Annotated in this window: 54 protein-coding genes and 1 other RNA gene (1 of these 55 only partly in view); 24 read left to right on the forward strand and 31 right to left on the reverse strand. The window is 55.1% G+C overall.

Going from position 1 to position 56,726, the window contains the following annotated elements; genetic code table 11:
* The 4 genes from prfB to xerD form a co-directional block, all read right to left on the reverse strand.
* Positions 1-1,087, reverse strand: a protein-coding gene (gene prfB, locus IBT47_RS08370; protein ID WP_200546343.1) for a peptide chain release factor 2 whose coding sequence is annotated in 2 segments (ribosomal slippage) — positions 1-1,011 and positions 1,013-1,087 — 1,098 coding nt in all (it extends 12 nt beyond the left edge of the window). Because the reading frame shifts where the segments join, the coding sequence is not laid out codon by codon here.
* Positions 1,088-1,887: 800 nt separating this feature from the next.
* Positions 1,888-3,609 (reverse strand): single-stranded-DNA-specific exonuclease RecJ, encoded by a 1,722-nt coding sequence (gene recJ / locus IBT47_RS08375; RefSeq protein WP_200560090.1) that lies wholly within the window; start codon positions 3,607-3,609, stop codon positions 1,888-1,890.
* Between the two features lie 2 nt (positions 3,610-3,611).
* Positions 3,612-4,313: a bifunctional protein-disulfide isomerase/oxidoreductase DsbC gene (gene dsbC / locus IBT47_RS08380; RefSeq protein WP_200560091.1), complete on the reverse strand. Its 702-nt coding sequence runs from the start codon at positions 4,311-4,313 to the stop codon at positions 3,612-3,614.
* A 44-nt stretch (positions 4,314-4,357) separates the two neighbouring features.
* Positions 4,358-5,251: a site-specific tyrosine recombinase XerD gene (gene xerD, locus IBT47_RS08385; RefSeq protein WP_200560092.1), complete on the reverse strand. Its 894-nt coding sequence runs from the start codon at positions 5,249-5,251 to the stop codon at positions 4,358-4,360.
* A 100-nt stretch (positions 5,252-5,351) separates the two neighbouring features.
* Between xerD and fldB the strand changes: the two genes are divergently transcribed.
* Positions 5,352-5,870, forward strand: coding sequence for a flavodoxin FldB (fldB, locus tag IBT47_RS08390; RefSeq protein ID WP_200560265.1), 519 nt, complete (start codon positions 5,352-5,354; stop codon positions 5,868-5,870).
* A 97-nt stretch (positions 5,871-5,967) separates the two neighbouring features.
* Here fldB and IBT47_RS08395 read toward each other — a convergent pair whose 3' ends face one another.
* Entirely contained in the window at positions 5,968-6,381 is a 414-nt protein-coding gene (locus IBT47_RS08395; RefSeq protein ID WP_200560093.1) for a protein YgfX, read from the reverse strand.
* On the reverse strand, positions 6,362-6,628 hold the full coding sequence (sdhE, locus tag IBT47_RS08400) for an FAD assembly factor SdhE (protein ID WP_105592339.1): 267 nt from the start codon (positions 6,626-6,628) through the stop codon (positions 6,362-6,364). The genes IBT47_RS08395 and sdhE overlap by 20 nt, the downstream gene beginning before the upstream one ends.
* Positions 6,629-6,838: 210 nt before the next feature.
* On the opposite strand from sdhE, the gene ygfZ reads away from it, so the two are divergent.
* Positions 6,839-7,825, forward strand: coding sequence for a tRNA-modifying protein YgfZ (gene ygfZ, locus IBT47_RS08405; RefSeq protein WP_200560094.1), 987 nt, complete (start codon positions 6,839-6,841; stop codon positions 7,823-7,825).
* A 36-nt stretch (positions 7,826-7,861) separates the two neighbouring features.
* Here the strand turns inward: ygfZ and IBT47_RS08410 are convergent, their stop codons facing one another.
* The gene (locus tag IBT47_RS08410) at positions 7,862-8,515 is read right to left on the reverse strand and encodes a hemolysin III family protein (protein ID WP_200560095.1); all 654 of its coding nucleotides are present in this window, start codon (positions 8,513-8,515) and stop codon (positions 7,862-7,864) included.
* A gap of 208 nt (positions 8,516-8,723) precedes the next feature.
* Between IBT47_RS08410 and IBT47_RS08415 the strand changes: the two genes are divergently transcribed.
* Entirely contained in the window at positions 8,724-9,332 is a 609-nt protein-coding gene (locus IBT47_RS08415; protein WP_200546335.1) for an HD domain-containing protein, read from the forward strand.
* A gap of 24 nt (positions 9,333-9,356) precedes the next feature.
* Here IBT47_RS08415 and IBT47_RS08420 read toward each other — a convergent pair whose 3' ends face one another.
* The 8 genes from IBT47_RS08420 to IBT47_RS08455 all read right to left on the reverse strand — a co-directional run bounded on the left by IBT47_RS08420 (position 9,357) and on the right by IBT47_RS08455 (position 20,425).
* The gene (locus IBT47_RS08420) at positions 9,357-10,100 is read right to left on the reverse strand and encodes an SDR family oxidoreductase (protein ID WP_200560096.1); all 744 of its coding nucleotides are present in this window, start codon (positions 10,098-10,100) and stop codon (positions 9,357-9,359) included.
* A 69-nt stretch (positions 10,101-10,169) separates the two neighbouring features.
* On the reverse strand, positions 10,170-13,043 hold the full coding sequence (gene gcvP / locus IBT47_RS08425) for an aminomethyl-transferring glycine dehydrogenase (RefSeq protein ID WP_200560097.1): 2,874 nt from the start codon (positions 13,041-13,043) through the stop codon (positions 10,170-10,172).
* A 117-nt stretch (positions 13,044-13,160) separates the two neighbouring features.
* A complete protein-coding gene (gene gcvH, locus IBT47_RS08430; protein ID WP_200560098.1) occupies positions 13,161-13,547 on the reverse strand; it encodes a glycine cleavage system protein GcvH in 387 nt (128 codons plus the stop codon).
* Positions 13,548-13,643: 96 nt separating this feature from the next.
* The gene (gene gcvT / locus IBT47_RS08435) at positions 13,644-14,741 is read right to left on the reverse strand and encodes a glycine cleavage system aminomethyltransferase GcvT (protein ID WP_200560099.1); all 1,098 of its coding nucleotides are present in this window, start codon (positions 14,739-14,741) and stop codon (positions 13,644-13,646) included.
* 1,341 nt (positions 14,742-16,082) lie between these two features.
* Complete coding sequence (ubiI, locus tag IBT47_RS08440) at positions 16,083-17,285, reverse strand: FAD-dependent 2-octaprenylphenol hydroxylase (protein WP_200560100.1); 1,203 nt, start codon at positions 17,283-17,285, stop codon at positions 16,083-16,085.
* 13 nt (positions 17,286-17,298) lie between these two features.
* Positions 17,299-18,477, reverse strand: a complete 1,179-nt coding sequence (gene ubiH / locus IBT47_RS08445; RefSeq protein ID WP_200560101.1) for a 2-octaprenyl-6-methoxyphenyl hydroxylase — start codon at positions 18,475-18,477, stop codon at positions 17,299-17,301.
* Entirely contained in the window at positions 18,474-19,790 is a 1,317-nt protein-coding gene (pepP, locus tag IBT47_RS08450; RefSeq protein WP_200560102.1) for a Xaa-Pro aminopeptidase, read from the reverse strand. Before pepP ends, ubiH begins: the two co-directional genes overlap by 4 nt.
* 56 nt (positions 19,791-19,846) lie before the next feature.
* Positions 19,847-20,425 carry a YecA family protein gene (locus IBT47_RS08455; protein ID WP_105592350.1) on the reverse strand — a complete coding sequence of 193 codons (579 nt, stop codon included), beginning with the start codon at positions 20,423-20,425 and terminating at the stop codon, positions 19,847-19,849.
* A gap of 172 nt (positions 20,426-20,597) precedes the next feature.
* On the opposite strand from IBT47_RS08455, the gene zapA reads away from it, so the two are divergent.
* The 3 genes from zapA to IBT47_RS08470 all read left to right on the forward strand — a co-directional run bounded on the left by zapA (position 20,598) and on the right by IBT47_RS08470 (position 21,834).
* On the forward strand, positions 20,598-20,927 hold the full coding sequence (gene zapA / locus IBT47_RS08460) for a cell division protein ZapA (protein ID WP_105592351.1): 330 nt from the start codon (positions 20,598-20,600) through the stop codon (positions 20,925-20,927).
* Between the two features lie 42 nt (positions 20,928-20,969).
* Positions 20,970-21,154, forward strand: a non-coding RNA gene (gene ssrS / locus IBT47_RS08465) — 6S RNA.
* A gap of 92 nt (positions 21,155-21,246) precedes the next feature.
* A complete protein-coding gene (locus IBT47_RS08470) occupies positions 21,247-21,834 on the forward strand; it encodes a 5-formyltetrahydrofolate cyclo-ligase (RefSeq protein ID WP_200560103.1) in 588 nt (195 codons plus the stop codon).
* Positions 21,835-21,918: 84 nt separating this feature from the next.
* On the opposite strand, the gene serA is transcribed toward IBT47_RS08470, so the two are convergent.
* Together serA and rpiA are read right to left on the reverse strand one after the other, a co-directional pair.
* Positions 21,919-23,157 (reverse strand): phosphoglycerate dehydrogenase, encoded by a 1,239-nt coding sequence (serA, locus tag IBT47_RS08475; RefSeq protein WP_105592353.1) that lies wholly within the window; start codon positions 23,155-23,157, stop codon positions 21,919-21,921.
* A 345-nt stretch (positions 23,158-23,502) separates the two neighbouring features.
* Entirely contained in the window at positions 23,503-24,162 is a 660-nt protein-coding gene (gene rpiA / locus IBT47_RS08480; protein ID WP_105592354.1) for a ribose-5-phosphate isomerase RpiA, read from the reverse strand.
* Positions 24,163-24,363: 201 nt separating this feature from the next.
* Here rpiA and IBT47_RS08485 point away from each other — a divergent pair, with 201 nt between their 5' ends.
* Positions 24,364-25,263 carry a LysR family transcriptional regulator ArgP gene (locus IBT47_RS08485; protein ID WP_105592355.1) on the forward strand — a complete coding sequence of 300 codons (900 nt, stop codon included), beginning with the start codon at positions 24,364-24,366 and terminating at the stop codon, positions 25,261-25,263.
* A 67-nt stretch (positions 25,264-25,330) separates the two neighbouring features.
* Here the strand turns inward: IBT47_RS08485 and IBT47_RS08490 are convergent, their stop codons facing one another.
* The 8 genes from IBT47_RS08490 to tkt form a co-directional block, all read right to left on the reverse strand.
* Positions 25,331-26,056, reverse strand: a complete 726-nt coding sequence (locus tag IBT47_RS08490; RefSeq protein ID WP_200560104.1) for an oxidative stress defense protein — start codon at positions 26,054-26,056, stop codon at positions 25,331-25,333.
* 151 nt (positions 26,057-26,207) lie between these two features.
* Complete coding sequence (gene argO / locus IBT47_RS08495) at positions 26,208-26,828, reverse strand: arginine exporter ArgO (protein WP_200560105.1); 621 nt, start codon at positions 26,826-26,828, stop codon at positions 26,208-26,210.
* Between the two features lie 243 nt (positions 26,829-27,071).
* Positions 27,072-27,944: a small-conductance mechanosensitive channel MscS gene (gene mscS / locus IBT47_RS08500; protein WP_200560106.1), complete on the reverse strand. Its 873-nt coding sequence runs from the start codon at positions 27,942-27,944 to the stop codon at positions 27,072-27,074.
* The gene (locus IBT47_RS08505) at positions 27,932-28,084 is read right to left on the reverse strand and encodes a hypothetical protein (protein ID WP_200560107.1); all 153 of its coding nucleotides are present in this window, start codon (positions 28,082-28,084) and stop codon (positions 27,932-27,934) included. The genes mscS and IBT47_RS08505 overlap by 13 nt, the downstream gene beginning before the upstream one ends.
* A 41-nt stretch (positions 28,085-28,125) precedes the next feature.
* Positions 28,126-29,205 carry a class II fructose-bisphosphate aldolase gene (fbaA, locus tag IBT47_RS08510; protein ID WP_105592360.1) on the reverse strand — a complete coding sequence of 360 codons (1,080 nt, stop codon included), beginning with the start codon at positions 29,203-29,205 and terminating at the stop codon, positions 28,126-28,128.
* Positions 29,206-29,287: 82 nt separating this feature from the next.
* Positions 29,288-30,451, reverse strand: a complete 1,164-nt coding sequence (pgk, locus tag IBT47_RS08515) for a phosphoglycerate kinase (RefSeq protein ID WP_105592361.1) — start codon at positions 30,449-30,451, stop codon at positions 29,288-29,290.
* A gap of 21 nt (positions 30,452-30,472) precedes the next feature.
* A complete protein-coding gene (epd, locus tag IBT47_RS08520; protein ID WP_200560108.1) occupies positions 30,473-31,519 on the reverse strand; it encodes an erythrose-4-phosphate dehydrogenase in 1,047 nt (348 codons plus the stop codon).
* A 558-nt stretch (positions 31,520-32,077) separates the two neighbouring features.
* Complete coding sequence (gene tkt / locus IBT47_RS08525; protein WP_200560109.1) at positions 32,078-34,069, reverse strand: transketolase; 1,992 nt, start codon at positions 34,067-34,069, stop codon at positions 32,078-32,080.
* A gap of 289 nt (positions 34,070-34,358) precedes the next feature.
* On the opposite strand from tkt, the gene IBT47_RS08530 reads away from it, so the two are divergent.
* Positions 34,359-35,117 (forward strand): M48 family metallopeptidase, encoded by a 759-nt coding sequence (locus tag IBT47_RS08530; RefSeq protein ID WP_200560110.1) that lies wholly within the window; start codon positions 34,359-34,361, stop codon positions 35,115-35,117.
* 464 nt (positions 35,118-35,581) lie between these two features.
* Complete coding sequence (locus IBT47_RS08535) at positions 35,582-36,853, forward strand: OprD family outer membrane porin (RefSeq protein WP_200560111.1); 1,272 nt, start codon at positions 35,582-35,584, stop codon at positions 36,851-36,853.
* A 75-nt stretch (positions 36,854-36,928) separates the two neighbouring features.
* Here the strand turns inward: IBT47_RS08535 and speB are convergent, their stop codons facing one another.
* A complete protein-coding gene (gene speB / locus IBT47_RS08540; RefSeq protein WP_200546319.1) occupies positions 36,929-37,849 on the reverse strand; it encodes an agmatinase in 921 nt (306 codons plus the stop codon).
* A gap of 279 nt (positions 37,850-38,128) precedes the next feature.
* On the opposite strand from speB, the gene IBT47_RS08545 reads away from it, so the two are divergent.
* From IBT47_RS08545 to IBT47_RS08555, 3 genes are read left to right on the forward strand one after another with little or no spacing between them, the layout of a single operon-like run.
* Positions 38,129-38,431 carry a DUF4258 domain-containing protein gene (locus tag IBT47_RS08545; protein ID WP_200560112.1) on the forward strand — a complete coding sequence of 101 codons (303 nt, stop codon included), beginning with the start codon at positions 38,129-38,131 and terminating at the stop codon, positions 38,429-38,431.
* Complete coding sequence (locus tag IBT47_RS08550; RefSeq protein WP_200560113.1) at positions 38,409-38,831, forward strand: ribbon-helix-helix domain-containing protein; 423 nt, start codon at positions 38,409-38,411, stop codon at positions 38,829-38,831. Before IBT47_RS08545 ends, IBT47_RS08550 begins: the two co-directional genes overlap by 23 nt.
* 1 nt (position 38,832) lies before the next feature.
* Positions 38,833-39,180, forward strand: coding sequence for a hypothetical protein (locus IBT47_RS08555; RefSeq protein WP_200560114.1), 348 nt, complete (start codon positions 38,833-38,835; stop codon positions 39,178-39,180).
* 118 nt (positions 39,181-39,298) lie between these two features.
* Here the strand turns inward: IBT47_RS08555 and speA are convergent, their stop codons facing one another.
* Positions 39,299-41,275 (reverse strand): biosynthetic arginine decarboxylase, encoded by a 1,977-nt coding sequence (gene speA, locus IBT47_RS08560; protein ID WP_105592370.1) that lies wholly within the window; start codon positions 41,273-41,275, stop codon positions 39,299-39,301.
* 864 nt (positions 41,276-42,139) lie between these two features.
* On the opposite strand from speA, the gene metK reads away from it, so the two are divergent.
* The 8 genes from metK (at position 42,140) to ruvX (ending at position 50,470) form a co-directional block, all read left to right on the forward strand.
* Positions 42,140-43,294 (forward strand): methionine adenosyltransferase, encoded by a 1,155-nt coding sequence (gene metK, locus IBT47_RS08565; RefSeq protein WP_105592372.1) that lies wholly within the window; start codon positions 42,140-42,142, stop codon positions 43,292-43,294.
* 1,411 nt (positions 43,295-44,705) lie between these two features.
* Positions 44,706-46,103 (forward strand): sugar porter family MFS transporter, encoded by a 1,398-nt coding sequence (locus tag IBT47_RS08570; RefSeq protein ID WP_105592373.1) that lies wholly within the window; start codon positions 44,706-44,708, stop codon positions 46,101-46,103.
* A gap of 69 nt (positions 46,104-46,172) precedes the next feature.
* Positions 46,173-46,685 (forward strand): SprT family zinc-dependent metalloprotease, encoded by a 513-nt coding sequence (locus IBT47_RS08575; protein ID WP_200560115.1) that lies wholly within the window; start codon positions 46,173-46,175, stop codon positions 46,683-46,685.
* A 120-nt stretch (positions 46,686-46,805) separates the two neighbouring features.
* A complete protein-coding gene (endA, locus tag IBT47_RS08580) occupies positions 46,806-47,519 on the forward strand; it encodes a deoxyribonuclease I (protein ID WP_200546313.1) in 714 nt (237 codons plus the stop codon).
* 82 nt (positions 47,520-47,601) lie between these two features.
* Positions 47,602-48,333 (forward strand): 16S rRNA (uracil(1498)-N(3))-methyltransferase, encoded by a 732-nt coding sequence (rsmE, locus tag IBT47_RS08585; protein WP_200560116.1) that lies wholly within the window; start codon positions 47,602-47,604, stop codon positions 48,331-48,333.
* 119 nt (positions 48,334-48,452) lie between these two features.
* Positions 48,453-49,397, forward strand: a complete 945-nt coding sequence (gene gshB, locus IBT47_RS08590) for a glutathione synthase (RefSeq protein ID WP_105592377.1) — start codon at positions 48,453-48,455, stop codon at positions 49,395-49,397.
* 90 nt (positions 49,398-49,487) lie between these two features.
* Positions 49,488-50,051, forward strand: a complete 564-nt coding sequence (locus IBT47_RS08595; protein WP_200560117.1) for a YqgE/AlgH family protein — start codon at positions 49,488-49,490, stop codon at positions 50,049-50,051.
* Positions 50,051-50,470 (forward strand): Holliday junction resolvase RuvX, encoded by a 420-nt coding sequence (gene ruvX, locus IBT47_RS08600; RefSeq protein WP_105592379.1) that lies wholly within the window; start codon positions 50,051-50,053, stop codon positions 50,468-50,470. The genes IBT47_RS08595 and ruvX overlap by 1 nt, the downstream gene beginning before the upstream one ends.
* Positions 50,471-50,574: 104 nt before the next feature.
* On the opposite strand, the gene IBT47_RS08605 is transcribed toward ruvX, so the two are convergent.
* Entirely contained in the window at positions 50,575-51,567 is a 993-nt protein-coding gene (locus IBT47_RS08605; RefSeq protein WP_200560118.1) for a type IV pilus twitching motility protein PilT, read from the reverse strand.
* Between the two features lie 15 nt (positions 51,568-51,582).
* Between IBT47_RS08605 and IBT47_RS08610 the strand changes: the two genes are divergently transcribed.
* From IBT47_RS08610 to hemW, 4 genes are all read left to right on the forward strand, one after another.
* Complete coding sequence (locus IBT47_RS08610; protein WP_200560266.1) at positions 51,583-52,293, forward strand: YggS family pyridoxal phosphate-dependent enzyme; 711 nt, start codon at positions 51,583-51,585, stop codon at positions 52,291-52,293.
* Between the two features lie 8 nt (positions 52,294-52,301).
* Positions 52,302-52,841 (forward strand): YggT family protein, encoded by a 540-nt coding sequence (locus IBT47_RS08615; RefSeq protein WP_105592381.1) that lies wholly within the window; start codon positions 52,302-52,304, stop codon positions 52,839-52,841.
* Between the two features lie 86 nt (positions 52,842-52,927).
* Entirely contained in the window at positions 52,928-53,521 is a 594-nt protein-coding gene (locus tag IBT47_RS08620; RefSeq protein WP_105592382.1) for an XTP/dITP diphosphatase, read from the forward strand.
* On the forward strand, positions 53,514-54,650 hold the full coding sequence (gene hemW, locus IBT47_RS08625) for a radical SAM family heme chaperone HemW (protein WP_200560119.1): 1,137 nt from the start codon (positions 53,514-53,516) through the stop codon (positions 54,648-54,650). The genes IBT47_RS08620 and hemW overlap by 8 nt, the downstream gene beginning before the upstream one ends.
* Positions 54,651-54,749: 99 nt before the next feature.
* Here the strand turns inward: hemW and IBT47_RS08630 are convergent, their stop codons facing one another.
* The 3 genes from IBT47_RS08630 to trmB all read right to left on the reverse strand — a co-directional run bounded on the left by IBT47_RS08630 (position 54,750) and on the right by trmB (position 56,612).
* On the reverse strand, positions 54,750-55,466 hold the full coding sequence (locus tag IBT47_RS08630) for a DUF2884 domain-containing protein (RefSeq protein WP_105592384.1): 717 nt from the start codon (positions 55,464-55,466) through the stop codon (positions 54,750-54,752).
* A 100-nt stretch (positions 55,467-55,566) separates the two neighbouring features.
* Positions 55,567-55,893, reverse strand: a complete 327-nt coding sequence (locus IBT47_RS08635; protein ID WP_105592385.1) for a YggL family protein — start codon at positions 55,891-55,893, stop codon at positions 55,567-55,569.
* Complete coding sequence (trmB, locus tag IBT47_RS08640; RefSeq protein WP_200546307.1) at positions 55,893-56,612, reverse strand: tRNA (guanosine(46)-N7)-methyltransferase TrmB; 720 nt, start codon at positions 56,610-56,612, stop codon at positions 55,893-55,895. The genes IBT47_RS08635 and trmB overlap by 1 nt, the downstream gene beginning before the upstream one ends.
* Between the last annotated feature and the right edge of the window lie 114 nt (positions 56,613-56,726).

The following is a 56,726-nucleotide window of genomic DNA, read 5'->3' on the forward strand; positions in this document are numbered from 1 at the left end:
TTTCAAACTTGCTTCGATAAAACGATCCAGATCGCCGTCCAGAACCGCCTGCGTATTCCGCGTTTCTACACTGGTACGCAGATCTTTAATGCGTGAATCATCCAGAACGTAAGAGCGGATTTGACTGCCCCAGCCGATGTCAGACTTGTTGTCTTCCGCCGCCTGCTTGTCAGCATTTTTCTTCTGCATCTCGTATTCATACAGCTTGGCTCGCAGCTGTTTGAATGCCTGATCTTTGTTCTTATGCTGAGAGCGGTCGTTCTGGCACTGCACGACAATGTTGGTCGGTAAGTGGGTAATACGCACCGCCGACTCGGTTTTGTTAACGTGCTGACCACCGGCACCGGAGGCGCGGTAAACGTCAATGCGCAGGTCGGCCGGGTTGATTTCGATATCGATATCGTCTTCAACTTCAGGGTAGATAAAGACCGAGCTGAACGAGGTGTGGCGACGGCCGCCGGAGTCGAACGGGCTTTTGCGCACCAGGCGGTGAACGCCGGTTTCAGTACGCAACCAGCCGTAGGCGTAGTCACCGATAATTTTGATGGTAGCGGATTTAGTACCGGCCACTTCACCATCGGACTCTTCGATGATTTCGGTTTTGAAGCCTTTAGCTTCTGCCCAGCGCAGATACATACGCAGCAGCATGCTGGCCCAGTCCTGTGCTTCCGTACCACCGGAACCGGCCTGGATATCCATGTAGCAGTCGGCACTGTCGTACTGGCCGGAGAACATGCGGCGGAATTCCAGCTCGGCGAGCTTTTTATCTAAGCCATCCAGCTCGGCAACCGCTTCGTTGAAGGTGTCTTCGTCTTCGGCTTCTACCGCCAGTTCCAGCAGGCCGGAAACGTCTTCCAGCCCCTGCGACATCTGGTCGAGAGTTTGAACAATGGCTTCTAATGAGGAGCGTTCTTTACCCAGCGCCTGAGCGCGATCGGGTTCATTCCAGACATCAGGCTGTTCAAGCTCAGCGTTTACTTCTTCGAGACGTTCTTTCTTGGCATCATAGTCAAAGATACCCCCGAAGAACGCCGCTGCGCTCAGTGAGATCCTGAATTCGGTTCTTTACCGGATTAATTTCAAACATGGTTTTAGAATCTTTTTAGGTGATCGAAAAGGACGTGAATGTAACGGAGCAGTTTACCTGAAATAGCGTGCAGTTTGTAGTTTTGACCACGCTTTGGCAGCGTAATAATCCCAACTTGCTATAAATGGAGAAAGTAATGAGCGTAACCGGGGCTCAGATGGCATTAACTGTTGCCGGGATGCGGGTGAACGTTGCGGGGCACACTTTGTTGGACATTTTTTCGCTTCAGGTACTGTGCGCGGGTGAACGTTACGGAGCGCGCTATGTGGAGCATTTTTCTCGCTTCAAGTACTGTGCGCGGGTGAACGTTACGGGGCGCACTATGTGGAGCATTTTTCTCGCTTCAAATGCGGAGGCCGGGCGACCGTCAGGGGGCAGAACGCCGGATCGCCGTGAACACGTCCGTGTGGGCTTGGCTGCGGCATCCCTGCCGCAGACATCCGGCTTATCTGCCCCCTGACGTTCGCCTTCCGAATTACCGTATCGCTTTGGGTATGCCCCGTTACGTTCACCTTTTCAGAAATTCACGTCGCAGTTTTAAAGAATTGATTCGGTAACTGTTTACCCACAGCAAATCCATTGCCGATGGGCAATCGGTGACGGGCGGGTTCGCGGACCGTTGAGCGCAGGGATGCGCGAATCGAGGCTACAGGGACGTATTCACGCCGAGTCCGCGAACCTGACCGACACCAATACGCCTTACAACGATCTTTCCGCGACACAATCCCGTCACCGTTACGCCAGACGCGGAAACTATCGCGACATAACCAACCCTACCGCGACTTAGCTAACCCAGCCCGCTATAACGCCCAGAGATGATCGATAATCAACTGCACATTACGATTACCGCGAAACTCATTCACATCCAGCTTATAGGCCAGCTCCACATGCCGCACGCTCGGGTCCGGCCACAGCGCGGTATCAATATTAAACGCGATACCGTCCAACAGCGGGCCTCCGCCCAGTGGTTCCAGCATAACCTTCAGATGGCGCTCGCCCACCAGCTTCTGCTGCAACAGCTTGAACTTGCCGTCAAACGTTGGCTCCGGGAACGCCTGCCCCCACGGACCCGCGTCACGCAACAGCTCGGCGGTCGGCAACGTCAGCTCCTGCGCCATCAGCTCACCATCGCTCCACACCACGCCCTGTAACGACTCCGCATCCAGCAGACCGGCGACCAGATCGGCAAAACGCTGGCGAAACTCGTCGAACTTCGCTTCTTCCAGTGACAGCCCTGCCGCCATGGCATGGCCACCAAATTTGATAATCAGCCCGGGATTCAGTGTATCGAGCCGTTCGAGTACATCACGCATATGCAGCCCCGAAATGGATCGACCGGAACCTTTTAGCGTACCGTCACCCGCCGGAGCAAACGCGATCACCGGTCGGTGGAAGCGCTCTTTCAGACGTGAAGCCAGAATGCCTACCACGCCCTGGTGCCACTCCGAATGGTACATGGCAATACCCAACGGCAGCGCATCGCTACTCTGCTCAAGACTATTGCACAACGCCAACGCTTCGGACTGCATGCCCTGTTCAATTTCTTTCCGCGTCTGGTTCAATGCGTCCAGCTCAGCGGCAAGCATTCGCGCCTGACCCAGATCTTCACTCAGCAACAGCGCAACGCCGACCGACATATCATCAAGCCGACCGGCGGCATTTAAGCGCGGCCCCAGCGCGAAACCCAAATCGCTGGCTGCCAGCTTGCTGGCATCGCGATTGGCGATTTCCAGCAGGGCGCGAATACCCGGACGACATTTACCCGCGCGAATACGGCTCAGCCCCTGCCAGACCAGGATACGGTTATTGGCATCCAGCGGCACCACATCGGCGACCGTACCCAGCGCGACCAGATCCAGCCACTCGGCCAGATTCGGTAACGTTGCCACACCGCTGTCGCGCAGCCGCGCACGCAGAGCCAGCATTAAGTAGAAAGCAACACCGACGCCAGCCAGCGCCCGCGAAGGGAATTCGCAGTCGCTGAGATTAGGATTAACGATGGCATCCGCCGCAGGCAGCGATTCCCCCGGCAGATGGTGATCGGTCACGACCACCTGGATACCTTTCTGATGCGCCAGCTCCACGCCTGCGTGTGAGGAAATACCGTTATCCACGGTAACAATCAGCTGTGCACCACGGGCGGCGGCCTGTTCGACAACTTCCGGGCTGAGGCCGTAACCATCATCAAAACGGTTCGGCACCAGATATTTGATATTGCGCCCGCCCATAGCGCGCAGCGCCAGCACCGTCAGCGCCGTACTGGTTGCGCCGTCGGCATCAAAGTCACCGACGATCACAATGCACAAATCGTCGGCCAGCGCTCGCTGGAGGATATCAACGGCGCGATTGATGCCGCTAAGCGAATGGAATGAATGCAGATTTTTGGCACCGCGCTCCAGGGCAACGGCTTCTGTCACGCCGCGCTGGGCATACAGGCGGCGCAGCAACGGGTTCAAATCGGCAGGAAGTGCAGCAGCATCCGCCGCCTGACGGCGACGGAGTTCGGTTTTAGCTTTGTACAAAATCAGCCACCGTTTTTCTGGCTGTCGAGGTATTTCTTCATGTCCTGTGGCCCCTGATAGCCAGGGATCATGGCACCGTTTTGCAGCAGAATCGCCGGAGTACCCTGAATACCAAACAGAATGCCGAGCTTGTACTGCTGGCCGATATCCACTTTGCAATCCGCAGGCTGCACTTCTTCACCTTTCATCGCGGCATCAAAGGACTTACGACGATCGGCGGTGCACCAGATCGACTTCATCTCTTTCGCTACCTGCCCGTTCATCCCTTCGCGCGGGAAAGCCAGATAGCGTACGGTAATACCCAACGCGTTGTAGTCGGCCATCTGCTCGTGCAGTTTGCGGCAATAGCCGCAGGTAATATCGGTAAAAACGGTAATGACGTGCTGCTCTTTCGCCGCCTTGTAGACAATCATGTCCTTGCTCAGCGCTTCGACTTTCTTTTCCAGCAGCTGATTGGTGACGTTGACCGGCTGTGCGCCGCTGACGTCATACAGAGGACCCTGCATAAAATGCTTACCGTCTTCGGTGACGTACAGCACGCCGCTTTCCGACAGAACGGTTTTGAAGCCCGGCAGCGGCGACGGCTGAATTTCCGTTTGCTGCATGCCAAGACGATTCAGCGACTGCTGGATTGCCGCATCGTCAGCGTGGGCCAGTCCAGCGATCGACGCGATCAGAAAAGAAAGTAACAGGCGGGTCTTCATTTTATATCCTTATAGGCTCCTGAAAGGGCCATATTGTCAATCACTTAAGCACGTGGGTGATGCTGCTGATGCAGCTGGCGCAGACGTTCTGTCGCCACGTGCGTATAAATCTGGGTCGTTGAAAGATCGCTGTGCCCCAGTAACATCTGTACGACACGCAAATCCGCGCCGTGGTTCAGAAGATGGGTCGCAAAAGCATGACGCAGCACGTGCGGCGACAGCTTTTCACTGTCGATCCCCGCCAGTGTGGCGTAATGTTTGATACGATGCCAGAAGGTTTGTCGGGTCATATGCTGCGCGCGGTTGCTGGGGAAAAGCACATCCAGCGCCTGTCCATTTAGCAGCCACGGGCGACCATATTCAATAAACCGTTCTATCCAGTATATCGCCTCTTCGCCCATCGGCACCAGCCGCTCCTTGTTGCCTTTACCGATCACCCGCACCACGCCCTGCCGCAGACTCACGTCGCTCAGCGTCAGTCCCACCAGCTCGCTAACGCGCAGACCGGTGGCGTACAGCAGTTCAAGCATGGCTTTATCACGTAGCTCGATCGGTTGTTCTTCGCCGGGTGCCTGAAGCAGTCGGTCAACCTGTTCCTCCGAAAGATCCTTCGGCAAACGCTGCGGCAGTTTGGGGGATGACAGCAGTGCGCTCGGGTCGTCAGCACGCAGCTTTTCACGATAGAGATACTGGAACAGGCGCCGCATGGCACTTAGCAAGCGTGCCGAGCTGCTGGCCTTATAGCCGCCTTCCAGCCTTTCGGCGAGGAAGCTTTGCAGATTAACGGTATCCACGTCCAGCATTGTCAGCTGTTGACTGGCGAGCCAGTCGGTCATCGATCGCAGATCGAGCCGGTAGGAGATGACGGTATTTTTCGCCAGATTGCGCTCGATCCATAGGGCATCGAGAAATTGTTCAATCAGATCGCTGTCCTGCACGCTATTTCCTCCAGGTCAGGGTTTACGGCGATTATGCCTTATTGTTACCCATATCTGGTATTATCGCTGCCATGCCTGAAGAAAAATGAGTTTTACTTCCATGAATATTGGTCTGTTTTACGGCTCCAGCACCTGTTACACCGAGATGGCGGCCGAGAAAATTCGCGATTTTATCGGCGAAGATTTGGTGACTCTGCATAACCTGAAAGATGATTCACCGCTGCTGATGGAGCAGTATGATTTGTTAATTCTGGGTATCCCGACCTGGGATTTTGGTGAATTGCAGGAGGACTGGGAAGCGATTTGGACCGATCTGCCAAACCTGAATTTACGCGGTAAAATCGTCGCACTTTATGGCATGGGCGATCAGGGCGAATACAGCGAATGGTTCCTGGATGCGCTTGGCATGCTGCATGAAGTACTGGCTCCGATTGGCGTTCAGTTCGTTGGCCGCTGGCCGATTGAGGGCTACGAGTTTACCAGCAAAAAACCTCTGACCGCCGACGGTCAGCAGTTTGTCGGCCTGGCGCTGGATGATGTGAATCAGTTTGAGTACACCGATGAGCGTATCGCCCAATGGTGTGAGCAGATCCTGACGGAAATGGCCGAACTGCTTTAAGTGCTGCCGAGGGCAAATTTTCTAAACGGTTTGCCCTCGGCCAGGCTACTCCTCCGCGCACGAAAAACGGGGGAGCGTACAAATCTATTTCGCACAGCTAAGTATCAGCCGACTGCCCCGGTATAAGCAGATGCTGCCGCAGCAGACGCCACTCGGCGTTCTCCATACTGTCGATGCCCAGCCACAGCCACTCGCGCTTCCCTTCCGCAGAGCGTAATGGCAGCATGATCGCCCAACGCCCAATCCATGGTTTTGCAACGAGAAACCACTGTTGCCGCCGCCAGTGGAACTGTCTTGAGGACAGCAGTTCAATCGGCCCGGCACGTGAAAGGATGCGCCGCTGACTGCGGATACTCTCCATAAGCACCAGCGTCAATAGCACGATCCAAACCAGGGTATAGCTACCGGGCCAGGGGATCAGCAACAGCAGCAAAATCACTACGCCGTGTATCAGCAAAGACTGCCACTGCGCCGCCCAGGAAACTCTCAGTTCACATCGCCACAGGACCACGTTGCTGATTTCTCTCCTGAATCAGTGCCACCATTCGCCTAAGCTCAGGATCGGCCGGCGCTCCATGGTTCATCAGCCAGTTAAACAGGTCAGGATCGTCGCTCTCCAGCAGACGAACGAACACTTTTTTGTCACCGTCGCTCAGCGAATCAAACTCATACTCAAAAAAAGGCATGATTGAGATGTCGAGCTCCCGCATGCCACGACGGCATGCCCAGTGAATGCGTGATTTATTGGTAATATCCATGTTACTCAGCGTCAGTTAATCAAACAGGCTTCCAGTGTACCCCTTTTTACCCCGCTGTTGATGCAGCAATTTATAGCTTGCGAGACATCACGCAAAGCTTGCAGGGTTATCACGCCTTTTGTGCCGCTTTTGCCGGAAACTGGTTGCAAAGCAATGCGTCTCTCTTAACATGAGAAGTATTGTTAATATTTTTCAATTCAGGACTGAATCATGCCAATTATTGCTTTTCCGCCTCGCCAGCCACAGGCATCCGCGCAGCTTCCACTGACGCTGATTTCACTGCAAGAGTGGGCGCTGGTTACCGCCACGGGCCAGGACCGGGTAAGCTATCTGCAGGGGCAGGTGACGCTGGATGTGGCAGCGCTGGGAGCCGATCGCCATCTGCCTGCCGCCCACTGCGATGCGAAAGGTAAAATGTGGAGTACGCTGCGCCTGTTCCATCGCGGAGAAGGCCTTGCCTATATTGAGCGCCGCAGCCTGCGTGATACCCAGCTGACTGAATTGAAGAAGTATGCCGTATTCGCCAAAGTGACCCTGGCCGCCGACGATGAGTCGGTGCTGCTCGGTCTGGCGGGTGCACAGGCGCGTGAAGCACTGGCGGAGATTTACGCCGTGCTGCCGGATGCCGATGCGCCGGTCGTCCAGCAGGATGAGAGCACGCTGCTGTGGTTCGATCTGCCCGCCGAACGTTTTCTGCTGGTAACCAGTGAAGGCAAAGCCGCTGAGATCCAGCAAAAGCTGGCCGATAAAGCCGCATTGAACAACAGCAATCAGTGGCTGGCGCTGGATATCGAGGCCGGTTTCCCGATTATCGATGCGGCCACCAGCGCGCAGTTGATTCCACAGGCGACCAATGTTCAGGCACTGAACGGCATCAGCTTTAAAAAAGGCTGCTACACCGGTCAGGAAATGGTGGCACGCGCCAAGTTTCGCGGTGCCAATAAGCGCGCACTTTACTGGCTGGCAGGCAAAGCGGGCAGCGTTCCCGAAGCTGACAGCGCGCTGGAAATGCTGATGGGTGAAAACTGGCGTCGCACCGGTACGATTCTGGCAGCCTGCCAGCTTGAAACGGGCGAAGTCTGGGTGCAGGCGGTGCTGAATAACGATCTGGAAGCCGATACGATTCTGCGCGTACAGGGTGACGAAGGCGGCAGGCTGACCATTCAGCCGCTGCCGTACGAAATTACCGCTGGCTGATAACGTACAGGCTGGCCGGTTCCCGGCCAGCCTGTTTTACATGACGTAAAGGTAGATAGCGAAGAAGTGGCACAGGCTGCCACCCAGAACAAAACCGTGCCAGATGGCATGATTGTAGGGTATGCGCTTCGCCACGTAGAAAATCACCCCCAGCGAATAAATCACGCCCCCCGCCGCTAAAAGCCACACGCTGCCCGCAGGCAGTTTCGTTACCATCTGATAGATAACAATCAGCGACAGCCATCCCATCAGCAGATAGGTCACCAGCGACAGCGCCTCAAAACGATGGGCGAAAGCCAGTTTAAATACGATACCTGCCAGCGCCAGGCTCCAGATCACCACCATCAGGCCGTGAGCCAGCGGTGACTTCAGCCCTACCAGCAAGAAGGGCGTATAGGTGCCTGCAATCAGCAGATAAATCGCCGAATGATCGAGTTTTTTCAGCCAGTATTTTGCCCGCTGATGCGGAATGGCATGGTAGAGGGTCGAGGCCAGAAACAGCAGGATCATGCTGCCGCCGTAAAGGCTGTAGCTGGTGATGGCCAGCGCACCGGCACGGCTTTCAATAGCCTGAGTCAGGAGTAAAACCAGGCCGATAATCCCGAAAAGGCAGCCCACGCCGTGACTGATGCTGTTGGCGATTTCTTCCGCCAGCGAGTAGCCACGCGTCAGTATTTTCTGATGAACCATATCAGTTCGTTCTCTCTTATTAATCATCATGCGGCCAGCAAAAGCCGTGGTCGAAAAATCATCATCAGCCTAGCTGAGAACAATTTTAGAGTACACATGTAAGCTTAAAAAATTCTGTGAAACCATGTAACACACATTCTCCCGTGTGCCAGGCAAACGTTTCCCTTAAACTATCCGTGAACTTTTATCAGAGAATAAGCGAGTCATTATGTCTGACAGGGTAGCAGCCTTAGATTTCGGTGCGATGACCGAAGTCGTGCAGTTTTTAATGGAATTGGACAAGCTTAAAAGCGTTGAGCGCCGCACCCGGCTGCTTGACAATGCGCGGCAGGAGAACTCCGCCGAGCACAGCTGGCATCTGGCGATGGCCGCCATGAGCCTGGCACCTTTTGCCACCGAAACCATTAACGTGCAGCACGCCGTCCAGCTGGCGCTGGTGCATGATGTGGTGGAAATCGATGCCGGGGACGTACTGGTGTATGACCTTGCCGCGCGCGAAGCCGTGCAGGAACAGGAAATGGCCGCAGCCGAGCGCATTTTCGGCCTGTTGCCTGCCGCGCAGAGCCAGCAGTTCCGCGCGCTGTGGAACGAATATGAAGACGGGGACACTGCCGAATCGCGCTTTGCTAACATGCTCGACCGCGCGCTGCCGATTATGCTTAACCTGCACAATGAAGGACAGAGCTGGAAAGAAAACGGCATCCGTCTTGAGCAGGTAAAAGCGCGCAATGTGAAGCTGGCAGAGCAGTGGCCGGAACTGTGGAACCATCTACAACATCATCTGGATAACGCCCACGCCAGAGGCTGGCTGCTGTAGTAACCGGCCCGGCATTGCCCGTATTTATCTGCCCCCTGCCGCGTCAACGATCGTCCCGGTCACATAGGACGCATCGTTGCTAAGCAGCCAGGCGATAATGCGGGCGATCTCTTCCGGCTGGCCGCCGCGCTGCATCGGAATAGCCGACGCCACGCGATCTACCCGCCCCGGCTCACCGCCATCGGCGTGCATCTCCGTGTAGATAAACCCCGGACGCACGCCGTTCACCCGAATTCCCTGCGCCGCTACCTCAAGAGATAAACCTTTGGTCAGCGTATCCATCGCGCCTTTTGAGGCCGCGTAATCAACATATTCTCCCGGTGAGCCCGTGCGAGCCGCGGCGGAAGAGACGTTAACAATCCCTCCCCCCTTACCGCCGTGATGAAAAGCCATACGTTTAACGGCTTCGCGACAGCAGATGAAGCTGCCGGTCACATTAGTGGCAAATACCCGGTTGATACGCTCCGCCGTCAGCTGTTCCAACGTCGCCTGCTGAAACAGTATCCCCGCATTGTTGACCAGCGCAGTCAGTTGACCCGGATGGCGATCGATTTCAGCAAACATCGCCATCACCTGCGCTTCATCAGACACATCGGCCTGGATGGCGAAAGCCCTGCCGCCCTGCCCGGTAATCTGTTTCACCACCTCTTCGGCGGCATCTGCCCGCCGGGCGTAATTAACCGCGACGGTCCAGCCCAGAGTGGCAAGCAGCAAAGAAGTAGAGCGGCCGATACCCCGGCTGCCGCCGGTAACCAAAGCGATATTCATTGAACCTCCAGAAAGCAAAAGGGACGACTCAGCGTCGTCCCTTAAGGCTATCACATCAGACCTTTAGCCTTATTCGTATTCACTCATCGGTACGCAGGAACAGAACAGATTACGGTCGCCGTAAACATCATCCAGACGCTTAACCGTTGGCCAGTATTTGTTGGCGCTGCCCGCAGGGAACACGGCCAGCTCGCGGCTGTAAGGATGCTCCCAGCTGCCAACGATTTCCATCTGGGTATGCGGTGCATTAACCAGCGGGTTATCTTCAGCGGGCCATTCGCCCGCCGATACGCGATCGATCTCATTACGGATGGAAAGCATGGCGTCGATAAAGCGGTCAAGTTCGACTTTGCTCTCAGATTCGGTTGGCTCCACCATCAGCGTTCCCGCCACCGGGAATGACATAGTCGGCGCGTGGAAGCCGTAATCGATCAGGCGCTTGGCGATATCCAGCTCGCTGATGCCGGTCTGTTCTTTGAGCGGACGAATATCCAGAATACATTCGTGCGCAACATGACCATCGCGTCCGGTATACAGAATCGGATAGGCCGACTTCAGGCGGGTTGCAATGTAGTTAGCGTTCAGAATCGCCACAGAACTGGCCTGCTTAAGCCCTTCTGCACCCATCATACGAATGTACATCCAGCTGATGGGTAAAATAGAGGCGCTGCCGAACGGTGCTGCGGATACCGCGCCCTGCTCGGTCAACATGCCTTCAATCTGCACCACGCTGTGACCCGGTACAAACGGTGCCAGATGCGCTTTTACGCCAATCGGCCCCATGCCCGGACCGCCGCCGCCGTGCGGAATGCAGAAGGTTTTATGCAGGTTAAGGTGGGAAACATCCGCACCAATATAGCCCGGCGTGGTGATGCCCACCTGCGCGTTCATATTGGCACCGTCCAGATAAACCTGGCCGCCAAACTGATGAACGATCTGACAGACTTCACGAATGGTTTCTTCATACACGCCGTGGGTAGACGGATAGGTGACCATAATGCAGGAGAGCGCTTCGCCCGCCTGTTCAGCCTTAAGACGCAGGTCGTGCAGGTCAATATTCCCCTGACGATCGCAGGCTACGACCACAACATCCATGCCTGCCATCTGTGCAGAAGCCGGGTTGGTGCCGTGTGCGGAACTCGGGATCAGGCAGATATTGCGGCCGCCTTCGTTACGGCTTTCGTGGTAGCGACGGATCGCCAGCAGACCGGCATATTCACCCTGTGCGCCCGAGTTGGGCTGCATGCACAGCGCATCGTAACCGGTCAGCTGCACCAGCCACTGGGAAAGCTGGCCGATCATCTGTAGATAACCGGTAGCCTGCTCTGCCGGGCAGAACGGGTGCAGCTCGGCAAACTCCGGCCAGGTAATTGGGATCATCTCTGCGGCCGCATTCAGCTTCATGGTGCAGGAGCCCAGCGGGATCATTGCCTGATTCAGCGCCAGGTCTTTCCGTTCCAGGCTGTGCATATAGCGCATCATCTCAGTTTCGCTGTGATGACGGTTGAACACCGGATGCGTCAGAATGGCATCTTCACGCAGCATCGCTGGCGGAACGGAATGGCTGTCAGCGCTGAGCTGCGCGTCCAACGCCTCAATGTCCAGACCGTGCTCTTCACCCAGCAGGATGGAGAACAGCGCCGCGACATCTTCGCGACGGGTGGTTTCATCCAGGGTAATCCCCACCGCGTGCAGAATATCGGTACGCAGGTTCACGCCGAAGCTCAGGGCGCGTTCCAGCACCGCCGCTTTATCGGCCACTTCGACCGTCAGCGTGTCAAACCAGCTGTGGTGGCGCAGGGTCAGACCGCCTTTTTGCAGTCCGGCGGCCAGAATATCGGTCAGGCGATGGATGCGCCCGGCAATACGCTTCAGCCCGGCCGGACCGTGGAACACCGCATACAGGCTGGCAATATTGGCCAACAGCACCTGTGAGGTACAGATATTGGAGTTCGCTTTCTCGCGGCGGATATGCTGCTCGCGGGTCTGCATCGCCATGCGTAGCGCAGTATTTCCGGCGGCATCGCGGGAAACGCCGATGATACGGCCAGGCATGGAACGTTTATGTTCATCACGGGCAGCGAAGAAAGCCGCGTGCGGGCCGCCGTAGCCCATCGGTACGCCGAAACGCTGAGCCGAGCCAAAGACGATATCCGCGCCCTGTTTACCCGGGGCCTGTAGCAGCACCAGGGTCATAAAGTCAGCGGCCACGCTGACCACGATCTTTTTGCTTTTCAGTTCGCTAATCAGGCTGCCGTAATCATGCACTTCGCCACCAGTACCCACCTGCTGTAACAGCACGCCGAAGATATCCTGCAGCTCAAGCACTTTTTCCGCTTTATCGACCAGCACTTCGAAGCCAAAGGTTTCCGCACGGGTACGCACCACATCCAGCGTTTGTGGATGTACATCATCAGCCACGAAGAAGCGGTTGGCATTTTTCAGCTTGCTGACGCGTTTCGCCATCGCCATGGCTTCCGCAGCGGCGGTCGCTTCATCCAGCAACGAGGCGGAAGCAATATCCAGCCCGGTCAGGTCCAGCGTCAGCTGCTGGAAGTTAAGCAGCGCTTCAAGGCGGCCCTGAGAAACTTCCGGCTGATAAGGGGTGTAGGCGGTATACCAGCCCGGATTTTCCAGCATGTTACGCAGGATCACCGGCGGCGTCAGAACCGGGGTGTAGCCCATGCCGATATAGGATTTATAACGCAGGTTCTGCGCGGCAATCGCCTTCAGCTCGGCCAGAGCCTGATGTTCGGTCAGCGCATCGCCAATCGGCGGCGGGCTGGGAAGCTGAATATCGGCGGGAACAATCGACGAGATTAGGTCGGTCAGTGAATCTGCGCCGACTGCGTTCAGCATGGCGGCCTGCTGCTCTGGCGAAGGTCCGATATGGCGTTCAATAAACGCGCCGTGATGTTCAAGCTGGCTGAGAGTCTGGGTCATGAGCGGTAAATCCTGCTTCGGGCTTAGTGCGGCAAAAGGGTTACCGGTGATAGCTCACCGGCATCGTCAACGGCGAAGGCGGAAATGGTTCCTCCTCCACCGTGACCGGTTAAGGCATTACTCTTCGATAGACGCCAGGTAGTCGGCGGCGCTGAGCAAATCATCCAGTTCGGACTCATTGCTGGCTTTGATTTTGAACAGCCAGCCGTCGCTGTAGGGATCGCTGTTAACCAGTTCCGGAGAGGACTCCAGCTCGCTGTTAACCGCAATGATTTCGCCACTCAGTGGCGCATAGATATCGGAAGCCGCCTTAACGGACTCCGCTACCGCACAGTCGTCGCCCTGAGCGTAGGTATTTCCCACTTCCGGCAGGTCAACAAACACCATGTCACCCAGCAGTTCCTGAGCGTGTTCGGTGATGCCTACGGTGTAGCTGCCATCGGCTTCTTTGCGCACCCATTCATGGCTGTCACGATATTTCAGATCGGTTGGTACATTGCTCATCGACATTCTCCAAAAAAGATAATTCCGCTAAACGTTCATGCAGCCGGTGCGTTTTTCAGCCCCTGATCAGCACGGACAGGACGGGTAGATTCAGATTTATTTTGTTACCGGTTTACCGGCACGGACAAAAACAGGTTTAGTGACCTGCACCGGCACTTCGCGGTTGCGAATTTGTACAATAGCCTGTTCACCGATTCCGGCAGGAACGCGTGCCAGCGCGATGCTGTAACCCAACGTTGGGGAGAACGATCCGCTGGTGATAATCCCTTCACGCAGGTTGCCGTCAGCGTCGGTGAAGCGCACCGGCAGTTCGTTACGCAGCACGCCTTTCTCGGTCATCACCAATCCTACCAGCTGCTCGGTGCCGGTTTTACGCTGGGATTCCAGCGCTTCACGGCCAATAAATTCCCGGTCGGCAGGTTCCCAGGCAATGGTCCAGCCCATATTGGCCGCCAGCGGAGAGACGCTTTCATCCATCTCCTGACCGTACAGATTCATCCCCGCTTCCAGTCGGAGCGTATCGCGCGCGCCGAGGCCCGCAGGCTTGACGCCTGCCGCCAGCAGCCGTTGCCAGAACGTCACGACCAGGTCGGAAGGCAGGGCAATTTCATAGCCCGCTTCACCGGTGTAACCGGTGGTGGCGATAAACAGATCGCCCGCCTGCACGCCGAAGAACGGCTTCATGCCGCTGACCGCCGCGCGCTGAGTATCATCAAAAAGCGTCTGCGCTTTCTGCTGGGCATTCGGACCCTGCACCGCCACCAGCGCCAAATCATCACGCTCGCGGATTTCGACGCCGTAAGGTGCCGCGTGTTCAGAGATCCACGCCAGATCCTTTTCACGGGTAGCGGAGTTCACCACCAGGCGGAAAAAGTCTTCGCTCATAAAGTAGACAATCAGATCGTCAATCACGCCAGCGGAGGCATTCAGCATGCCGGTGTAAAGCGCTTTGCCCGGCTGAGTCAGCTTGGCCACGTCGTTCGCCAGCAGATAGCGCAGGAATTCCCGCGTGCGGGCACCGTGCAGATCGACAATGGTCATATGCGACACATCGAACATTCCGGCATCGGTGCGTACCGCGTGGTGCTCATCAATCTGCGAACCATAATGCAGCGGCATCATCCAGCCGTGAAAGTCCACCATGCGCGCACCGCAGGCTTGATGCTGTTCGAACAACGGGGTTTGCTGAGTCATAGTCTTCCTGTGCTGTCTGTCCGCCATCCTTGTGGATGCAGGGTGATTGACGCGCCCGTTTACCGCCCGTAAGCGGTCTGACGCAAACGTTATCTTTGCTTTGAACTTACCACCGAAAATGGCAATTAACCATAAGTTAAACGGGGTCGAAATCACAGTTCAGCAATAAAGCCCACGCACTCACTACCAGTATCAATCGCTACTTTTTTAAATAAATGCATACAAAAACAACAATAAATAGCCTTTAACGCAGATGAATCGCAAAGATTCCGCATTCGATGTATAAAAAACCACTCCAAGATTTTTCTTATCGCATTATTAAAAGTAATGCGATTGCGAGCGTTAAATTAGAATAATTCAAACGAAGCACAATGATGGGGCGGCGGGTGCACCATTGGTGCAAGAGTGATAAAAAAAGAGGGAATTCGGCGATCGCTGACCCGCCGCTGCGCCTGCCGGTCGGTCCTCGCGCCACGCTACGCGTGGTACCTTCGGTTACGGCATCCGCCCTCCCGGACCGGCGGAGACGATACATCCATGTACCGACCCCGCCTGACGCCAGCTTCCCTGCTGGCGTCTCCTGGCCGAATGCCTCCACCTCAGCGCTGCGGATTGCCCGTCTGGCCCAGCGGTGGGTCATCTTTCCGGCTATGTGCTGGCTTTTTCATCAGGAATGAAACGATGTTACCCCATTGGAACTAACCAGAGTCTCAATCCGTTATACGAAAACACCGCACTTTTTTAGGCGATGCAGGAGTGACTAAGCGAACCGGCGGCTCCCTCGAACGGGCAATCCACAGCGCTGAACGGAATGAGGAAGCTCGTATGAGCCAGCAGGACGCTGGCGAAAGGGGCAGCCGGGGCAGCCGGGGCAGGACGCCCCGTCTGCACCGGTACGAAGGCTGACGAGTGAAGTGAAGGCATCGCGCAAAACGCGACGCGAGGACGCCCGGGCGAAGGAGCCGCCGGTTAGCGTGCGCACCGCATCAAGAAAACAACTCGTTAACGCACTCAGGCCGCATTTGGCCCACGGCCCACTTCAGAACAAGCCAAAGTTTCGATCCGCTATGCGAGAACACCGGACTTTTCAGTCGACACAGAAGTGACTAAGCGAACCGGCGACTCCCTCGAACGGGCAATCCACAGCGCTGAACGGAATGAGGAAGCTCGTATGAGCCAGCAGGACGCTGGCGAAAGGGGCAGCCGGGGCAGGACGCCCCGTCTGACCCGCTACGAAAGCTGACGAATGAAGTGAAGGCATCGCGCAAAGCGCGACGCGAGGACCGCCCGGGCGAGGGAGCCGCCGGTTAGCGTGCGCACCGCATCAAGAAAACATCCAAGTTAACGCAACCACTCGGGTAAATCATGCAGCCCCATCGCCTGCTTCAGCAGCTTCGGCTTCACGCCCGGCAGCTTATCCGCCAGCGCCAGCCCGACATCACGCAACAGCTTCTTCGCCGGATTATCCCCGTTAAACAGCTCACGGAAACCCTGCATGCTGGCCAGCATCAGCGCAGCGCTGTGCTTACGGCTGCGCTCGTAACGACGCAGATACAGATGCTCACCAATATCCCTGCCCTGCTGATGCAGACGTCGGATCTCACCAATCAGCTCTGCCGCATCCATAAAGCCAAGATTCACCCCCTGCCCCGCCAGCGGATGGATGGTGTGGGCAGCGTCGCCCACCAGCGCCAGGCGGTGCGCGGCAAAACTGCGCGCAAAGCGCCCCATCAGCGGGAAGACCTGGCGATCGCTTTCCAGCTCACACAGCCCCAGACGCAGATCAAAATGCACCGACAGCTGCTGATTGAACACCTCTACCGGCATTGATTGCAGACGAGTGGCTTCCTGCGGCGGTAAAGACCAGACAATAGAACAAAGATGCGGATCGCTCAGCGGCAGGAAAGCCAGAATACCTTCGCCGTGGAATACCTGCCGGGCCACCGCATCATGCGGCTTCTCGGTGCGGATATTGGCCACCAGCGCATGATGCTCATAATCCCAGAACGTAAGCGGGATATCCGCTTTGTTCCGCAGCCACGAGTTCGCGCCATCGGCGGCCACCAGCAGACGAGCGGTCATCATGCTGCCGTCTTTCAGCGTGACAAACGCTTCGTTGTCGCCAAAGGCAACCTGTTGCAGTTCAGCCGGGGAAATCAGGGTGATATCACTCAGGCTCTCAGCCCGCTGCCACAGCGCCTGGTGGATCACCCGATTTTCAATAATATGCCCCAGATGCGACAGCCCCTGCTGCTCATCGTCAAAGGCGATATGACCAAAGCTGTCGCGATCCCACACTTCCATGCCGTGATAGGCGCTGGCACGCGTGGCCAGGATGGTACTCCACACGCCAAGATGCTGTAACAGGCGCTCACTGGCGGCGTTAATCGCCGAAACGCGCAGCGCATGAGGCGCATCTGCCGCAGCGGCAACCGGCGCTTCGCGCTCAAGCACCGCCACGCGCAGACCACTCCCCTGCAGGCCACAGGCCACCGCAAGACCGACCATACCGCCCCCGGCGACGATGACATCAAATGTTTGCATTACAGCTTTCTCCTCAACGCTTAACCCAGCCTAACGTGCGCTCGGCCAGCAAATTACGTAACGGCGGCAGATGATCCATCGCCAGCAGCCCCAGGTTGCGCCCCACCGTTAAAGGCAGATAGCGATTGGCAAACAGCCGAACCAGACCATCGGTCACGCCAATCGTGGCCTCAACGTCCGGCTGACGGCGCTGCTGATAGTGATGCAGGGTAGCGAATTCGCCTACGCCCTGCCCGCTGCGCCAGGCGGCGGCCACCGTTTCGGCCAGCGACATCACATCGCGAATCCCCAGATTGAACCCCTGTCCGGCAATCGGATGCAGCGTCTGGGCAGCATTACCCACCAGCGCAAGGCGGTGAGAAATATGCTGCGCAGCGGTTTGCAGCTGGAGCGGATAGCTGTGGCGCTGACCAACCTGAGTGAATCGCCCAAGGCGCCAGCCGAAGGCGCGCTGAAGCTCGCTGAGAAAGCGCTCATCACTCCAGCCGTCTACCGCGCTTTTCTTCGCCAGCGGGTGACACCAGACCAAAGAACTGCGCCCGCCCGACATCGGCAGCAGCGCCAGCGGTCCGTGCTCGGTAAAGCGCTCGAACGCTTGCCCGCCGTGCGGTAGCTGGGTAGAAACATTGGCAATCACCGCCACCTGCTGGTAATCATCGCTGCTCCACTGCATCCCGCAGGCCGCCGCGACCTTTGAACGCGTCCCGTCTGCCGCCACCAGAAGATCCGCATTCAGCACTTCACCGCTGTCCAGAGTCACGCTGACCCGCTGCTGTGTGCGCGCGACGTCCGCCACGGTGTTCGGGCAGCGCAGAGTGATGCCGGGTGCCTGCTTTAGTCGGGCAAACAGCCGCTGCCCGACGTCGTGCAGTTCCACCACGTGGCCCAGCGCGGGAACGCCATAGTCGGCAGCATCCAGTGAAACAAAGGTGGCATGGCCACGATCGCTGACGTGAACGTGGGTAATCGGCGTGGCGCAGGACTCCAGCGCCGACCATAAATTGATTGCGGCTAACTGCTGACTGGTGCCTTCCGCCAGCGCAATCGCCCGCCCGTCGAAACCGGGATGCGCCCGGCTTTCAGGTTCCCTGGCTTCAACCAGCGTCACCGCCAGCTGTCCCTGTGTCAGATGGGAGATCGCCAGAGCCAGCGTCGCGCCGGCCATTCCTCCCCCTGCAATTATTATGCTCATTGCTGCTTCGCTGCCGCCATCAGTGCTTCAATTTCATCGGCATCTTTTACCACCGTATCGGTCAGATTTTCGTTGCCGTCCGCGGTAATAATGATGTCATCCTCAATGCGAATACCAATACCGCGATACTGAGCGGGGACATCGGCATCCGGTGCGATATACAGACCCGGTTCGATGGTCAACACCATCCCCGGTTCGAGAAGACGATCGCGATCCACGCCGTAATGGCCGACGTCATGCACGTCCAGACCCAGCCAGTGGCTGAGGCCGTGCATAAAGAACGGGCGATGCGCCTGCTCGGCAATCAGCGTTTCAACGTCACCGTGCAGAATGCCCAAATCCACCAACCCGCTGACCATGATAGACACCACTTCCGCTGTCACTTCACGAATGCTGGTGCCGGGGCGATACAGCGCCAGCGCCTTATACAGCGAAGCCAGCACGATGTCATAAATCTCGCGCTGCGGTACGGTAAATTTACCGCCAACCGGGAAGGTGCGGGTGATATCACCGGCGTAGCCCTGATATTCACAGCCCGCATCAATCAGCACCAGCTGACCTTCGCGCATCTGACTTTCGTTTTCGGTGTAGTGCAGGATGCAGCCGTTTTCTCCGGCTCCAACGATGGTGTTGTAGGACGGGAAGCGTGCGCCGTGGCGATTGAACTCATGATGAATTTCGCCTTCCATCTGGTATTCGTACATCCCGGGGCGTGACTGCTCCATTGCACGGGTATGTGCCATCGCGCTGATGCGACCGGCCTCGCGCAGCACCGCCTGCTCTTCAGCCGATTTAATCAGGCGCATTTCGTGTACCCACGGACGCCAGTCGGTCAGCGTTGCCGGAGCGGAAAGATTCTGCCGCGAACCGCGACGCAGCTTCTCCAGAGCACCGAAGACAATCTCATCCATCTGCCCATACTGGCTCTGCGCGTGATATACCACGTCCAGCCCGTTAAGCAGCAGATGAAGCTGATCGCCTATTTCGCCCCACGGCAGCGCACGATCCACAGACAGCGCCTGCGGTGCCGCATCCTGACCCAGCCGACGCCCAAACCAGATCTCAGCGGTGAGATCGCGCACGCGGTTAAACAGCACGCTGTGGTTATGGCTCTCGTCACTTTTTATCAGGATCAACAGCGCTTCCGGCTCGTTAAATCCGGTGAAATACCAGAAATCACTGTTTTGCCGGTAAGGATATTCGCTGTCATTACTGCGCGTCACTTCCGGTGCGGCAAAAATCAGCGCCGCGCTGCCGGGTGCCATTTTCGCTAACAGCGCCTGGCGACGGCGTAAAAATTCCTGCTGGGTCATTTGCTCTCCTTAAGTTACGGATTCACCACTTGCAAGCCTTCAGGGCACACTGTTGCTTAATGCAGGGTTGGCTTTTGCACGACCACGTTGGTCGGGGACGAACGGGTAAAGGTATCGTGGCACAGCAGCGCGGCAACGCGCACGTACTCGATCACCTCTTCCAGCGACTGCTCCAGCTCGTCCTGATCTTCATCTTCGTCGTAACCCAACTGAGCGATGGTACGCAGATCGTCGATGGCCTCGCCGGTTTCACCCTTCACTTTGTCCAGCTTAGGCTGAGTCACGCCCAGACCCAGCAGGAAATGGTTGACCCATCCCGCCAGCGCGTCGGCGCGATCGAATACGGTAATATCTTCATCGTCCGGCAGATAAAGCTGGAACATAAAGCCGTCATCTTCCAGAGAATCGCCAATGGCCTGATGCAGCTCCTGCAGCGGCAGCGACAGGGACTGGGAGAAAGCCATGCCTTCGTTAGTCAGGTCATGAACCAGCGCCTGCCAGCTGCTGTCCTGGTTGCCGCCGCAGAGCAGACCGCTGATCAGACCGTGCATTTCCGCAGGGGTCATACCCACGCCCTGCTGTGTAAGTGCTGAAGCCAGAGTGTTGTATCCCGGCATTACGTTAGATAGTGACATTCGTTTTCGTCATCGTTGGCTGAATAAGTTCGTGTTATGCTACCACCAGGTACCTCAAGGATTCCATTAAAGGGGTTGTTGTTTCTCTCAGGGGTAGTTTATAGTGTCGCCCCTCCCGACCCATTGCGTGGTAAGGGTATTTGCGGGCGCAGTATTCAGTCAGGAAGGTGGCATGTCTGCACAACCGGTAGATCTTCAAATTTTTGGCCGTTCATTAAGAGTAAATTGTCCGCCCGAACAGCAAGATGCGCTGAATCTGGCTGCCGAAGACCTTAATCAACGGTTGCAAGACTTAAAAGTTCGCACTAGAGTCACAAATACAGAGCAGCTGGTATTTATCGCGGCACTGAATATTTGCCATGAACTGGCGCAGGAAAAAGTCAAAACACGTGACTATGCGTCTAACATGGAGCAGCGTATTCGCATGCTGCAGCAGACCATTGAACAGGCATTACTTGAGCAAGGTCGCATTACTGAACGTACTGGTGCGAAGTTCGAATAACACTTTGTCGTTACCTGTGTTACAGTGACGGTGAAGCACAAAATTTCTCTGAGATGTTTGCAAGCGGGCCAGTCCCCTGAGCCGATATTTCATACCAAACAGAGTGTGGCGCTCTGTAACCTGTGAGCATGCCCGGCTCGTCCGGGAAGCCTGATGGTTACGACGGCATACTCACCTTGAACCAAGGGTTCAAGGGTTACAGCCTGCGGCGGCATCTCGGAGATTCCCACTTTTTTATCTGCAGTACTCTTCCTTCTGTACGGTTTCTTTTCTACGCTAACGGCACTCAACGGCATCGTTTAACGGAGTCAGCTTTGCGATGAGCCTCAATCTTTCCGACCGTCAGGATATTCGTACCCACGTCCGCCATCTTCGCCGTGCGCTTAGCGATGAGCAGCAGCAGCTGGCCGCGGTGCAGGCTGCGGAACACGCGCTGAGCTTCGCTCCGCTCGAACGAGCTAAAAATATTGCGCTGTTCCTTTCGGTTGACGGTGAACTGAATACCCGGCCGCTGATTGCCAAGCTGTGGCAGAGAAAGCAGCGGGTTTATCTGCCTGTGCTGCATCCCTTCTCTCCCGGAAACCTGCTGTTCATCCGCTATGACGAAAACACCGAACTGAAAAAAAACCGCCTGCGCATTCCGGAGCCGCCGCTGGATATTCGTCATCTGCTGCCGCTGAGCGAGCTGGACGTGCTCCTGGTGCCGCTGGTAGCGTTTGATGCGCAGGGCCAGCGCCTGGGTATGGGCGGTGGATTTTATGACCGTACGCTGCAAAACTGGCAGCAGCATGGCTTTTTACCGGTGGGGCTGGCCCACGACTGTCAGCAGGTGGAAAAAGTCCCGACGGCCGCGTGGGATATCCCGCTGCCCGCACTGATTACGCCGTCAAAAATCTGGCAGTGGTGAGATAAAAAAAGGCGACCCGAAAGTCGCCTTTTATGTCGTTTACTGCGTCAATCCGTGCCGCGAACCTTCGGCCCGCCAGCGAGATTAGTACAGCAGACGCGCGCGGATAGTACCCGGAATCGCCTTCATCAGTTGCAGCGCTTTATCCGCCACTTCCTGCGATGCATCAACGTCAATCACCACATAACCCATCTGCGGTGTAGTTTGCAGATACTGGGCTGAGATGTTGATTCCCTGATCGGCAAAGATCAGGTTGATCGCCGTCAACACGCCAGGACGGTTTTCGTGGATATGCAGCAGACGGCTAACGCTGGCACCGTGCATTGGCAGCGACACTTCCGGGAAGTTAACCGCGGACAGCGTTGAACCGTTGTCAGAGTATTTCGCCAGCTTACCGGCCACTTCGATACCGATGTTTTCCTGCGCTTCCTGAGTCGAACCACCAATGTGTGGGGTCAGAATCACGTTGTCGAACTCGCACAGCGGTGAGTTAAACGGATCGCTGTTGGTCGCAGGCTCTTCCGGGAAGACGTCGATTGCCGCGCCCGCCAGATGCTTATCGGCCAGCACTTTGCACAGCGCAGGGATATCCACCACTGTGCCGCGCGAGGCGTTGATCAGCAGAGAACCCGGCTTCATCAGCGCCAGTTCTTCTGCACCCATCATGTTCTGCGTAGACTGAGTTTCAGGAACGTGCAGGCTCACCACATCGCTCATGTTCAGCAGATCTGAAAGATGCTGAACCTGCGTTGCATTGCCCAGCGGCAGCTTGCTTTCGATGTCGTAGAAGAACACGTGCATGCCCAGACTCTCGGCCAGCACGCCCAGCTGCATACCAATGTGGCCATAGCCGATGATGCCCAGCTTTTTACCGCGCGCTTCAAACGAACCTACCGCCAGTTTATGCCACACGCCACGGTGCGCTTTGGCGTTGGCCGCCGGCACGCCGCGCAGCATCAGCAGCAGCTCGCCGATAACCAGTTCAGCTACGGATCGGGTATTGGAGAAAGGTGCATTAAACACCGGGATACCGCGAGATGCAGCGGCATTCAGGTCAACCTGGTTGGTCCCGATACAGAAGCAGCCTACGGCAACCAGCTTTTCAGCGGCGGCGAAGATCTCTTCGGTAAGATGAGTACGGGAACGCAACCCGATAAAGTGTGCATCGCGAATGGACTCTTTCAGAGCCTCGCTATCCAGTGCACCTTTGTGAAATTCAATGTTGGTGTAACCCGCAGCGCGCAGATTATCGACCGCACTCTGATGTACGCCTTCCACCAGCAAGAACTTAATCTTGTCTTTCTCCAGTGATACTTTTGCCATTTCCCGACCTTTATTTAGCAGACTTCAGATGTGGCTGAATCCCTTTTACCGTTCATTTTGCCACCGCGGCATCGCGAAGCGAGATGAAAAGTGACGGGGATATAAGATTGCCTTCTGTCAAAATAACAAAATTTACGCTGGCAGCAATACAAACGATTGCCTGCCCTACAGCACGGCGGTGCCTTCTGCCAGAACAAACCGATAGAAAATCATGATGCGTTGCATAGCTTCAGGAGGATCGCGCGGCTGAGTCATCTACTGTGACATAAGTCACTAAATTTTGACCGTAAAAGAAAAGATGTTTTTTAGATCAAAATAACAGGCACCGCGCGGGTGCCTGACAGATCATTTGGTAATAGTCTTCACGCCGTTTGCGGTGCCGATGAGCGCCACGTCCGCACCACGAGCAGCAAACAGGCCGACAGTCACCACACCCGGTAGCGCGTTGATAGCAACTTCCAGTGCGATCGGGTCAACGATCTTGAGGTTGTAAACATCAAGAATGATATTACCGTTGTCGGTGACCACGTCCTGACGGTATTCCGGCAGGCCGCCCAGCTTCACCAGCTCACGGGCAACATAGGACCGCGCCATCGGGATCACTTCGACCGGCAGCGGGAATTTACCCAGTACGTCAACCTGCTTGGTGGCATCGGCAATACAGATAAAGCGTTCAGCCACTGCCGCAACGATTTTCTCGCGGGTCAGCGCGGCACCGCCGCCTTTGATCATCTGCATCTGGCCGTTAATCTCGTCGGCGCCGTCAACATACACCGCCAGCGAGTCAACTTCGTTAAGATTGAAAACGTGAATGCCTAAGCCTTTCAGCTTCGCGGTAGAAGCTTCAGAGCTGGAAACCGCGCCCTCAATCTGGTGTTTAATCGATCCCAGTGCATCAATAAAATGCGCGGCGGTAGAGCCGGTCCCTACGCCAACAATGGTGCCGGGAGTCACGTAGTCGAGCGCTGCCCAGCCAACGGCTTTTTTCAGTTCATCCTGCGTCATGATATGTTTAAACCTGTGAGTCACTGTGTGCGCGTAGTATAAAGCAATGACTGCAAAAATAATCGCCCATGAGAGTGACAGATGAGCAGGAATGGAAGCTGGCCCACAAAGTGGTTGATTCACAAAGTGACGTTTGCCCGCGCAAAAGATAAAAACTGTGGCATAGTGCTTAGACCACACCTGAGAAGAGTATAACGATTAATGAAACGTCCCGATTATCGAACGCTTCAGGCGCTGGATGCAGTGATTCGTGAACGCGGCTTTGAACGCGCCGCACAAAAGCTCTGTATTACCCAGTCAGCTGTTTCGCAGCGCATCAAGCAGCTGGAAAATATGTTTGGCCAGCCGCTGCTGGTGCGTACCGTTCCGCCTCGCCCAACCGAACAGGGGCAAAAGCTGCTGGCGCTGTTGCACCAGGTTGAGCTGCTGGAAGAAGAGTGGCTGGGTGATGACAGCGGTGGTACAACGCCACTATTGCTGTCGCTGGCGGTAAACGCCGACAGTCTGGCAACCTGGCTGCTGCCGGCGCTGAAAACCGTGCTGACCGACTCTCCGGTCCGCCTGAATATTCAGGTTGAAGATGAAACGCGAACCCAGGAACGCCTGCGACGTGGCGAAGTAGTTGGCGCGATCAGTATTCAGCCACAGCCTTTGCCGAGCTGCCTGGTCGATCAGCTGGGCGCGCTGGATTACCTGTTTGTCGGGTCGAAAGAGTTTGCCGCGCGCTACTTCCCGAACGGCGTCACCCGCTCCGCGCTGCTGAAAGCACCGGCAGTGGCGTTTGACCATCTGGATGATATGCACCAGGCCTTCCTCCAGCAGAACTTCGATTTGTCACCGGGCAGCGTACCCTGCCATATCGTGAACTCGTCGGAAGCCTTCGTGCAGCTGGCCCGTCAGGGCACCACCTGCTGTATGATCCCGCATCTGCAAATTGAGCGCGAGCTGGCGGAAGGTGAGCTAATCGATCTGACGCCGGGCCTGTTGCAGCGCCGTATGCTCTACTGGCACCGCTTTGCCCCGGAAAGCCGCCTGATGCGCAAAGTTACCGATGCGCTGCTGGCTCACGGCCATCGCGTTCTGCGTCAGGATACGGTTTAGGCGGGAAACGTTTTGAATCAGCTGCGGGCGGTCCAGTTGTTCTGGTCCGCCCGCAGTGCGTTATGGCTTACGGGTTGCGCTGCAGTTCAAAGACCACATCAACCTGATCGTCGAAATGAATGCTCTGCTGTTCATAGGTTTGTGCCGCAGAGGTCATCGGCGCTGCATCCGCCGATTTATACATCCGCGCCATTGGCATCGGCTGGTAGTTGGCAACGTGATAGCGCACGCTGTAAACCGGTCCAAGCTTGCTGCCAAAGCCCTGTGCTAACTCGCCTGCCTGCTTAATCGCATCATCAATTGCCGCTTTACGCGCCTTCTGACGATACTGCTCAGGATCGGCCACGCCCAGCTCGACGGAACGGATTTCGTTCAGGCCGTTCTTCAGCGCGCCGTCCAGCAGCTCGTTGAGCTTATCCAGCTGGCGCAGCGTAACCTGCACCTGACGCACGGCGCGATAGCCCTTCAGCACCGATTTGCCGTCTTTCAGGTAATCGTACTCCGGCTGAGTACGCAGGTTGGCCGCATTGATATCTTTCTTCTCAATGCCGCTTTTATTCAGGAAATCAAAATATTGCTGAACGCGGGTATCGGCCTGCTTTTTGGCTTCAGCAGCATCTTTCGCGGTGATATTAACTTCAATCGCCAGGGTAGCAATATCCGGCGCGGCGTCCACGCTGGACTGGCCTGAAGTGACCACGTGCGGGCCGGCAGGCAGTTCATCAGCCTGCGTCATCAACGGTAAACTACCCAGAACAATCATTGCGGCCAGAGCCAGTTTAGTGAGCTTCACTGCGTCCTCCATGGGGGTGTCATATGCATCGGATCGGGCGCTGCCGGAGCCGGGTGCTGCGGCAGCGTAATGTTCCGTCTATTCGTCACGATACAGTGTAGAGCGCCGTATCCCGTCACGCTATGACCTGAATTCTGGAAGTGAGTTCCCGTTAATAGAAATGCAGCGCCTGCATCGCCAGCTTCAGCGCAATCACCCACATTACGCCACCGACCAGCAGATTGATAATGCGCTGCGCGCGCGGCGTGTTCAGCACCGGGGCCAGCCAGGCGGCTAATATCGCCAGGCCGAAGAACCAGACGATCGAGGTGCTGATCGAACCAAAGGCGAACCAGCGCCGCGCCTCTTCCGGCAGCTGTCCTCCCAGGCTACCCAGCAGCACGAAGGTGTCGATGTAAACGTGCGGATTGAGCCAGGTTACGGCGATCATAGTGACAATAATCCGCCAGCGGCTCTGCTTCATCGCTCCGGCGGCAGCCAGTTGGACATCCCCGCTGAACGCGGTGCGCAGCGCGCCCCAGCCATACCATAACAGGAACGCCACGCCCGCCCAGGTAACCAGGTTCAGCAACAGAACTGACTGGCTGAGCAGCGCGCTGCCGCCAAAAATACCGCCGCAGATCAGCAGAATATCGCTCAGCGTGCAGAGCGCGGCGGTCATCAGATGATACTGGCGGCGAACGCCCTGGTTCATCACAAATGCATTTTGCGGCCCCAGCGGCAGGATCAGCGCCGCACCCATTGCAACACCCTGAAAATAAACGGATAACATAAAAAAAGACCTCATCTACACTCGATTTGCGGCAAGTGTATAGCGGCTTCATCATTAGGGGAAACTTTATAATTTAATGCCCCATCACTTTCGCTAATAGCCAGTAATGGCGGATGGCAACACGGCGTGAGGGTGAAAGGCCGCAGTCATGGTCGTCAGGTTTAAAGGCGCTGTCGGCTGTGCGGCGTTGTGGCAAAAAAAAAGCCCCCACCAGCGGCTGGCAGGGGCTTGATATGGAAATAATTACGCCTGCTTAGTCAGATCGACTTCCGGCGCTTTGGTCTGATGCAGGTGAACATCCATCTGCGGATAAGGGATGCCGATTTCTTTCGCATCCAGGGCGTTTTTAAACTCTTTCATCAGATCCCAGTAAACCTGCTGGAGATCACCGGCTTTGCTCCAGCAGCGCACGACGAAGTTCAGCGAAGATGGTGCCATCTCGTTCAGGCCAATCTGCACGCCGCGCTCCTGCAGCACACGAGGTTCCGCCTCAACGATACCGCGCAGCAGCGTAATCACTTCATCCACATCCGCATCGTAGGCTACGCCGATAATAAACTCATTGCGGCGCTCCGGCTCGCGGGAGAAGTTAGTGATATTACCGGCGATGATTTTCCCATTCGGCACCACGACAATTTTGCCATCGGCGGTTTTCAGCGTGGTAGAGAAGATCTGCACGTTCTGAACCGTTCCCAATACGCCGATATCAATAAACTCACCGGTGCGGAACGGACGGAAGGTGACCAGCAGCACGCCTGCGGCCAGGTTAGACAGCGAGCCCTGTAGTGCAAGGCCGATGGCCAGACCGGCGGCACCGAGCACGGCAATGACTGAAGCGGTCTGCACGCCCACACGGCCCAGTGCGGCAATCAGTGTAAAGGCGATAATGCCGTAGCGCACCAGCGCAGAGAGGAAATCAGCCACCGTCGCGTCAAGGTGGCGGGCACGCATCAGACGGTTTAAGGTATTGGAAACAATGCGCGCAACGAGCATCCCGATAATGATGATCGCGATTGCTGCCACAATGTTTACCGCATAGCTCAGAAGCAGCGCCTGGTTGCGCACCAGCCAGCTCCCCGCATTGCTGATGCCATCGACCACATTTAAATCTTCCATTTTCCCATCCTGTTGTTTGCCCAAAAGAGGCGTTCAAAACCCTGCCGCCTGGCGGCAGCCTGAGCATTAAGGGTAAGCAACAGCGCGAGAATCTGCCAGGTTTCTGGCGTAATTAGCTGGAATTTATGGGAAAGTTGCATAAAAAAAGGCCCTTTCGGGCCTTTTTTGCACAGCGGACAAATTACAGAACGTCGATTGCGTTCAGTTCTTTGAAAGCCTGCTCCAGACGAACAACCATGGACGCCTGAGCTGAACGCAGCCACACGCGTGGGTCATAGTATTTCTTGTTCGGGCTATCCACGCCATTTGGGTTACCCAGCTGGCCCTGCAGATAGTCTTCGTTCTTTTTGTAGTACTGCAGAATACCGTCCCATGTTGCCCACTGGGTATCGGTATCGATGTTCATTTTGATCACGCCGTAGCTGATTGATTCTTCGATTTCAGCAGCGGAAGAACCGGAACCACCGTGGAACACGAAGTCCAGGGAGTTGTGCGGCAGGTTGTGTTTCTTGCTAACGTAATCCTGAGAGTCGCGCAGGATAGTTGGGGTCAGCTTCACGTTGCCTGGCTTGTACACGCCGTGTACGTTACCGAAAGAGGCAGCGATAGTGAAACGCGGGCTGATTTTGCTCAGCTCGGTGTAAGCGTAATCAACGTCTTCTGGCTGAGTGTACAGCGCAGATGCGTCCATATGGCTGTTGTCCACGCCATCTTCTTCACCGCCGGTGCAGCCCAGTTCGATTTCCAGAGTCATGTCGAGCTTCGCCATGCGAGCCAGATATTTGCTGGAGATCTCGATGTTCTCTTCCAGAGACTCTTCAGACAGATCGATCATGTGAGAAGAGAACAGTGGCTTACCGGTTTTGGCGAAGTGAGCTTCACCCGCGTCCAGCAGACCGTCGATCCACGGCAGCAGTTTCTTCGCGCAGTGGTCGGTATGCAGGATAACCGGCACGCCGTAGTGCTCTGCCATCAGATGCACATGATGTGCACCTGCGATCGCACCAAAGATTGCAGCTGCCTGCGGCTTGTCAGATTTCAGGCCTTTACCAGCGATAAAAGCAGCACCGCCGTTAGAGAACTGAACGATGACCGGAGATTTTACTTTTGCAGCAGCTTCCAGCACGGCGTTGATTGAGTCGGTACCGACGCAGTTAACCGCTGGCAGAGCGAATTTGTTCTCTTTCGCTACTTTGAAGATCTTCTGCACGTCATCGCCGGTGACAACGCCTGGTTTTACGAAATCAAAAATTTTAGACATGTTAGCTTGTCCTGTTTCTTCGGTCGTATTAAAGGATTCTGTTCTCACGCGGAGCCTTACGCGGCTCCGCCCCGAGGTTTAATTACTGCTTAGCACGCTCTTGCAGCATAGCTACTGCTGGCAGAGTTTTGCCTTCCACGAATTCCAGGAAAGCACCGCCGCCGGTAGAGATGTAGGAAATTTTATCTTCGATACCGAACAGGTCGATAGCGGCCAGCGTATCACCACCGCCAGCGATGGAGAATGCTTCGCTGTCTGCAATCGCTTTAGCAACGATTTCGGTACCTTTACGGAAGTTCGGGAATTCGAACACGCCAACCGGGCCGTTCCACAGGATGGTTTTGGCTTCTTTCAGCAGCTTAGCCATCGCCAGTGCGGTTTCGTCGCCGAAGTCCATGATCTCTTCGTTATCCTGAACTTCGCTCACTTTCTTCACGGTTGAAGGTGCGGTTTCAGAGAACTCGGTACCCACGCGTGAATCGGTAGGAACCGGGATTTTGAACTCGTCGCGCAGTTTTTTCGCGGCTTCAACGAAATCTGGCTCGTACAGAGATTTACCGACTTTGTTGTCAATAGCCACGAAGGTGTTAGCGATACCGCCGCCGACGATCACGGTGTCGGCAATTTTCACCAGAGAGTTCAGCACGTCAAACTTAGTGGAAACTTTAGAACCACCGACCACGGCAACCATTGGGCGCGCCGGGTTAGACAGAGCTTTACCTAATGCTTCCAGTTCGGCTGACAGCAGCGGGCCTGCACAGGCAACTGGGGCAAATTTGCCCACGCCGTGAGTAGAGGCCTGCGCGCGGTGTGCGGTACCGAAGGCGTCCATCACGAAGATGTCGCACAGCGCGGCGTATTTTTTAGAGAGGGCTTCGTCGTCTTTCTTCTCGCCTTTGTTAAAGCGAACGTTTTCCAGCACTACCAGCTTACCGGCTTCCAGCTCAACGCCGTCCAGGTAATCTTTCGCCAGGGAGACGGTGTCCGCACCCAGCTTATCTTTCAGGTAGTTAACCACCGGCAGCAGGGAGAACTCTTCGTTGTATTCACCTTCAACCGGACGGCCCAGGTGGGAGGTAACCATCACTTTTGCGCCCTGCTTCAGAGCCGCTTCGATAGTCGGCAGAGAAGCACGGATACGTGCATCAGACGTCACTTTCCCTTCTTTTACCGGCACGTTCAGATCGGCACGGATCAGAACACGTTTACCAGCAAGATCCAGATCGGTCATCTTAATTACAGACATGGTGAACCCTCTCGTTGATTCTCAAAGTTTTACAGACGCTGCTGCGTCCTGACTGAAACCGATATCGGCCATCGCTAACGTGGTATCCAGCATTCTGTTAGCAAAGCCCCATTCGTTATCACACCAGACCAAGGTCTTAATCAGGTGCTGACCACTGACCCGCGTCTGCGTGCCGTCAACGATGGCACTGTGCGGGTCGTGATTAAAATCAATAGAGACTAACGGTAATTCCGTGTAGTCAACTATACCACTAAAAGCCCCTTCTGACGCACTTTGCAGCAGGGCGTTGACCTCGCAGGCCTTGACCGCATCCCGCACGCTAACGCTCAGGTCAATCGCCGTCACGTTTATCGTCGGCACGCGTACGGCAATCGCTTCGAAACGGTCATTAAATTTCGGAAAAATACGGGTGATGCCAGCAGCCAGACGCGTATCAACTGGAATAATCGACTGGCTTGCCGCACGGGTACGCCGCAGATCGGGATGATAGGCATCAATCACCTGCTGATCGTGCATCGCTGAGTGGATGGTGGTTACCGTACCCGACTCTATCCCCCACGCATCATCCAGCAATTTGATTATCGGAATAATACAGTTAGTGGTGCAGGACGCATTTGATACCAACAGATGTTCCGGCAGCAGCTCTTTCTCATTCACACCGAAAACGACCGTGGCGTCCAGGTCATTGCCTCCCGGGTGGGAGAACAATACTTTTTTAGCCCCTGAAAGCAGATGCGCTTCACCGTCGGCACGGCTACCGTAGACGCCGGTGCAGTCCAGCACGATATCCACATTCAGCTCGCGCCACGGCAGTGTGGCAATATCGGCGTGATGCAGCAGGCGGATAGTGTCATCGCCAACCGACAGCAGGTCGCGCTCCTGACGCACATCCCAGGCAAAGCGGCCATGGCTGGTGTCGTATTTCAACAGATGGGCCATTCCGGCGGCATCAGCCAGCTCGTTAATGGCAACCACCGTAATTTCAGCACGACGTCCGGTTTCGTACAGCGCACGCAAAACATTGCGCCCGATGCGACCGAATCCGTTAATGGCAATGCGAACCGTCATATTACTCCTGCATCAGAATTCTCTATGAAATCGGACGATTAGCCTGAGCCAGACGCCGCGATTTGTACAGGAAATTCTTGCGTCCCCCCCGCGGCAGGCCAGCGGCTGCATCGGCGGCGACAATCAAACTGAAACGCTTCAGCTAGAATAATAGAAGAGAGGAATAATAGGAATGACTACGATCAATTACCGCACTTAACTTTCGATCTGCGTCACAAAATTACGCAAAAAACGGCACATTTTGGCGCATAATTATCCGCTCCAGCGTTTGTCCCGATGAAATTTTAGACGAATACCACTTTAAGTAAATCGTCTCCCAATAATGCGCTTAATCGGTAGTTACACGCACCAATAACACCACTAAACCAAGGGGTATCATCCTTTCGGACAACACTTCAGAGAATGATGAAATTTCATGACGTACATTGCTGAAAGGAACCGGGGCGAGAATTTATAGAAATTAAACATCGCCAGTCGCGATCGGCGAGCGAAAAAAAAGCACCGCCAGGCGGTGCTTTTTTCGGTAAACCAGCCCGATTAAGGGCCGGTTGGAAAGGATTACAGCAGGCCTTTCGCTTTAGCGACAACGTTGTCCACGGTGAAGCCAAACAGGTCGAACAGCTGCTCAGCTGGTGCAGATTCACCGAAGCTGGTCATGCCAACGATAGCGCCGTTCAGACCGGTGTATTTGAACCAGTAGTCAGCGATACCCGCTTCAATCGCTACGCGAGCGCTAACCGCTTTCGGCAGCACGGATTCACGGTAGGCAGCATCCTGCTTGTCGAAGGCATCGGTAGACGGCATAGACACCACGCGAACTTTGTGGCCTTCCGCAGTCAGTTTGTCGAATGCGCCAACCGCCAGCTCAACTTCTGAACCGGTCGCAATCAGGATCACATCAGGGGTTCCCGCGCTGTCTTTCAGCACGTAACCACCGCGAGCGATGTTAGCCAGCTGCTCAGGGGTACGCTCCTGCTGTGCCAGGTTCTGGCGGGACAGGATCAGTGCGGTAGGACCGTCGTGGCGCTCGATACCGTATTTCCAGGCCACTGCGGATTCAACCTGGTCACATGGACGCCATGCGCTCACGTTTGGCGTAACGCGCAGGCTGGCCAGCTGCTCAACAGGCTGGTGAGTCGGGCCGTCTTCGCCCAGACCGATAGAGTCGTGGGTGTAAACCAGCACCTGACGGACCTTCATCAGTGCCGCCATACGCACTGCGTTACGCGCATATTCCACAAACATCAGGAAGGTTGCGGTGTAAGGCAGGAAACCACCGTGCAGGGTGATACCGTTAGCGATCGCGGTCATACCGAATTCGCGCACGCCGTAATGGATGTAGTTACCCGCTGCATCTTCGTTGATTGGCTTAGAACCGGACCACATGGTCAGGTTGCTTGGCGCCAGGTCAGCGGAGCCGCCCAGGTATTCCGGCAGCAGTTTACCGAACGCTTCGATCGCATTCTGAGACGCTTTACGGCTGGCGATTTTCGCCGGATTAGCCTGCAGCTGCTCAACAAATTTCTGCGACTCTTCTGCCCAGTTAGCCGGCAGCTCGTTGCTTACGCGGCGTTTGAACTCGGCTGCCAGCTCAGGGAAGGCTTTCGCATAGGCGGCAAATTTCTCATCCCATGCAGATTCTTTCGCCTGGCCTGCTTCTTTCGCATCCCACTGAGCATAAATGTCCTGTGGAATTTCGAACGGTGCATGAGTCCAGCCCAGCTGCTTGCGAGTCAGTTCAATTTCAGCATCGCCCAGCGGTGCACCGTGGGAATCGTGAGTACCGGCTTTGTTCGGTGAACCGAAGCCAATGATGGTTTTGCACATCAGCAGTGAAGGCTTGTCGGAAACCGCTTTAGCTTCTTCTACTGCTTTTTTAATCGCTTCAGCGTCGTGACCGTCAACGCCGCGCACCACGTGCCAGCCGTAAGACTCAAAGCGCTTCGCGGTATCGTCGGTGAACCAGCCTTCAATGTGACCATCGATAGAGATGCCGTTGTCATCATAGAACGCCACCAGTTTGCCCAGCTTCAGCGTACCCGCCAGTGAACAGACTTCGTGTGAGATGCCTTCCATCATGCAGCCGTCGCCCATGAACACGTAGGTGTTATGGTCAACAACGTCGTGGCCCGGACGGTTGAACTGTGCAGCCAGAGTGCGCTCGGCAATTGCAAAACCAACGGCGTTAGCAATACCCTGGCCCAGCGGACCGGTGGTAGTTTCTACGCCTGCGGTGTAACCGTATTCTGGGTGACCTGGGGTTTTGGAATGCAGCTGACGGAAGTTAGCCAGTTCGCCGATTGGCAGATCGTAGCCTGTGAGGTGCAGCAGGCTGTAAATCAGCATTGAGCCGTGGCCGTTAGACAGCACGAAACGGTCACGATCGGCCCACAGCGGGTTAGACGGGTTGTGGTTCAGGAAGTCGCGCCACAGCACTTCAGCGATATCAGCCATACCCATTGGGGCACCCGGGTGGCCGGATTTGGCTTTCTGTACCGCATCCATACTTAATGCGCGAATGGCGTTGGCAAGCTCTTTACGAGAAGACATTTTCTACTCCAGGTCGGATTTAACGCTTCGCCGTACTTAACCTATTGTAATTAATGAGTTATCAGGCAAAGCCGAAGGAAAGTCGACCATCAATGTACATGAAATATGGGTAACATGTACATGCCGCAGGATGTAAAAATAATCACATAAGTTGCACTTTGGGAATCTCCCGACTAGGCAAAGACGGCAGCAGAGGCTATAACTCAACTATCTGGCGGGTTATTAACCACCCTTCCACTCGCTAACTTAATGATTTATTTACCTTGTTACTAATAATGGATAAACCGGAATGAAGAAACGCATTTCTTTAGCTGCCCTGGCACTGGCAACCCTTATTTCTGGCTGTCAGAACTTCGACAGCAATGGACTGATGCAGTCCGGCGCACAGGCGTTTCAGGCTGCCACGCTGAGCGATGCGCAGGTAAAAGAGCTAAGTGACAAATCCTGCCAGCAAATGGACAGCACCACACCAATCGCTGATGCCAACAGCAGCTATACCAAGCGTTTAAACAAAATTTCTGCCGCACTGGGCGATAACATCAACGGCACGCCGGCAAACTACAAGGTTTACCTCACCAAAGACGTCAATGCCTGGGCGATGGCAAATGGCTGTATCCGGGTTTACAGCGGCCTGATGGATATGATGACCGACAATGAAGTTGAGGCGGTTCTGGGCCATGAAATGGGCCACGTTGCGCTAGGACACTCGCGCAAGGCTATGCAAGTGGCCTACGCGACAACGGCCGCTCGCACCGCCGCTGCATCTGCCGGTGGCATTGCCGCTTCCCTTTCCCAGTCGCAGCTTGGGGATATCGGTGAAAAACTGGTGAATTCACAGTTCTCGCAGCGCCAGGAGTCGGAAGCAGATGATTATTCCTACGATCTGCTGCGCAAACGCAACATAAACCCGGCAGGACTGGCCACCAGCTTTGAAAAGCTGGCGAAGCTGGAAGCCGGCCGCCAGAGTTCAATGTTTGACGATCACCCTGCCTCTGAAGCGCGAGCGCAGCATATTCGTGAGCGGATGGCGGCAGACGGAATCAAATAAACTCAAAGCGGGCTAACCGTCACTTCCAGCGGATAGCCCGCATTACAGATGGACAATGAGCAGCAAACTCAGGTTGACAGTCCACGCATTGAAAACAACGTTGAAGATAGTTCGATTAATAATAAACATAGATTATAAATTTAATACAAAAGATATTAACAAAGCATAAATTTCCGACTGAATCGCACGACGTGTTAATTATTCAAATTACAATTCAGACTACCGACAGTTTCATCTCCGCCAGAAATTATAAAAAATCATAACCCATCCATTTATGCACTTTATTTCACCTTCATTAAGAAATCCCAAAGCAAACATTGCAGGAAATTCAATTACAAAGTTCTTGCATAGCGCTCTGAGCCTGGGCCTAATAGGTATTTAACGATTGCAATCGCTTAACCTGTGGTGAATACCATCAGGATAAAATTTATATTTCATATTATTCAGCAAGAGAATTAACTCCAGTGAAAAAAGAACTATTATTAATTACATTAAACTTATGTGCCGTAATACCGGCCATCGCCAGTGAGCAAGCAGGCAGCAAAGGTTTTATCGCCGACAGTCATTTAGACCTGCTGTTACGTAACGCTTATATTGACCGTGATTACCGCAACGGCGTGCAGGATAAAGCCGAATGGGGCCAGGGTGCTATTACCAAATTCCATTCAGGCTATACCGAAGGGCTGATTGGTTTCGGTGTTGATGGCATCGCGCAGTACGCCGTTCGCCTTGACGGCGGTCGCGGTCGCAGCGGCGCCAGCGGCATCGACTTCTTCAAACAGGGGAACGACGGCGGTCGGGCTAAACGCGATCTGGCAAAATTTGGCGCTACCGCCAAAATGCGCATTTCGAACACCGTACTGAGCTACGGTAATCAGTACCCCATTTTGCCCATTCTCTATGCCGATGACTCACGCCTGCTGCTGGAAACCTATACCGGAACAATGCTGAACTCGAAAGAAATTACCGGGCTGGAGATCAACGCCGGTTACTTCACGGACGAGCAGCGTAAAAGCGACGACCGCCACAACAGCAGCCTGAAAAGCCTGTCATTCGGCGGTGCCAGCTATAAGTTCAGCGATCGATTCAGCGGCTCGGCCTATGCTTCCGATGTTAAAGACGTGCTTAAAAAACAGTATCTTGGCATGACCTACAATCAGCCATTCAGCAATGAACAAAAGCTGATACTCGACTTCAATGGCTATAACTCGCGTCTTGATTCCGACTATGCGCGCAGGCTCGATACCGGCCGCAATAATACCATCTGGAGCCTGGCGGCGAGCTACATCTGGGATGTTCAAACCTTCGAACTGGCTTATCAGCACAGCAGCGGCAGTACCGGTTATCAATACGGCGGCTATCGCAATGCTGGTGGCACAGGCGACGGCGGTAACACTATCTGGCTGTCCAACTCCTACTGGTCGGATTTTGATGGTGAAGGCGAGCGTTCATGGCAGGCTTCTTACGGGCTGGATTTTTCCGGTATTGGCGTGCCGGGAATGAGCTGGACCACCGCTTATGTTCGCGGAGATAACATTAAAACCGCTGAAACCCGCAACGGCAAGGAACACGAGTGGTTTAACCAGATTCAGTATCAGGTGCAAAACGGTCCGGCGAAAGACCTGAAGCTGACCCTGCGTTATTCCATACTGCGGGTATCCAGCAACGCCAGTGATTATAACGTCGGGGGTAACGAGGTTCGCGTATACGTTGATTACCCGTTTAGCGCGTTTTAACGAAGTTATTTCATCGCGAAATGACAGAAGAAAAGACGACTGCCGCACGCCATTGTGCGACAGTCGTTAGCGGGCTTAGCCTTTGTTAGCCGCCTGAACGTGCAGCATATCTAACGCCAACGTTGCCGCTGCCAGAGCAGTGATATCCGACTGGTCGTAGCCTGGCGCCACTTCTACCAGGTCCATTCCCACAATGTTCATTCCCTGCAGGCCGCGGATCAGTTTGGTGGCTTTATCGCTGGTCAGCCCACCGATAACCGGCGTACCGGTCCCCGGCGCGTGAGCCGGATCGAGGCAGTCGATATCAAATGTCAGATAGATTGGCAGATCGCCGACGATCTGTTTCACCTGAGCAAGAATGTCGTCGACGCTGCGATCGTTAACCTGCGCCGCATCCAGCACGTTAAAGCCCAAAGAGCGATCAAATTCGGTGCGGATACCGATCTGCACCGAATGTTCCGGCGAGATCAGGCCCTCTTTCGGCGCGGTATAGAACATGGTGCCATGGTCGAAAGTTGGGCCGTTGTCATAGGTATCGGTGTGGGCATCGAAGTGCACCAGCGCCATCTTACCGAAGGTTTTCGCGTGCGCGCGCAGCAGCGGCAGTGAGATATAGTGATCGCCGCCGAAGGTCAGCATGCGTTTGCCGTTCGCCAGCAGCTTTTCTGCATGCGCCTGCAGCTTGTCGCTCAGATCCTGTGAATCACCGAAGGCATACACCAAATCACCGCAGTCAATCACGTTAAGACGTTCGCGCAGATTGAACTGCCACGGCCAGCGGCAGCCTTCCCACGCCAGATTGGTCGAGATCTGACGAATAGCGCCCGGCCCCAGACGGCTGCCCGGGCGGCCGGAAGTCGCAGCATCAAAAGGTACGCCGGTAATCACCCATTCGGCATCGCTGTCGTACGGCTGGAAGTTGACCGGGAAACGCATAAATCCAAATGCATTTGAAACCAGAGAGTTATCATATTGATTACCCAAAGTGTTGTGCATAACGGCTCCTTAATTGACTGTTCAGCCAGCGCTGACGGCTCGCTACAGATGAAAAAAAATCCCCGCCGCGTCGTTAGGCCCGACGAGAAAGGGATTTGAGGTTGGTGAACGAAATATCACACCAGATTATGCCTCTATTTTAGCATGTTCAGGGGAATGCGTGTGAAGCGCTTACCCCATTCAGTCCTAAAAAATCAGCCTCCGATCAAAATAGTCAAATTTAGACTATTGACGAAATCAAAAAGTGACCTCATACTCTTTTCATCACCTGGAGGCGCTATGAATCTGACACGACATGCTTACAAACGAATGAATGAGAGATGTATTCAGCAGGCTTTGATTGATATCGCACTTAAATTTGGTTCAGATTCAGGCGATGGAGAAAAAGTTATTCTGGATAAAAAAACAATTACCGCGATGATGGGGACATTATCTGGTCTTCTCCAGCAACTCGAAAAACTGAAGGGCCGAGGTGGACTGACAATTGTTGAAGTGAACGAGATGCTTATCACTGCTTACTATAATAATTCGTTCGATGTTAAAAAGAGAAAAAACAGCCATGAAAAACATTACGATAAATGAAGAACATTTTGGGCAGGGATCTTTAGGCCAGACAAAAAGCACCCCGACTAAATTAAACATAAAAATCAATAAAGTTGACCTGGCGATTCTGGATGAACTGGCTGCACTGACCGACGATACGCGTTCTCAGGTCGTTAATGCAGCTATTGAAGCTCTTGTCTATAAATTCTTCAATCAGGATGTTGAAAATTTCGATACTCGCTACCTGCTGGCATCAGAGGCAGATAAACGTAATCCTGAATTAAATAATTCATTATCCATTGATAAAAGCTGGCTATACGAAATCGATCCTAATGGACAAATCGGTCAGGTGGAAAATAAATATTACCAGCAACAGAATTTTTACTCTCAAGAACATGATGATATCAAATCAATTCTTTCTTCAAGTGTGAAAAAATAAAATGAAAAAACTTTCTCAGGTTATCAATGAACGTTTGGCTAACAGCAACAGCAGTGAATATGTCACTATCAGCTATCGACCGAGCCATAAAATTGCAGCCATGATCGATGTGATGTGTGATGTTTATGGTCAGAACAAAGCAAATTTGTTTTACGATAAGATCGGTGAACTGCTGTCAGAATACCTTCTTACTTCGAAGGAAAGCATTCCACTGATTAAGAAAACTGCCGAGGAGTACAGCGAGGACGAACTTTCTCGTTCATGCCTTGGAGCATTAATGGAAAGAGGTACTCTCTCTGTAGACTGGCCCCAGGATGAAAAATTCACCAACCGTTTATTGAAGCTTTAGCTCATCCATAATATCGCTATCGTTTACAACAGGATGTTTTTTAATAAAAGCTACAGACTCTCATGTCATATAAAGCTCAGATAAGGCTGAACGGATAACCGTTCAGCCTTATTATTACTTACTCATCTTCTAAGTAAGTATAGCCGTACAGGCCCGCTTCGAACTCTTCCAGGAACTGCGCGCGCAGCTCCTCATCGAGATCGCTTTCTTTAATCTGGTTGCGGAAATGCGTCAGCAGCTCGGCAGGATTCAGCTGCACGTACTCCAGCATATCCGCTACGGTATCCCCTTCGTCAGACAGCTGAACTTCCACGCTGCCGTCGGAGAAGGCAAACACGTCCACCGCTTCGGTATCACCGAACAGGTTATGCATGTTGCCGAGGATCTCCTGATACGCACCGACCATAAAGAAGCCCAGCATCGGTGGGTTATCCACGTCGTACTGCGGCATCGGCATCGTGGTGGCAATTCCGTCACCGTCAACATAGTGATCGATGGTGCCGTCCGAGTCACAGGTGATATCCAGCAGCACCGCACGGCGCTCCGGCACTTTGTTCAGCCCTTCCAGCGGCAGTACCGGGAACAGCTGATCGATACCCCACGCATCCGGCATTGACTGGAACAGTGAGAAGTTGACGTAAATCTTATCCGCCATCCGCTCCTGTAGTTCATCAATAATCGGACGGTGCGCGCGGTTGCTCGGGTCCAGGTGCTGCTGAATATAGTTACAGATGTTGAGATACAGCTGCTCGGCCCAGGCGCGCTGAGTCAGATCGTAGGTGCCCTGCGAATAGCCGGTATGGATATCGTGCAGATCCATCTGGCTGTCATGCAGCCATTCGCGCAGCGAACGGCGGTTGTTCGGCTCGTGCATCTCCTGCCAGGTATCCCACATGCTGACAATCGGGCGCGGTGCATCACCGGCTGGCGGTTGTGGGGTACTGAACTCATTGCGCTCAACGCCGATGATATTGGAAACCAGCACGGTGTGATGCGCGGTCACCGCACGGCCGGACTCGGTGATCACCGTCGGGTGCGGCAGGTTATGCTCTTCACAGGCATCGCCAATCGCCCAGATAACGTTGTTGGCGTATTCGTTCAGGCCGTAGTTCACCGAGCAATCGCTCTGGGAACGCGTGCCTTCATAGTCAACGCCCAGACCACCACCGACGTCAAAGCACTGAATATTCACACCAAGCTTCGCCAGCTCAACGTAGAAACGCGCCGATTCACGAACGCCGGTGGCGATATCGCGAATGTTGGCCATCTGCGATCCCAGATGGAAGTGCAGCAGCTGCAGGCTTTCCATCCGCCCCGCTTCGCGCATGATCTCAACCAGCTTCAGCACCTGAGTCGCCGACAGACCGAACTTCGATTTCTCTCCGCCGCTAGACTGCCACTTGCCGGAACCCTGTGAAGCCAGGCGCGCACGGATACCGAGGCGCGGCACGACATTCAGGCGTTCCGCTTCTTCCAACACCAGCTGGACTTCGGTCATTTTTTCCAGCACCAGATAGACCTTGTGGCCCATCTTTTCGCCGATCAGCGCAAGGCGGATATATTCACGGTCTTTATAGCCGTTACAGACGATCACTGAACGGGTCATCCCGGCGTGCGCCAGTACCGCCATCAGCTCTGCCTTGGAACCGGCTTCCAGACCCAGCGGTTCGCCGGAGTTGATCAGGGATTCAATGACACGCTTATGCTGGTTAACCTTAATCGGATAGACCAGGAAGTAGTCGCCGCGATAGCCGTAGGATTCGCGCGCACGCTTGAAGGCCGCGTTAATTGAACGCAGGCGATGCTGCAGGATCTGAGGGAAGCAAAACAGCGCCGGTAAACGCTGGCCGTTGGCTTCGCGTTCTTTTACCAACTTCGCCAGGTCAACGCGCGCTTCAGGGACGTCGGGGTCCGGGCAAACGCTGATGTGGCCCAGTTCGTTGACGTCATAGTAGTTATTGCCCCACCAGGCAATATTGTAAGTACGCAGCATTTTGCTGGCTTCTTGATCGCTCATGGCCACCTCCTGCATGGAGCGGAGAACACCCTGTTCGCCCGCTGACGAACCCATTACATTCTTTATGTCGTCAGACATTGCGAACCTCAAATTGTAGTAAAGCAAAACGGCAAGCCGCCGCAGAATTAACCTGTGACGATAACCCATCAATTACCGGGATGTTCAGCCTGGCAGACTGAAGTACCGCTAAAATCGGTTTCTGAAGTATAACATTGTAAAACACGTCGCGGACTCCGTATAACGGGTCAGAAAACCAATAGAGACAACTCTCAGGTAAATCTGAGAGAACCTGGTCACAACGTCAGAAGCAGATTAACCGGCGCTGGTGTCGGGATTGTTACCAATGCGCACAAAGTTTCGGCAAGTAGTACAGGAAGTCGTACCGCATGAAGGGATATTGAACACGCCGGAACGGCGTAATTGAACGAGTGAAACACCGTGGTTCATTACTGTTGTCACCTCCACACACACCGACCGGTGCGTGGAAAAACCAAAAACTGCGGGTGAATACCAGCGCGTATTTTTTCATTGCTGGCGGGTCAGTTGCGTGCCTCAAATCATGCTCAAAGGCAGCGCCGTTTTATACAGCTACGTGACTAAAATTGCAAAATCTAAATGTGCCGGTTGGGATATCTGTCAGGATAATTTTCCACTTTTTACAAATGATAAAACTCTCCCCGGTAAAAAATGCTGGCAATCCGCTTAACGTGTAACCTAAAATAGCCATCCAGATGTTAATCCATCTATACTGGTTAACTTCTAAGCGTCTTTGATTTACCTCCGTTACTACGGGGGCGATATCCCTGAAAAGGATAATCATTGCTCATGGCTTTGCCTGAGGGGGGCGCTAAGAACAGATATCTGTCCTGAATTTCAGGCTAATCTCCATTTTTTGCGCTATGCAGTCGATCTTCAACCCGTATTAGTAAGGTAAAGAATATAATGGCTAAACACCTGTTTACTTCCGAGTCCGTATCAGAAGGACATCCTGATAAAATCGCCGACCAGATTTCCGATGCCGTGCTCGATGCAATTCTCGAGCAGGATCCGAAAGCACGCGTGGCCTGCGAAACCTATGTAAAAACCGGCATGGTGCTGGTTGGTGGTGAAATTACTACCAGTGCATGGGTTGATATCGAAGAGATCACCCGTCAAACCGTGCGCGATATCGGCTATGTTCATTCCGATATGGGCTTTGATGCCAACTCCTGCGCCGTACTGAGCGCAATTGGTAAACAGTCTCCTGACATCAACCAGGGCGTTGATCGTACCGATCCGCTTGAGCAGGGTGCCGGTGACCAGGGCCTGATGTTCGGCTACGCCACCAATGAAACCGACGTGCTGATGCCCGCTCCGGTAACTTACGCACACCGTCTGGTGCAGCGCCAGTCTGAAGTCCGTAAAAGCGGCAGCCTGCCGTGGCTGCGCCCGGATGCGAAAAGCCAGATCACCTTCCAGTACGATGACGGCAAAATTGTCGGTATCGACGCAGTGGTACTGTCTACTCAGCATTCCGAAGACATCTCGCAGAAAGATCTGCAAGAAGCCGTGATGGAAGAGATCATCAAGCCGGTTCTGCCCGCTGAGTGGATCAATGCCAGCACCAAATACCACATCAACCCGACCGGCCGTTTCGTTATCGGTGGCCCAATGGGTGACTGCGGTCTGACCGGTCGTAAAATCATCGTTGATACCTACGGCGGCATGGCTCGCCACGGTGGCGGTGCGTTCTCCGGTAAAGATCCATCAAAAGTTGACCGTTCAGCGGCGTACGCTGCGCGTTACGTAGCGAAAAACATCGTGGCTGCCGGTCTGGCCGACCGCTGCGAGATTCAGGTCTCCTACGCTATCGGCGTTGCAGAGCCAACTTCCATCATGGTGGAAACGTTCGGCACAGAGAAAGTCTCTACCGAGCAGCTGACTCTGCTGGTGCGCGAGTTCTTCGATCTGCGCCCTTACGGCCTGATTCAGATGCTGGATCTGCTGCATCCGATCTACCGCGAAACTGCGGCCTATGGTCACTTTGGTCGCGAACATTTCCCATGGGAAAAAACCGACAAAGCCGCTCTGCTGCGCGATGCTGCCGGTCTGAAATAAGTTTTCTGCCGCTGTGCTGAGGGTGCTTTCGGGCTGCCCTCCAGCGTGATTAAGCCGCCGTCTTTTAGATGGCGGTTTTTTTTTGGTCTGTGGGTTGGGTTGGCTGCTCGCTGTGAGTAGGTGCCCAGCCTCTGCCGCGGATACCGGGCGTCCTCATATCTTCGCTGTATCGTGTGTGCGAGGGTGCCCAGCCTCTGCCGCGGGTACCGGGCGTCCTCGCGCCACGCTTCGCGTGGTGCCTTCGGCTTCGGCATCCGGCCTCCCGGACCGGCGAAGACGGGCGTCCTGCCCGGCTTCGCCTGACGCCAGCTTCCCTGCTGGCATCTCCTGGCCTGCTGCCTACGCCTCAGCGCTGCGGATTGCCCGGTACCCGCGGCAGAGGCTGTTCTCTATTACCTTCAGAGTCGCGGTTTTACAAACAACTATTCCCTTCAGAACGTTTATTGCAGGTGTTCAGGCATATCTGGACTGCAACCTGCCCCCCTCCATCGAGCGTCGTGCTCACTGTTTTTCGCATCTGGCATGTATTACGGAAGCATCACAGCAGGCTGACTGGCCCCCCGTCCGGATAATCCGCAGCGCTGGGCGGAGAAAGGAAGCCAGGATTTAAATCGCCCACGTTTATTCCCTTGAGAACGTTTGTTGCTGGCGTTCAGACATATCTGGACACCAACTGGTCCCCTCCATCGAGCGTCGTGCTAGCTTTTTTCACATCCGGCATGCATCACGGAAGCAGCACAGCAGGCTGACTGTTCACCCGACCGGATAATCCGCAGCGCTGAGCGGAGAAAGGAAGCCAGGATTCGGCCGCATGGACGCGGACGAAAGACAAAGCCGGGCCATGGACGGCCCGTCTTTGGCGGTCCGACAGGCAGACGAACGTAGTGAAGGCACCACGCAAAGCGTGGCGTGAGGACCATCCGGGCGAGGGAACAGCCAGCCAGCGCAATCTCCATAGTAACCTACGTCCATCAGCCCATCAGCCCATCAGCCCATCAGCCCATCAGCCCATCAGCCCATCAGCCATTTTCAACATCCACAAACACATTCCGCAACCAAAAATTAACACCCGCACAACTAGCCACACTCTAAGTAACCCAATGCGCTAAATTGGTATCGGTTACACAAACAAACACTCTATATTTCCTATATTTAAGACATCAGCTCATTGCCATAAATATACAAAATATTATATTTTCAGAAACATCCGGCAACCATTAATCACAGTGAGAAAAAATACAACAAAACATCGTTAAATACAGATTAAAAGGCCGGTTTATGCACCTTGCCTAAGCTTTAACCTAACACAGCAAGTGTAACCGATTACACTGATGTGACATAACGCACAGTCTGATGGAAGCAGGTTGTCTAACATTGATAGCAATACAAAGCAGTCATTAATGGAGGCATCATGCCTGGAACAAAAACTCACAGCAGAACCTCGAACAAGGCTATGACCCTTTTCGTCTGTTTCCTTGCTGCCCTGGCCGGCCTGCTGTTTGGCCTGGATATCGGCGTGATTGCCGGTGCCCTGCCGTTTATCTCGAAAGATTTCAACGTCACCGCTCACCAGCAGGAGTGGATCGTCAGCTCCATGATGTTTGGTGCCGCCATCGGTGCCATCGGCAGCGGCTGGCTGTCGTCTTATCTTGGCCGTAAAAAAAGCCTGATGATCGGCGCCGTACTGTTTGTTATCGGCTCGCTTTGGTCCGCACTGGCACCTAACCCGGAAATGCTGATCGTTGCCCGCGTTCTGCTTGGCCTGGCCGTTGGCGTTGCGTCTTATACCGCTCCGCTGTATCTGTCTGAAATCGCGCCGGAGAAAATTCGTGGCAGCATGATCTCGCTCTACCAGCTGATGATTACCATCGGTATTCTGGGTGCGTACCTGTCCGATACTGCATTCAGCTATAGCGGCGAATGGCGCTGGATGCTGGGTGTGATCACCATTCCTGCCCTGCTGCTGCTGGTTGGCGTGTTCTTCCTGCCAAACAGCCCGCGCTGGCTGGCGGCGAAAGGTAACTTCCGCGATGCGCAGCGTGTGCTGGATCGCCTGCGTGACACCAGCGAACAGGCAAAGCGCGAGCTGGATGAAATCCGTGAAAGCCTGAAAATCAAGCAGTCCGGCTGGGAACTGTTTAAAGACAACAGCAACTTCCGCCGCGCGGTGTGGCTCGGCATCCTGCTGCAGGTAATGCAGCAGTTCACGGGCATGAACGTGATCATGTATTACGCGCCAAAAATCTTTGAAATTGCCGGTTTCGCCAACACCACCCAGCAGATGTGGGGGACGGTTATCGTCGGCCTGATCAACGTACTGGCGACATTTATTGCTATTGGTCTGGTAGACCGCTGGGGCCGTAAGCCAACGCTGATCCTCGGCTTTATGGTGATGGCGCTGGGTATGGGCATTCTGGGGACCATGCTGCATATCGGCATTAACTCCGCAGCGGCGCAGTATTTTGCGATTGGTATGCTGCTGATGTTTATCGTTGGTTTTGCGATGAGCGCTGGTCCGCTGATCTGGGTACTGTGTTCTGAAATTCAGCCGCTGAAAGGCCGCGATTTCGGTATTACGGTTTCCACCACCACCAACTGGATCGCCAACATGATCGTCGGGGCCACCTTCCTGACCATGTTGAATACGCTGGGTAACGCCAACACCTTCTGGGTGTATGCCGCACTTAACCTATTCTTTATCGTGCTGACGCTGTGCCTGATCCCGGAAACGAAAGGCGTTTCTCTGGAACATATCGAGCGTAACCTGCTGAGCGGTAAAAAACTGCGTGATATCGGTTCCCGCGACTGATCATCCTACGGCCGGAGCAATCCGGCCGTCTTATTGCTTCTCTCTTCCCGCCACCGTATTCTCTGCGCTATGAAATCCCAACGACTCCCTATCGCCCTGCAGCAGTCCGTTATGCGCACGCTGCGTGAAAAACTGCAGCTGGCGAATCAACGGCTGGAACGCAATTATCCCGAACCTCGGCTGGTTTATCAGCAGCGCGGCACGGCAGCCGGCACTGCCTGGCTACAGGACTGGGAAATCCGCCTTAATCCGGTACTGCTGCTGGAAAATCAGCAGGCATTTATTGATGAAGTGGTTCCACATGAGCTGGCGCATTTACTGGTCTGGAAGCACTTTGGCCGCGTAGCGCCCCACGGCAAAGAGTGGAAATGGATGATGGAGAGCGTGCTGGAGGTTCCGGCCCGCCGCACGCATCAGTTCGCTATCGCTTCCGTGCGCAGCCAGGCCTTCCCCTATCGCTGCCGCTGCCAGCAGCATCAGCTGACCGTTCGGCGGCATAATCGCGTGGTTCGCGGTGAAAGTGAGTACCGCTGCCTGCACTGCGGTGACATTTTGCAGCCGGGTGAATTTAAAAGCGCTTAAAAGTGCGAAAACCGAGCAAACACCCGACAGTATCAGGCTAATTTATAAGCTAATTATTCGTTATTATTGGAACTTCTGTTACTCTCCGAGCTTTCTCACGGATCACAGAATTTCTGGAATATGTCTCGCAAAATTTTGGCCTCGCTGGCTTTTTCACTGTTGCTTCCCGTCTTTTCTTCCCAGGCGCTGAGCCTGGACAACTATCATCAAAATAACTTCAGTCAGGCAAAAGCCTATGCGGCACAGATCAACGCCGATGCGCCTGGATCTTTTTACTGCGGCTGCAAAATCACCTGGCAGGGCAAGAAAGGCGTTCCCGACCTCGCCTCCTGCGGCTATCAGGTTAGAAAAAACGCTAACCGGGCCGAGCGCATCGAGTGGGAACATGTGGTTCCGGCATGGAGCTTTGGCCACCAGCGCCAGTGCTGGCAGGATGGCGGACGCAAAAACTGCGCAAAAGATGATGAATACCGCCGGATGGAAACCGATCTGCACAATCTGCAGCCCGCCATCGGTGAAGTTAACGGCGATCGCGGCAACTTTATGTACGGGCAGTGGAACGGCGGCGAACAGCAGTACGGCCAGTGCGCGATGAAGGTCGACTTCAAAAACAAGCTGGCAGAGCCACCCGCCCGCGCCCGTGGTGCGATTGCCCGCACCTGGTTCTACATGCGCGATACCTATAAGCTGCAAATGTCACGACAGCAAACGCAGCTGATGACCGCCTGGAACAAGCTTTATCCGGTTAACGCATGGGAATGCGAGCGCGACAATCGGATTGCCCGCGTGCAGGGAAATCACAACCCCTATGTACAGCAGGCTTGCCAGCGGTAAAATCACTGACCTAAACTGCACAACAGCCGTTCTTAAGGGGCCGGATAGTGAGGCTCCCACTTTTACAGGATTATCGATTGCTATGCGAGTACCGCGCATTTATCACCCCGAGCCGCTACAGGCAGGAAGCGAAGTTGCCCTCTGTGAAGATGCGGCGAACCACGTTGGTCGCGTGCTGCGCATGGGACCGGGCCAGGCCGTAGAGCTTTTTGATGGCACTAATCTGACTTTTTCTGCTGAGATTATCCATGCGGATAAAAAGAGCGTGCGCGTTAAAATCACCGAAAGCCGCGCGGACAGCCGCGAATCCCCGCTGCATCTGCATCTCGGCCAGGTCATGTCGCGTGGCGAAAAGATGGAATTCACCATCCAGAAAGCCGTTGAGCTGGGCGTTAATGTCATTACCCCCTTGTTTTCTGAACGCTGTGGCGTAAAGCTGGATGCGGAACGGCTGGCGAAGAAAATCCAGCAGTGGCAGAAAATTGTCATTGCCGCCTGCGAACAGTGTGGCCGCAATAGCGTACCTGAAGTACGCAACGCGATGACGCTGGAAACCTGGTGTGCAGAGCAGGACAGCGGCCTGAAGCTAAATCTTCATCCGCGTGCGGAGCACAGCATTAATACGCTGCCGCTGCCGGTTGAACGCGTACGCCTGCTGATAGGCCCGGAGGGCGGTCTTTCTGCTGATGAAATCAGCATGACGACAGGCTATGGCTTTACCGATATTCTGTTAGGACCGCGCGTGCTGCGCACCGAAACGACCGCCCTGACGGCAATTACCGCGCTACAGGTTCGATTTGGCGATCTGGGCTAAGCCCATTGTGCTTAACAACCGCGGTATCGAAACCGATATCCTGGCGAACCTGCAAGCGACAATGACGCTGCAGAGCCGAAAACTATGACACGGCACGTTAGCTACCACTGGAGAGAAGAATGATTAAGCTTGGCATCGTGATGGACCCGATCACCTCCATCAATATTAAAAAAGACAGCAGCTTTGCGATGCTGCTGGAAGCACAGCGCCGTGGTTACGAAATTCACTACATGGAGATGAACGATCTCTATCTGCGCGGCGGCGAAGGCCGGGCGCGTACCCGTCTGCTGAGCGTTGAGCAGAATTACGACAAATGGTTTGAATTCGGCAGCGAGCAGGATATAGCGCTGGCCGATCTGAACGTGGTGCTGATGCGTAAAGATCCGCCGTTTGACACCGAGTTTATCTACGCCACCTATATCCTTGAGCGTGCGGAAGAGAAAGGCACGCTGATCGTGAACAAACCGCAGAGCCTGCGCGACTGTAACGAAAAGCTGTTCACTGCGTGGTTTGCCGAGCTGACACCGGACACACTGGTCACCCGCAACGCCAGCCAGATCCGTGAGTTCTGGCAGCAGCACGGCGATATCATCCTCAAGCCGCTGGACGGCATGGGCGGCGCATCGATTTTCCGCATCAAGCAGGAAGACCCGAATCTGTCAGTGATTATCGAAACGCTGACCGAGCACGGTAACTTCTACTGCATGGCGCAGAATTATCTGCCAGCGATTAAAGACGGCGACAAACGCGTTCTGGTGGTGGACGGTGAGCCGGTACCTTACTGCCTGGCGCGTATTCCTAAATCCGGTGAAACACGCGGTAACCTGGCTGCCGGTGGTCGCGGTGAAGCACGTCCGCTAACCGAAAGCGACTGGGAAATTGCCCGCCGCGTAGGGCCAATCCTCAAGCAGAAAGGTCTGATTTTTGTCGGCCTGGACATTATCGGCGACAAGCTCACCGAAATTAACGTCACCAGCCCAACCTGCATTCGTGAAATTGAGTCAGCGTTCCCGATTTCGATTACCGGAATGCTGATGGATGCCATTGAAAAGCGTCTGGCCTGACCGCCACGCCGGGGCAGGATGCCCCACGGCTCACCCATTAACCATCCGACGACAGCAGCGGATGGTTAATCCAATAACAGAATATAAAGTATGAATTTACAGCATCATTTTTTGATTGCCATGCCGGCCTTACAGGACCCTCTGTTTAAGCGCTCCGTCGTCTATATCTGCGAGCACAACGATGATGGCGCGATGGGGCTTATCGTCAATAAACCGATGGAAAACCTGACGGTTGATGGCATTTTGCAAAAATTAAAGATTATGCCTACACCGCGTGACCCCGAGGTCAGACTGGATAAACCGGTTTTTTCAGGCGGTCCGCTGGCCGAAGATCGCGGTTTTATACTGCACTCGGCGCAGACCACTTTTGCCTCCAGCATTCGCGTTTCCGATAACACCATCGTCACCACCTCGCGTGATGTACTGGAAACCCTCGGCACGCCGGATCAACCTGAGCAGGTGCTCGTTGCGCTGGGCTACTGCTCCTGGGAGAAAGGCCAGCTTGAAGACGAGCTGCTGGAAAACGCCTGGCTGACTGCTCCGGCGAACAGCAATATTCTGTTCCGCACGCCAATTGCCGAACGCTGGCGAGAAGCGGCCAAAAGCATTGGCATTGATATTTACAAAATGACCAGCGAAGCAGGACACGCCTGATGAGCACAATGACGCTACTGGCGTTCGACTTCGGCACCAAAAGCATTGGCGTGGCCATTGGACAGCAGCTGACCGGCACCGCCCGTCCGTTGACCGCGCTGAAAGCACAGGACGGCATCCCGGACTGGAACAAAATTGAAGCGCTGCTGAAAGAGTGGCAGCCGGACCGCGTTGTCGTTGGCCTGCCGCTGAATATGGACGGCACCGAACAGCCACTGACCGCCAGAGCGCGCAAGTTTGCCAACCGCCTGCATGGCCGCTTTGGCGTGCAGGTCGATCTGCACGATGAGCGCCTCAGCACGGTGGAAGCCCGTGCCGAACTGTTCGAACGCGGCGGCTTCCGCGCGCTGAGCAAGGGCAGCGTGGATTCACTTTCAGCGGTGATCATTTTAGAAAGCTGGTTTGAGAATAACTATTAACCCGCCGCATAACGCCTGAATATCATTCCGGCCAGAGTATCCGGCTGTCGGCTATGCTGGTGCTGATGCAGATACATATGCTGACGTTCCCCCTGAAGCACATTTTACTCCGGCAGCAGCCCCTGTCGCTGACGTTCCGCCAGGCTCTGTTCAAAGGTTTGCATTCCCTGCTGGCTGCCGGTTTGCAACAGCGCGGGCAGCTGGTGCGTTTTCCCTTCGCGGATCAGATTGGCCGCGGCCGGGCAGTTCACCATCACTTCAAACAGTCCCACCCTTCCCCGCTCCGCCGCCACCAGCCGCTGGGCTATTACGGCTTTCAGGCTACCTGCAAGCTGGCTGCGGATCAGGTTTTTCTCCTCACCGGGAAAGACATCCACCAGCCGCTCAACCGCCTGCGCTGCACCGCGCGCGTGCAGCGTGGCCAGCACCAGGTGACCGGTTTCCGCCGCCGTCAGCGCCAGCCGGATGGTCTCACTGTCGCGCAGTTCACCCAGCAGAATAACGTCCGGATCTTCACGCAGCGCAGCCCGCAGCCCGTCGGCAAAACAGGAAAAGTGCGCTCCCAGCTCGCGCTGCTGGATCAGCGAACGGCGGCTGGTATGCAGAAACTCAATGGGATCTTCCAGCGTCAGGATATGGCGCTGCTGCTGCTGATTGATACTGTCAATCAGCGCCGCCAGCGTGGTGGATTTACCGCTGCCCGTCGCACCGGTGATCAGGATAAGCCCCTCGCTCTGCTGTTCCAGCGAGGCAACCACCGCAGGCAGATGCAGCGAAGCGCTACTGGGGCACTCACTGGCAATCAGTCTCAGCGCCAGCGACAGCCCGCCGCGCTGGCGAAACAGATTGGCACGCAGCCGAACTCCGGCCAGCGTCAGCGCAAAATCCAGCTGGCCTTGCTGAGTCAGCTCCTCCCTCTGCGTTTTGGTCAGGGTCGTTTCCGCAAACTTTTCCAGGCTGGCATTGCTGACTTCTGCCCAGTCGCTTAACGGTTCCAGCAGCCCATGCTTTCGCCAGAATGGCGAATAGCCACTACAGAGATGCAGATCTCCTGCATTATGCTTTACACTAAGGGCCACAATTTCTTCAATATCCATATTTTTTCCCTGACTATGACTTCGATTGAGCACAACTTACAGCAAGTCCGCCAGCGGATCTCAGCGGCGACAAGCCAATGCGGCCGCGATCCACAGGAAATTACGCTGCTTGCAGTGAGCAAAACCAAACCTGCGAGCGCCGTCGCAGAAGCCGCGGCGGCCGGGCAGCGCTGCTTTGGTGAAAACTACGTGCAGGAAGGGGTGGATAAGATCCAGCTGCTGGCCGATCTCAATCTGGTATGGCACTTTATCGGTCCCCTGCAATCCAACAAAAGTCGGCTGGTAGCGGAGAATTTTGACTGGTGCCATACGGTCGATCGTCTGCGCATCGCCACCCGACTGAATGAACAGCGACCTGACAATGCCGAGCCGCTGAACGTGCTGATTCAGGTCAACATCAGCGATGAACAAAGTAAGTCCGGGATTACGCTGGCAGAATTACCGGCGCTGGCACAGGCCGTGGCACAATTGCCGCGTCTGCGCCTGCGCGGGTTGATGGCCATCCCCGCACCGGAGGCGGAGTACGAGCGTCAGCTGGCGGTGTGCCAGCAGATGGCGGCAGCGCTCAAAGAACTACAAAGTGATTATCCTGAGGTGGATACACTTTCTCTGGGAATGAGTGACGACATGGACGCCGCGATTGCGGCGGGCAGTACCATGGTGCGTATTGGCACCGCAATCTTCGGCGCGCGCGATTATGGCAGCGTCGCTAATCACAACAACTGAGGAACCTCATGCTAGCGTTGATTTTTCTGGTAACAACGGTGATTGCCATATACATCAAAGTGTTGTTACTGCGCATCTGGATGCAGTGGGCGCGATGTGACTTCTATAACCCATTTTCACAGTTTGTGGTGAAAATCACTCAACCAATTATTAAACCGCTGCGGCGCATTATTCCGTCCATCGGACCGATTGATACCGCCTCGCTGCTGGTTGCCTATATCATTAGCGTCCTGCTGGGGCCGCTGGCACTGCGCCTGTTCTACCCGGACCCGATTTTCCTCTACCTGGGCCTGGTGATTCTGGTGAAGGCCGCAGGCGTACTGGTGTTCTGGGTGATTATTATTCGTTCCCTGATGAGCTGGTTCAGCCAGGGGCGCAACCCGGTTGATTTTGTGCTGATGCAGCTGACCGAGCCGCTAATGGCACCGTTCCGCCGCATTATCCCGCCGATGGCCGGAATCGATTTCTCGGCGATGGTGGTGATTCTGATTCTGTATGCGCTGAACTTCATCGGTCTGGAATATATTCCGGGCTGGGCGCAGTTCTGATTGAGTCTGCAACGCTGATGCTGCCTGCTACCGGCAGCATCAGCGCCTCCGCTTTGATAGTTTCTGATTAATTTTCTGGATGTAATATGCAAAAAGTCGTACTCGCCACCGGCAACCCCGGTAAAGTTCGTGAGCTGGCCCATCTGCTGGCTGAGTTTGGCCTGGATATCGTGGCGCAGACGGAACTGGGCGTGGAGTCAGCCGAAGAAACCGGCCTGACCTTTATTGAAAACGCCATTCTTAAAGCACGCCACGCGGCGGAAATCACCGGCCTGCCGGCGATCGCCGATGACTCCGGTCTGGCGGTAGATGCCCTTGGCGGCGCGCCCGGCATCTATTCCGCGCGCTACGCGGGCCTGGACGCCAGCGACCAGCAAAATCTCGATAAGCTGCTGGTTGCGCTGGAAAACGTGCCGGACGGGCAGCGCCAGGCGCAGTTCCACTGTGTGCTGGTTTACGTGCGCCACGCCGCCGACCCGACGCCGCTGGTGTTTCACGGCAGCTGGGCAGGTGAAATTGCACGCAGCGAAGCGGGCCAGGGTGGCTTCGGCTACGACCCGATTTTCTATGTGCCGGAGCTGGGAAAAACGGCAGCAGAACTGAGCAAGGACGAAAAGCGGGCGGTTTCTCATCGCGGTAAAGCGTTGAACCTGCTGCTGGACGCCATGAAGAATGGCTAATCTCCCACCGCTGAGCCTGTATATTCACATTCCGTGGTGCGTACAGAAGTGTCCCTACTGTGATTTCAACTCCCATGCGTTAAAGGGTGAGGTGCCGCACGAAGAGTACGTGCAGCACCTGCTTAACGATCTGGATGACGACCTGCCGTTAACGTCAGGCCGTGAAGTCAGCACCATCTTTATCGGTGGCGGCACGCCCAGCCTGCTGAGCAGCGAAGCGATGCAGATGCTGCTGGACGGCGTGCGTGCGCGTCTGCCGCTGTCGCCGACGGCGGAAATCACCATGGAAGCCAACCCGGGCACCGTTGAAGCCGACCGCTTTAGCGGCTATCAGCGCGCCGGGATTAACCGAATTTCCATCGGCGTGCAGAGCTTTAGTTCGCAGAAACTGGAGCGGCTGGGGCGCATTCATGGCCCGGACGAAGCCAAACGTGCAGCAAAGCTGGCCGAAAGTCTGGGCCTGCGCAGTTTCAACCTCGATCTGATGCACGGCCTGCCTGACCAGTCGCTGGAAGAGGCGCTGGACGATCTGCGCCAGGCGATTGAGCTGAATCCGCCGCATTTGTCGTGGTATCAGCTGACCATCGAGCCGAACACGCTGTTCGCCTCACGGCCGCCGCGCCTGCCGGACGATGACGACCTGTGGGATATTTTCGAGCAGGGCCACCAGCTGCTAAGCGCGGCGGGCTATCAACAGTATGAAACCTCGGCCTATGCCAAACCCGGCTATCGCTGCGAGCACAACCTCAACTACTGGCGCTTTGGCGACTATCTGGGAATTGGCTGCGGCGCGCACGGCAAGCTGACCCAGCCGGACGGCACAATTATCCGCACCACCAAAACCCGCCATCCGCGCGGTTTTATGGCCGGTAAATATCTGGATAAGCTCCACGACGTAGCGGATGCCGATAAGCCGTTCGAGTTCTTTATGAACCGCTTCCGCCTGCTGGAAGCCGCACCGCGCGCGGAGTATCAGCGCTATACCGGCCTGCCGGAAAGCAGCGTGCGCGCGCAGCTGGATGAGGCGCTGGCGAAAGGCTATCTGACGGAAACGGCGGAATACTGGCAGATTACCGAGAAAGGAAAGCTGTTCCTGAACTCGCTGCTTGAGCTGTTCCTGGCGGAATAATTTCTTCAGGAAAAATGATGGATACCCGCGCATCCGACGGCGGGTATCCATGCTGATGCTGGCCGGGCAAAGACTTTCGGTCAACCTGCCCGCCAGCGGTTAGTTCAGCGCGGCCACCAGCGACTTGCGCTGCGTTTCCAGACTGGTGACGCGATTACAGACTTCATGACCGAAGTTCTGGAAATCCTGCTCCTGATTGCTCCATTCGGCCTGAATCGCCTGCTGTAAGCCCCCCAGGTTGCCCATAATCGCCTGTAACGGGTTGTCGTTGCCGCTGGCCTGCTTGCGGCCCATTTCATTCAGGCTGTCCTGCACCACGCCGCCCATCGCGCTCTGTACCAGCCGCTCGCCGTCCTGGCGCACCTGCTCAATCGCCTGATGGTGGAAAGTCAGACCGTCGCTGCGATGCTCAATAATACGGTTCATCTGTTGCTTAAGCTGACCATCCAGCGTGGTCAGACGCTGGCGCACGTTGCTGTTTTGTCCCAGTTTTTCCACAATCACCCGATCCAGCGCCACGCGGCCTTTCTCAAGACGCTGCTTCGCACCATTATCAATCCACGGCAGGTCGCGGCGCAGCGCATTCTGGTAATCAATGGCTTTCTGACGGGTGGCATTATCCACGCTGACCGGCTGGCCGTTGCGCTGTACCTCGCCCTGCGGCGTAATCACCAGATTTCCATTGGCCCCGACTACCTGCACCTGCGCAGGCGAGATAACAACATCATCCTGAGGATTAACGCTGCACTGATAATCCGCCTGCGCCTGACCGGCTGCCAGCAGCAGTAGTGCGCCGCCAATTAGCGTTTTTCGCATGAATTTTGCTCCTTAAATGACAAAGGGCGACCGGTAAACGCGATCGCCCTTGATTCGATGAGCGATGTTATCCGCCCGTCGTTTGGTTAACCCTGATCTTTTAGTCCCACCAGACGTCGAAAAGTTCGGTGACTTTCACGTCATTCAGCTTACGCGCTTCCAGCCAGTTACGGACCAGCTCGCGGTGCTCATCGGTGCATTTACCGATTTTCTGCAGGCAGATCAGACCTTCCCACTGCAGATAGCCGCTGCCGTCAAACGCCAGGCCGTTAGGTTCGATCACTTCTTCGATCAGGGCATCAACGGTGCTGTCGATGCTCTCTCCGCTGGTCCCTTCTGCGAAGCTGAAGCCCACGGAGAAACCTAACTCCTGGAACTCATCAATGTGCATTTTCTTACGAAGACGACGACTGCGTTGTGTAGCCATTATTTAACCCTCTCGAACATCAGATCCCACACACCGTGGCCAAGACGCTGGCCGCGCTGCTCAAATTTCGTTAGCGGACGTGACTCCGGGCGTTCCACCCAGTTAGCCGTTTCCGACAGATTCTTGTAACCGTCAATACTGCTCATCACTTCCAGCATATGCTCAGCATAGGCTTCCCAGTCGGTCGCCATATGGAACACACCGCCCAGCTTCAGCTTGCGCATTACGCGCTCGGCAAACGGTACTTGCACGATACGGCGCTTATTGTGGCGCGCTTTATGCCACGGATCCGGGAAGAACAGCTGCACCATGCGCAGGGAGTTATCCGGGATCATATTCTCCAGCACTTCCACCGCATCGTGACACATCACCCGCAGGTTGGTCACGCCAGCTTCTTCCGCCGTCGCCAGACAGGCGCCCACGCCGGGTGAATGCACTTCAATACCGAGGAAATTCTGATGCGGGTTACTCGCCGCCATGCTGACCAGCGACGCCCCCATACCAAAACCGATTTCCAGCACGACCGGCGCATCGCGACCAAACAGAGTGGTGAAATCGATCGGCTCCGGCTGATATTCCACGCCCATTACCGGCCACAGCGTATCCAGCGCCTGCTGCTGACCTTTGGTCAGGCGGCCCTGGCGGCGCACAAAGCTGCGGATACGGCGCATTGCGCGGCCATTTTCATCGAATTCCGGTGAGATAACATCATTTTTCATCGTTCTGCCTGCCGCTGTGCACTTTGGAAAGCGGGCATTATGCCTTCAGCGGGTGAAAACATAAAGATCGCCCTGCCAACGGAACGGTATTGCCCGAATGGCTGCCAGTATAGC

Source organism: Erwinia sp. S43 (assembly GCF_016624745.1).
In the GTDB taxonomy this organism is placed as follows: Bacteria; Pseudomonadota; Gammaproteobacteria; order Enterobacterales; family Enterobacteriaceae; genus Erwinia; species Erwinia coffeiphila.

What these genes read in the sequence shown, in the direction of transcription:
- IBT47_RS08555 (WP_200560114.1), top strand. Translation starts at nt 38,833, where the DNA reads ATGAAAAAACTTTCTCAGGTTATCAATGAACGTTTGGCTAACAGCAAC.
- sdhE (WP_105592339.1), bottom strand. Translation starts at nt 6,628, where the DNA reads ATGGATATTACCAATAAATCACGCATTCACTGGGCATGCCGTCGTGGC.
- speA (WP_105592370.1), bottom strand. Translation starts at nt 41,275, where the DNA reads ATGTCTGACGACATAAAGAATGTAATGGGTTCGTCAGCGGGCGAACAG.
- gcvP (WP_200560097.1), bottom strand. Translation starts at nt 13,043, where the DNA reads ATGACCCAGACTCTCAGCCAGCTTGAACATCACGGCGCGTTTATTGAA.
- IBT47_RS08615 (WP_105592381.1), top strand. Translation starts at nt 52,302, where the DNA reads ATGCTAGCGTTGATTTTTCTGGTAACAACGGTGATTGCCATATACATC.
- IBT47_RS08470 (WP_200560103.1), top strand. Translation starts at nt 21,247, where the DNA reads ATGAGCCTCAATCTTTCCGACCGTCAGGATATTCGTACCCACGTCCGC.
- IBT47_RS08575 (WP_200560115.1), top strand. Translation starts at nt 46,173, where the DNA reads ATGAAATCCCAACGACTCCCTATCGCCCTGCAGCAGTCCGTTATGCGC.
- IBT47_RS08620 (WP_105592382.1), top strand. Translation starts at nt 52,928, where the DNA reads ATGCAAAAAGTCGTACTCGCCACCGGCAACCCCGGTAAAGTTCGTGAG.
- trmB (WP_200546307.1), bottom strand. Translation starts at nt 56,612, where the DNA reads ATGAAAAATGATGTTATCTCACCGGAATTCGATGAAAATGGCCGCGCA.
- IBT47_RS08530 (WP_200560110.1), top strand. Translation starts at nt 34,359, where the DNA reads ATGAAGAAACGCATTTCTTTAGCTGCCCTGGCACTGGCAACCCTTATT.
- serA (WP_105592353.1), bottom strand. Translation starts at nt 23,157, where the DNA reads ATGGCAAAAGTATCACTGGAGAAAGACAAGATTAAGTTCTTGCTGGTG.
- metK (WP_105592372.1), top strand. Translation starts at nt 42,140, where the DNA reads ATGGCTAAACACCTGTTTACTTCCGAGTCCGTATCAGAAGGACATCCT.
- IBT47_RS08485 (WP_105592355.1), top strand. Translation starts at nt 24,364, where the DNA reads ATGAAACGTCCCGATTATCGAACGCTTCAGGCGCTGGATGCAGTGATT.
- rsmE (WP_200560116.1), top strand. Translation starts at nt 47,602, where the DNA reads ATGCGAGTACCGCGCATTTATCACCCCGAGCCGCTACAGGCAGGAAGC.
- pgk (WP_105592361.1), bottom strand. Translation starts at nt 30,451, where the DNA reads ATGTCTGTAATTAAGATGACCGATCTGGATCTTGCTGGTAAACGTGTT.
- fbaA (WP_105592360.1), bottom strand. Translation starts at nt 29,205, where the DNA reads ATGTCTAAAATTTTTGATTTCGTAAAACCAGGCGTTGTCACCGGCGAT.
- IBT47_RS08415 (WP_200546335.1), top strand. Translation starts at nt 8,724, where the DNA reads ATGTCTGACAGGGTAGCAGCCTTAGATTTCGGTGCGATGACCGAAGTC.
- IBT47_RS08550 (WP_200560113.1), top strand. Translation starts at nt 38,409, where the DNA reads ATGAAAAACATTACGATAAATGAAGAACATTTTGGGCAGGGATCTTTA.
- pepP (WP_200560102.1), bottom strand. Translation starts at nt 19,790, where the DNA reads ATGACCCAGCAGGAATTTTTACGCCGTCGCCAGGCGCTGTTAGCGAAA.
- IBT47_RS08570 (WP_105592373.1), top strand. Translation starts at nt 44,706, where the DNA reads ATGCCTGGAACAAAAACTCACAGCAGAACCTCGAACAAGGCTATGACC.
- gshB (WP_105592377.1), top strand. Translation starts at nt 48,453, where the DNA reads ATGATTAAGCTTGGCATCGTGATGGACCCGATCACCTCCATCAATATT.
- IBT47_RS08455 (WP_105592350.1), bottom strand. Translation starts at nt 20,425, where the DNA reads ATGTCACTATCTAACGTAATGCCGGGATACAACACTCTGGCTTCAGCA.
- epd (WP_200560108.1), bottom strand. Translation starts at nt 31,519, where the DNA reads ATGACGGTTCGCATTGCCATTAACGGATTCGGTCGCATCGGGCGCAAT.
- fldB (WP_200560265.1), top strand. Translation starts at nt 5,352, where the DNA reads ATGAATATTGGTCTGTTTTACGGCTCCAGCACCTGTTACACCGAGATG.
- IBT47_RS08505 (WP_200560107.1), bottom strand. Translation starts at nt 28,084, where the DNA reads ATGCAACTTTCCCATAAATTCCAGCTAATTACGCCAGAAACCTGGCAG.
- ubiI (WP_200560100.1), bottom strand. Translation starts at nt 17,285, where the DNA reads ATGCAAACATTTGATGTCATCGTCGCCGGGGGCGGTATGGTCGGTCTT.
- IBT47_RS08420 (WP_200560096.1), bottom strand. Translation starts at nt 10,100, where the DNA reads ATGAATATCGCTTTGGTTACCGGCGGCAGCCGGGGTATCGGCCGCTCT.
- IBT47_RS08635 (WP_105592385.1), bottom strand. Translation starts at nt 55,893, where the DNA reads ATGGCTACACAACGCAGTCGTCGTCTTCGTAAGAAAATGCACATTGAT.
- endA (WP_200546313.1), top strand. Translation starts at nt 46,806, where the DNA reads ATGTCTCGCAAAATTTTGGCCTCGCTGGCTTTTTCACTGTTGCTTCCC.
- rpiA (WP_105592354.1), bottom strand. Translation starts at nt 24,162, where the DNA reads ATGACGCAGGATGAACTGAAAAAAGCCGTTGGCTGGGCAGCGCTCGAC.
- gcvH (WP_200560098.1), bottom strand. Translation starts at nt 13,547, where the DNA reads ATGAGCAATGTACCAACCGATCTGAAATATCGTGACAGCCATGAATGG.
- IBT47_RS08545 (WP_200560112.1), top strand. Translation starts at nt 38,129, where the DNA reads ATGAATCTGACACGACATGCTTACAAACGAATGAATGAGAGATGTATT.
- IBT47_RS08595 (WP_200560117.1), top strand. Translation starts at nt 49,488, where the DNA reads ATGAATTTACAGCATCATTTTTTGATTGCCATGCCGGCCTTACAGGAC.
- hemW (WP_200560119.1), top strand. Translation starts at nt 53,514, where the DNA reads ATGGCTAATCTCCCACCGCTGAGCCTGTATATTCACATTCCGTGGTGC.
- ruvX (WP_105592379.1), top strand. Translation starts at nt 50,051, where the DNA reads ATGAGCACAATGACGCTACTGGCGTTCGACTTCGGCACCAAAAGCATT.
- IBT47_RS08610 (WP_200560266.1), top strand. Translation starts at nt 51,583, where the DNA reads ATGACTTCGATTGAGCACAACTTACAGCAAGTCCGCCAGCGGATCTCA.
- zapA (WP_105592351.1), top strand. Translation starts at nt 20,598, where the DNA reads ATGTCTGCACAACCGGTAGATCTTCAAATTTTTGGCCGTTCATTAAGA.
- dsbC (WP_200560091.1), bottom strand. Translation starts at nt 4,313, where the DNA reads ATGAAGACCCGCCTGTTACTTTCTTTTCTGATCGCGTCGATCGCTGGA.
- speB (WP_200546319.1), bottom strand. Translation starts at nt 37,849, where the DNA reads ATGCACAACACTTTGGGTAATCAATATGATAACTCTCTGGTTTCAAAT.
- IBT47_RS08605 (WP_200560118.1), bottom strand. Translation starts at nt 51,567, where the DNA reads ATGGATATTGAAGAAATTGTGGCCCTTAGTGTAAAGCATAATGCAGGA.
- IBT47_RS08410 (WP_200560095.1), bottom strand. Translation starts at nt 8,515, where the DNA reads ATGGTTCATCAGAAAATACTGACGCGTGGCTACTCGCTGGCGGAAGAA.
- IBT47_RS08630 (WP_105592384.1), bottom strand. Translation starts at nt 55,466, where the DNA reads ATGCGAAAAACGCTAATTGGCGGCGCACTACTGCTGCTGGCAGCCGGT.
- mscS (WP_200560106.1), bottom strand. Translation starts at nt 27,944, where the DNA reads ATGGAAGATTTAAATGTGGTCGATGGCATCAGCAATGCGGGGAGCTGG.
- ygfZ (WP_200560094.1), top strand. Translation starts at nt 6,839, where the DNA reads ATGCCAATTATTGCTTTTCCGCCTCGCCAGCCACAGGCATCCGCGCAG.
- ubiH (WP_200560101.1), bottom strand. Translation starts at nt 18,477, where the DNA reads ATGAGCATAATAATTGCAGGGGGAGGAATGGCCGGCGCGACGCTGGCT.
- argO (WP_200560105.1), bottom strand. Translation starts at nt 26,828, where the DNA reads ATGTTATCCGTTTATTTTCAGGGTGTTGCAATGGGTGCGGCGCTGATC.
- tkt (WP_200560109.1), bottom strand. Translation starts at nt 34,069, where the DNA reads ATGTCTTCTCGTAAAGAGCTTGCCAACGCCATTCGCGCATTAAGTATG.
- gcvT (WP_200560099.1), bottom strand. Translation starts at nt 14,741, where the DNA reads ATGACTCAGCAAACCCCGTTGTTCGAACAGCATCAAGCCTGCGGTGCG.